Source organism: Streptomyces sp. NRRL S-646 (assembly GCF_000720765.1).
GTDB lineage: Bacteria > Actinomycetota > Actinomycetes > Streptomycetales > Streptomycetaceae > Streptomyces.
Genome location: NZ_JODC01000005.1, coordinates 679,620 through 735,166, shown reverse-complemented (window position 1 = coordinate 735,166; position 55,547 = coordinate 679,620). Strand labels below are relative to the sequence as shown.

At 70.3% G+C, this 55,547-nt stretch carries 54 protein-coding genes and 1 pseudogene (1 of these 55 only partly in view); 24 read left to right on the top strand and 31 right to left on the bottom strand.

From position 1 onward, the window contains the following. Positions 1–589, top strand: a pseudogene (locus IH68_RS0113275) (MFS transporter); its annotated part reaches 644 nt to the left of the window's first position; the annotation flags it as partial. Positions 590–728: 139 nt separating this feature from the next. On the opposite strand, the gene IH68_RS57965 reads toward IH68_RS0113275, so the two are convergent. After that, the gene (locus IH68_RS57965) at positions 729–1,892 is read right to left on the bottom strand and encodes a hypothetical protein (RefSeq protein ID WP_030933498.1); all 1,164 of its coding nucleotides are present in this window, start codon (positions 1,890–1,892) and stop codon (positions 729–731) included. Between the two features lie 13 nt (positions 1,893–1,905). After that, the gene (locus IH68_RS0113265; protein ID WP_030933495.1) at positions 1,906–2,847 is read right to left on the bottom strand and encodes a 5-dehydro-4-deoxyglucarate dehydratase; all 942 of its coding nucleotides are present in this window, start codon (positions 2,845–2,847) and stop codon (positions 1,906–1,908) included. A gap of 219 nt (positions 2,848–3,066) precedes the next feature. On the opposite strand from IH68_RS0113265, the gene IH68_RS0113260 reads away from it, so the two are divergent. The 7 genes from IH68_RS0113260 to IH68_RS0113230 all read left to right on the top strand — a co-directional run bounded on the left by IH68_RS0113260 (position 3,067) and on the right by IH68_RS0113230 (position 10,627). Continuing rightward, complete coding sequence (locus IH68_RS0113260; protein ID WP_030933492.1) at positions 3,067–3,891, top strand: NAD-dependent epimerase/dehydratase family protein; 825 nt, start codon at positions 3,067–3,069, stop codon at positions 3,889–3,891. A gap of 386 nt (positions 3,892–4,277) precedes the next feature. Continuing rightward, on the top strand, positions 4,278–5,057 hold the full coding sequence (locus IH68_RS0113255; protein ID WP_030933489.1) for a DeoR/GlpR family DNA-binding transcription regulator: 780 nt from the start codon (positions 4,278–4,280) through the stop codon (positions 5,055–5,057). 110 nt (positions 5,058–5,167) lie between these two features. Next, a complete protein-coding gene (locus tag IH68_RS0113250; protein WP_030933485.1) occupies positions 5,168–6,541 on the top strand; it encodes an ABC transporter substrate-binding protein in 1,374 nt (457 codons plus the stop codon). Next, entirely contained in the window at positions 6,538–7,476 is a 939-nt protein-coding gene (locus IH68_RS0113245) for a carbohydrate ABC transporter permease (RefSeq protein WP_030933482.1), read from the top strand. The genes IH68_RS0113250 and IH68_RS0113245 overlap by 4 nt, the downstream gene beginning before the upstream one ends. After that, a complete protein-coding gene (locus tag IH68_RS0113240; RefSeq protein ID WP_030933480.1) occupies positions 7,473–8,321 on the top strand; it encodes a carbohydrate ABC transporter permease in 849 nt (282 codons plus the stop codon). Before IH68_RS0113245 ends, IH68_RS0113240 begins: the two co-directional genes overlap by 4 nt. Further along, positions 8,318–9,376, top strand: coding sequence for a zinc-dependent alcohol dehydrogenase family protein (locus tag IH68_RS0113235; RefSeq protein ID WP_420718984.1), 1,059 nt, complete (start codon positions 8,318–8,320; stop codon positions 9,374–9,376). The genes IH68_RS0113240 and IH68_RS0113235 overlap by 4 nt, the downstream gene beginning before the upstream one ends. A gap of 33 nt (positions 9,377–9,409) precedes the next feature. Beyond that, on the top strand, positions 9,410–10,627 hold the full coding sequence (locus tag IH68_RS0113230) for a TerD family protein (RefSeq protein ID WP_030933476.1): 1,218 nt from the start codon (positions 9,410–9,412) through the stop codon (positions 10,625–10,627). A gap of 49 nt (positions 10,628–10,676) precedes the next feature. Here IH68_RS0113230 and IH68_RS0113225 read toward each other — a convergent pair whose 3' ends face one another. After that, a complete protein-coding gene (locus tag IH68_RS0113225; protein ID WP_030933474.1) occupies positions 10,677–11,255 on the bottom strand; it encodes a TetR/AcrR family transcriptional regulator in 579 nt (192 codons plus the stop codon). 162 nt (positions 11,256–11,417) lie between these two features. Between IH68_RS0113225 and IH68_RS0113220 the strand changes: the two genes are divergently transcribed. Beyond that, positions 11,418–12,866, top strand: coding sequence for an MFS transporter (locus IH68_RS0113220; protein ID WP_030933472.1), 1,449 nt, complete (start codon positions 11,418–11,420; stop codon positions 12,864–12,866). Here IH68_RS0113220 and IH68_RS0113215 read toward each other — a convergent pair. Continuing rightward, on the bottom strand, positions 12,863–13,879 hold the full coding sequence (locus tag IH68_RS0113215; protein ID WP_030933470.1) for a 1-aminocyclopropane-1-carboxylate deaminase: 1,017 nt from the start codon (positions 13,877–13,879) through the stop codon (positions 12,863–12,865). The genes IH68_RS0113220 and IH68_RS0113215 overlap by 4 nt on opposite strands. Before the next feature lie 20 nt (positions 13,880–13,899). Then, a complete protein-coding gene (locus IH68_RS0113210; RefSeq protein ID WP_030933468.1) occupies positions 13,900–14,547 on the bottom strand; it encodes a GntR family transcriptional regulator in 648 nt (215 codons plus the stop codon). A 100-nt stretch (positions 14,548–14,647) separates the two neighbouring features. Between IH68_RS0113210 and IH68_RS0113205 the strand changes: the two genes are divergently transcribed. After that, positions 14,648–16,144, top strand: a complete 1,497-nt coding sequence (locus tag IH68_RS0113205; RefSeq protein ID WP_030933466.1) for a hypothetical protein — start codon at positions 14,648–14,650, stop codon at positions 16,142–16,144. 91 nt (positions 16,145–16,235) lie between these two features. Here the strand turns inward: IH68_RS0113205 and IH68_RS0113200 are convergent, their stop codons facing one another. Continuing rightward, complete coding sequence (locus IH68_RS0113200) at positions 16,236–17,678, bottom strand: alkaline phosphatase PhoX (RefSeq protein WP_030933464.1); 1,443 nt, start codon at positions 17,676–17,678, stop codon at positions 16,236–16,238. A gap of 385 nt (positions 17,679–18,063) precedes the next feature. Continuing rightward, a complete protein-coding gene (locus tag IH68_RS0113195; RefSeq protein ID WP_030933462.1) occupies positions 18,064–19,509 on the bottom strand; it encodes a hypothetical protein in 1,446 nt (481 codons plus the stop codon). Positions 19,510–19,787: 278 nt separating this feature from the next. Here IH68_RS0113195 and IH68_RS0113190 point away from each other — a divergent pair, with 278 nt between their 5' ends. Beyond that, the gene (locus IH68_RS0113190; protein ID WP_030933459.1) at positions 19,788–21,614 is read left to right on the top strand and encodes an endonuclease/exonuclease/phosphatase family protein; all 1,827 of its coding nucleotides are present in this window, start codon (positions 19,788–19,790) and stop codon (positions 21,612–21,614) included. Positions 21,615–21,628: 14 nt separating this feature from the next. Here IH68_RS0113190 and IH68_RS0113185 read toward each other — a convergent pair whose 3' ends face one another. The 6 genes from IH68_RS0113185 to IH68_RS59120 form a co-directional block, all read right to left on the bottom strand. After that, the gene (locus IH68_RS0113185) at positions 21,629–22,363 is read right to left on the bottom strand and encodes an SRPBCC family protein (protein ID WP_030933457.1); all 735 of its coding nucleotides are present in this window, start codon (positions 22,361–22,363) and stop codon (positions 21,629–21,631) included. Positions 22,364–22,377: 14 nt separating this feature from the next. Beyond that, positions 22,378–22,974 (bottom strand): ArsR/SmtB family transcription factor, encoded by a 597-nt coding sequence (locus tag IH68_RS0113180; protein WP_030933455.1) that lies wholly within the window; start codon positions 22,972–22,974, stop codon positions 22,378–22,380. 83 nt (positions 22,975–23,057) lie between these two features. Beyond that, positions 23,058–23,582 carry a DUF3618 domain-containing protein gene (locus IH68_RS0113175; protein ID WP_030933451.1) on the bottom strand — a complete coding sequence of 175 codons (525 nt, stop codon included), beginning with the start codon at positions 23,580–23,582 and terminating at the stop codon, positions 23,058–23,060. Further along, entirely contained in the window at positions 23,579–23,998 is a 420-nt protein-coding gene (locus IH68_RS0113170) for a phage holin family protein (protein WP_030933448.1), read from the bottom strand. The genes IH68_RS0113175 and IH68_RS0113170 overlap by 4 nt, the downstream gene beginning before the upstream one ends. Positions 23,999–24,070: 72 nt before the next feature. Beyond that, positions 24,071–24,763: a hypothetical protein gene (locus IH68_RS0113165; RefSeq protein ID WP_030933445.1), complete on the bottom strand. Its 693-nt coding sequence runs from the start codon at positions 24,761–24,763 to the stop codon at positions 24,071–24,073. Further along, positions 24,760–24,894 carry a hypothetical protein gene (locus IH68_RS59120; RefSeq protein ID WP_260326522.1) on the bottom strand — a complete coding sequence of 45 codons (135 nt, stop codon included), beginning with the start codon at positions 24,892–24,894 and terminating at the stop codon, positions 24,760–24,762. Before IH68_RS59120 ends, IH68_RS0113165 begins: the two co-directional genes overlap by 4 nt. A gap of 177 nt (positions 24,895–25,071) precedes the next feature. On the opposite strand from IH68_RS59120, the gene dapA reads away from it, so the two are divergent. After that, on the top strand, positions 25,072–25,962 hold the full coding sequence (dapA, locus tag IH68_RS0113155) for a 4-hydroxy-tetrahydrodipicolinate synthase (protein ID WP_030933442.1): 891 nt from the start codon (positions 25,072–25,074) through the stop codon (positions 25,960–25,962). Here dapA and IH68_RS0113150 read toward each other — a convergent pair whose 3' ends face one another. Then, a complete protein-coding gene (locus tag IH68_RS0113150; protein ID WP_030933439.1) occupies positions 25,963–27,201 on the bottom strand; it encodes a hypothetical protein in 1,239 nt (412 codons plus the stop codon). Beyond that, positions 27,198–27,758, bottom strand: coding sequence for a SigE family RNA polymerase sigma factor (locus tag IH68_RS0113145; RefSeq protein WP_030933435.1), 561 nt, complete (start codon positions 27,756–27,758; stop codon positions 27,198–27,200). Before IH68_RS0113145 ends, IH68_RS0113150 begins: the two co-directional genes overlap by 4 nt. A gap of 142 nt (positions 27,759–27,900) precedes the next feature. On the opposite strand from IH68_RS0113145, the gene IH68_RS0113140 reads away from it, so the two are divergent. After that, positions 27,901–28,404 (top strand): hypothetical protein, encoded by a 504-nt coding sequence (locus tag IH68_RS0113140; RefSeq protein WP_030933432.1) that lies wholly within the window; start codon positions 27,901–27,903, stop codon positions 28,402–28,404. A gap of 34 nt (positions 28,405–28,438) precedes the next feature. Here the strand turns inward: IH68_RS0113140 and IH68_RS0113135 are convergent, their stop codons facing one another. From IH68_RS0113135 to IH68_RS0113125, 3 genes are all read right to left on the bottom strand, one after another. After that, entirely contained in the window at positions 28,439–28,867 is a 429-nt protein-coding gene (locus IH68_RS0113135) for a hypothetical protein (RefSeq protein ID WP_030933430.1), read from the bottom strand. A 359-nt stretch (positions 28,868–29,226) separates the two neighbouring features. Continuing rightward, positions 29,227–30,216 carry a 2,3,4,5-tetrahydropyridine-2,6-dicarboxylate N-succinyltransferase gene (gene dapD, locus IH68_RS0113130; protein WP_030933428.1) on the bottom strand — a complete coding sequence of 330 codons (990 nt, stop codon included), beginning with the start codon at positions 30,214–30,216 and terminating at the stop codon, positions 29,227–29,229. A gap of 424 nt (positions 30,217–30,640) precedes the next feature. Then, the gene (locus IH68_RS0113125; RefSeq protein ID WP_420718986.1) at positions 30,641–31,861 is read right to left on the bottom strand and encodes an MFS transporter; all 1,221 of its coding nucleotides are present in this window, start codon (positions 31,859–31,861) and stop codon (positions 30,641–30,643) included. A gap of 155 nt (positions 31,862–32,016) precedes the next feature. On the opposite strand from IH68_RS0113125, the gene IH68_RS0113120 reads away from it, so the two are divergent. Continuing rightward, complete coding sequence (locus IH68_RS0113120) at positions 32,017–32,904, top strand: winged helix-turn-helix transcriptional regulator (protein WP_030933425.1); 888 nt, start codon at positions 32,017–32,019, stop codon at positions 32,902–32,904. Positions 32,905–33,184: 280 nt separating this feature from the next. Here IH68_RS0113120 and IH68_RS0113115 read toward each other — a convergent pair whose 3' ends face one another. Continuing rightward, the gene (locus tag IH68_RS0113115; protein ID WP_030933421.1) at positions 33,185–33,733 is read right to left on the bottom strand and encodes a TetR/AcrR family transcriptional regulator; all 549 of its coding nucleotides are present in this window, start codon (positions 33,731–33,733) and stop codon (positions 33,185–33,187) included. Next, entirely contained in the window at positions 33,733–34,053 is a 321-nt protein-coding gene (locus IH68_RS0113110) for a DMT family transporter (RefSeq protein ID WP_030933418.1), read from the bottom strand. The genes IH68_RS0113115 and IH68_RS0113110 overlap by 1 nt, the downstream gene beginning before the upstream one ends. Positions 34,054–34,277: 224 nt before the next feature. Here IH68_RS0113110 and IH68_RS0113105 point away from each other — a divergent pair, with 224 nt between their 5' ends. Beyond that, entirely contained in the window at positions 34,278–35,105 is an 828-nt protein-coding gene (locus IH68_RS0113105) for an AbfB domain-containing protein (RefSeq protein ID WP_030933414.1), read from the top strand. Positions 35,106–35,182: 77 nt separating this feature from the next. On the opposite strand, the gene IH68_RS0113100 is transcribed toward IH68_RS0113105, so the two are convergent. Genes IH68_RS0113100 through IH68_RS0113065 form a run of 8 tightly spaced genes read right to left on the bottom strand, consistent with a single transcriptional unit; the run spans position 35,183 to position 41,751 of the window. Beyond that, entirely contained in the window at positions 35,183–35,515 is a 333-nt protein-coding gene (locus IH68_RS0113100) for a metal-sulfur cluster assembly factor (protein ID WP_028809645.1), read from the bottom strand. Next, a complete protein-coding gene (gene sufU / locus IH68_RS0113095) occupies positions 35,512–35,979 on the bottom strand; it encodes a Fe-S cluster assembly sulfur transfer protein SufU (RefSeq protein ID WP_030933411.1) in 468 nt (155 codons plus the stop codon). Before sufU ends, IH68_RS0113100 begins: the two co-directional genes overlap by 4 nt. 18 nt (positions 35,980–35,997) lie before the next feature. Continuing rightward, on the bottom strand, positions 35,998–37,254 hold the full coding sequence (locus tag IH68_RS0113090; RefSeq protein WP_030933408.1) for a cysteine desulfurase: 1,257 nt from the start codon (positions 37,252–37,254) through the stop codon (positions 35,998–36,000). Then, positions 37,251–38,015, bottom strand: coding sequence for a Fe-S cluster assembly ATPase SufC (sufC, locus tag IH68_RS0113085; protein ID WP_030933405.1), 765 nt, complete (start codon positions 38,013–38,015; stop codon positions 37,251–37,253). Before sufC ends, IH68_RS0113090 begins: the two co-directional genes overlap by 4 nt. A gap of 7 nt (positions 38,016–38,022) precedes the next feature. After that, on the bottom strand, positions 38,023–38,340 hold the full coding sequence (locus IH68_RS0113080) for a bifunctional 3-phenylpropionate/cinnamic acid dioxygenase ferredoxin subunit (RefSeq protein WP_030933402.1): 318 nt from the start codon (positions 38,338–38,340) through the stop codon (positions 38,023–38,025). Further along, on the bottom strand, positions 38,340–39,521 hold the full coding sequence (gene sufD, locus IH68_RS0113075) for a Fe-S cluster assembly protein SufD (RefSeq protein ID WP_030933399.1): 1,182 nt from the start codon (positions 39,519–39,521) through the stop codon (positions 38,340–38,342). Before sufD ends, IH68_RS0113080 begins: the two co-directional genes overlap by 1 nt. Before the next feature lie 59 nt (positions 39,522–39,580). Then, on the bottom strand, positions 39,581–41,002 hold the full coding sequence (sufB, locus tag IH68_RS0113070; RefSeq protein ID WP_030933396.1) for a Fe-S cluster assembly protein SufB: 1,422 nt from the start codon (positions 41,000–41,002) through the stop codon (positions 39,581–39,583). Continuing rightward, entirely contained in the window at positions 40,999–41,751 is a 753-nt protein-coding gene (locus IH68_RS0113065) for a helix-turn-helix transcriptional regulator (RefSeq protein WP_030933394.1), read from the bottom strand. Before IH68_RS0113065 ends, sufB begins: the two co-directional genes overlap by 4 nt. Before the next feature lie 172 nt (positions 41,752–41,923). Here IH68_RS0113065 and IH68_RS0113060 point away from each other — a divergent pair, with 172 nt between their 5' ends. The 4 genes from IH68_RS0113060 to IH68_RS0113045 all read left to right on the top strand — a co-directional run bounded on the left by IH68_RS0113060 (position 41,924) and on the right by IH68_RS0113045 (position 45,670). After that, on the top strand, positions 41,924–42,784 hold the full coding sequence (locus IH68_RS0113060; protein ID WP_030933392.1) for an aminoglycoside N(3)-acetyltransferase: 861 nt from the start codon (positions 41,924–41,926) through the stop codon (positions 42,782–42,784). A 10-nt stretch (positions 42,785–42,794) separates the two neighbouring features. After that, positions 42,795–43,718, top strand: a complete 924-nt coding sequence (locus IH68_RS0113055) for an ABC transporter ATP-binding protein (protein ID WP_078912429.1) — start codon at positions 42,795–42,797, stop codon at positions 43,716–43,718. A gap of 107 nt (positions 43,719–43,825) precedes the next feature. Beyond that, positions 43,826–44,581, top strand: coding sequence for an ABC transporter permease (locus IH68_RS0113050; protein ID WP_030933386.1), 756 nt, complete (start codon positions 43,826–43,828; stop codon positions 44,579–44,581). 78 nt (positions 44,582–44,659) lie between these two features. Continuing rightward, positions 44,660–45,670, top strand: a complete 1,011-nt coding sequence (locus tag IH68_RS0113045) for a COX15/CtaA family protein (RefSeq protein ID WP_030933383.1) — start codon at positions 44,660–44,662, stop codon at positions 45,668–45,670. Between the two features lie 140 nt (positions 45,671–45,810). Here IH68_RS0113045 and IH68_RS0113040 read toward each other — a convergent pair whose 3' ends face one another. From IH68_RS0113040 to IH68_RS0113030, 3 genes are all read right to left on the bottom strand, one after another. Further along, on the bottom strand, positions 45,811–46,917 hold the full coding sequence (locus IH68_RS0113040) for an amidohydrolase family protein (RefSeq protein WP_030933380.1): 1,107 nt from the start codon (positions 46,915–46,917) through the stop codon (positions 45,811–45,813). A gap of 56 nt (positions 46,918–46,973) precedes the next feature. Continuing rightward, positions 46,974–47,306, bottom strand: a complete 333-nt coding sequence (locus IH68_RS0113035) for a hypothetical protein (RefSeq protein WP_030933377.1) — start codon at positions 47,304–47,306, stop codon at positions 46,974–46,976. A gap of 117 nt (positions 47,307–47,423) precedes the next feature. Then, positions 47,424–48,377, bottom strand: a complete 954-nt coding sequence (locus tag IH68_RS0113030; RefSeq protein WP_030933374.1) for a heme o synthase — start codon at positions 48,375–48,377, stop codon at positions 47,424–47,426. Positions 48,378–48,733: 356 nt separating this feature from the next. Between IH68_RS0113030 and tkt the strand changes: the two genes are divergently transcribed. Genes tkt through pgl form a run of 5 tightly spaced genes read left to right on the top strand, consistent with a single transcriptional unit; the run spans position 48,734 to position 55,362 of the window. Then, positions 48,734–50,821, top strand: coding sequence for a transketolase (tkt, locus tag IH68_RS0113025; RefSeq protein ID WP_030933371.1), 2,088 nt, complete (start codon positions 48,734–48,736; stop codon positions 50,819–50,821). 33 nt (positions 50,822–50,854) lie between these two features. Beyond that, positions 50,855–51,973, top strand: coding sequence for a transaldolase (gene tal, locus IH68_RS0113020; protein WP_030933365.1), 1,119 nt, complete (start codon positions 50,855–50,857; stop codon positions 51,971–51,973). Between the two features lie 4 nt (positions 51,974–51,977). Continuing rightward, entirely contained in the window at positions 51,978–53,501 is a 1,524-nt protein-coding gene (gene zwf / locus IH68_RS0113015; protein WP_030933361.1) for a glucose-6-phosphate dehydrogenase, read from the top strand. Beyond that, positions 53,498–54,583 carry a glucose-6-phosphate dehydrogenase assembly protein OpcA gene (gene opcA, locus IH68_RS0113010; RefSeq protein WP_030933358.1) on the top strand — a complete coding sequence of 362 codons (1,086 nt, stop codon included), beginning with the start codon at positions 53,498–53,500 and terminating at the stop codon, positions 54,581–54,583. The genes zwf and opcA overlap by 4 nt, the downstream gene beginning before the upstream one ends. Continuing rightward, positions 54,580–55,362 carry a 6-phosphogluconolactonase gene (pgl, locus tag IH68_RS0113005; protein ID WP_030933357.1) on the top strand — a complete coding sequence of 261 codons (783 nt, stop codon included), beginning with the start codon at positions 54,580–54,582 and terminating at the stop codon, positions 55,360–55,362. Before opcA ends, pgl begins: the two co-directional genes overlap by 4 nt. Positions 55,363–55,547: the final 185 nt, after the last annotated feature.

The following is a 55,547-nucleotide window of genomic DNA, read 5'->3' as shown; positions in this document are numbered from 1 at the left end:
CCTGTGGAACCACGCCCGGCTGCGCCCCCTCGTCCTGGCGGGCGGCACCACGATGTTCTGCGCGGGGCTGTCCGGGGCCCTGCTCTACGCCGTCATCGACGGCCTCGGGCACTCCCCCGCCTACGCCGGTGTCCTGTACGCCGTCCAGGGCCTCGGCTCGGTCACGATCGGTCTGGCCTCCGGACCGGCCCTGCGCCGCCTGGGCGGACACCGCTTCGCGGCCTGCGGAATCGCCCTCACGGGCGTCGCGATCGCCGCGCGAGCCGTCCCCTGGGACCCGGTGGCCCTGGTGTGCAGCGCGGCGATCGGGGCCGGGCTGCCCTGCGTCCTGATCACCGCACTGACCGCCGTGCAACGCGGGACACCGAACGACCTGCTGGGCCGTACGGCCGCCACGGCCAACACACTGCTCTTCACACCGAACGTGCTCGGGCTGGCCGCGGGGGCGGCCCTGGTCGAACTCACCGACCACCGCCCCCTGCTGCTCACCCTCGGCGCTGTCCTAGTGACCACGACAGCCCGGCTCCTTCAAAGCCCGGCGAGCGCCGACCGCACCGCCTCCAAGTCCCCGTCCGACGCCAACCCGGCCTCACACAACCGCAGTTCACCCGCCCTCGCCACCGCGCCCGCCCCCGCGGCCAGCGCATCCGGGCTACCGGCCATCCCCGGCGAATACCGCCAGCAGGCCCCCGGCACAGCCCTGCCGACCACCGCCACCCCGGGGCCCCTCAAAGCCCGGCGAGCGCCGACCGCACCGCCTCCAAGTCCCCGTCCGACGCCAACCCGGCGTGATACAAGCGCAGTTCGGTCGCTCCCCGTCGGCCTGCCTGTACGGCGTTCGCGGACAGTGCCTCCGGGCTGCCGCCCATTCCCGCGACCACGGGGAAGTTGGCGGCGATGACCGCGCCTTCCCGGCCCTGCTCGGTGAAGGGTGTCAGCAGGGCCGTACCGCCGACGCACGGTACGACCACGCCGTCCGCGACGGACAGGATGTGGGCGGGGTCCACGCCCGGGTTGGCGCCGACGTGGTACGTCACGGGGTCGGCGTGCAGAAGGATCTGGAAGCCGTCGGGGGCCGCCGCGCGCACCGCGCGGACCGCGGTCTCCTGGAGCGTGCGGGCGGTGTCGTCGCGCCACGCGCGCGTGGCGGCCGCCCTCGCCTCCCCGAGCAGCTTCTCGACCCCGGCCCAGCCTCCGTCGTCGGGCGCACCCTGCCACAGCGGCTCCAGCGCTTCGCGTACGGCAGCCGCCAACTCGTCGGCGTCCAAGCCCTGTTCGCCGTAGCCGGCCCGGCAGGCGGGGCAGAAGCAGAGGGCCATCAGGTACATTCCGGCGTCGCCGAGACCTACCCCGCCGGTCTTGTCGTGGGCGTGCAGATGCTGCAGCCCGTACCAGCCCAGCGACTCCAGCTCGGTGCCGCGCGCTCCCGGCCGTACGGCCGCCTCGACGGCCAGGTCGACGAGGTACGCGCGCGTGGCGGGCTGCGCGATGCACGGGGCCCAGGGGTAGCGGTCGCCGTAGGCGTTGATGACGGAGGTGCCCGGGTGATCGGCGCCCAGGCGGGAGTTGTGGGCGAGGACGACCCAGGTGTGCACCTCCAGGCCGGCGTCCGTGAGGGCCGCGGCCGCCTCACCGTAGGCGTCTCCGGGCGCCCAGTCCCCGGCCGGGTACGGCCGCAGCACACGTCCTTCCCAGCGGCCGTCGGTGGGATACAGCACGGCCGCGTGCTCGGCGGTGACGATGCGGTGGCGCGGGTGGCGGGGCGAGAGCGCACGCGTGGAGTGGTACGCGGAGGCAAGCGTCACCTGCTGCACACCGAGCGCGGCGATGCGGCCCGCGGCCTCCGGGTCCCCGTTGACGTCCCAGGGGTAGACGAAAGTCGATGCCTTCACTTGCTCTCCGCCTTCACTTGTTCTCTTCCAGCAGCGCATACCCACGCTCGATCAGTTCGGCGAGCTGCTTGACATGTTCCTGGGTGGGCTCGTGCAGCGGCGGCCGGACCTCCCCGACGTCGAGCCCGCGCAGCCGTACGCCCGCCTTGACCAGGGCGACGGCGTAACCGCGCCCCTGTGCGCGCAGCTCGACGAACGGCCCGTAGAAGCCGTCGAGGAGGCGGTGCGCGGTGGCGATGTCGCCCGACTCCAGCGCCCGGTGGAAGGCGAGCGCGATCTCCGGGGCGAAGCAGAAGACGGCGGAGGAGTAGAGCGGGACGCCGATCGCGCGGTAGGCGAGCTGGGTCTGTTCGGCGGTCGGCAGACCGTTGAAGTAGAGGAAGTCGCCGGGGACCTCGGTGCGGACGGCGCTGACGATGCGCTGCATGAGGTCGAGGTCGCCGAGGCCGTCCTTGAAGCCGATGACGCCGTCCGTGCGGGCCAGTTCGACGACGGACTCCGGGGTGAACACGGCGTTGTCGCGCTGGTAGACGATCACGGGCAGCGCGGTCGCTGCGGCCACCTCCCGGTAGTGCCGCACCAGCCCCTCCTGACCGGCGAGAACGAGGTACGGCGGCATGGCGAGCAGCCCGTCCGCCCCTGCGGCCTCGGCCACGCGCGCGTACCGGACGGCGAGCGCGGTGCCGTACCCGGCGCCGGCCACCACCGGCACCCGGCCGTCCGCCACCTCCACCGCCACCCGCACGCACGCCTCGAACTCCTCGGGCGTGAGCGCATGGAACTCGCCGGTGCCGCAGCAGGCGAAGACCGCCGCGGCCCCGGCCTCGACCCCGCGGCGCACATGGGCGCGGTACACGTCGAGGTCGACCGAGCCGTCGGGGCCGTAGGCGGTGACCGGGAAGAACAGCGGCCCGCTGGGGATGCTGAGTCGAGCGGCGAGAGGGACTGGCGTCACGGGCACTCCCGATTCCATGTTCATGATCTGCGTCTACATTTCTGAACGCCACCACGCTAAGGTGCCCCTTTATGGCCGGTCAAGCGCGCCCACCGGCATCACATCAGCGGATTTCCGCATTTCGCAGAGCACTTGACGGGGTACGGCGCGGCTCCCTAGCGTGTCCATGGATGTGAATAACGTGCACGCATGCGCCTGCCAATCGAAGGAGAAGCGAGGATGCCAGCCCCCCGCACCGTTCTGCTCACCGGCGCCGCCGGCGGGCTCGGCACCCTGATGCGGAACCTGCTGCCGGCCTTCGGCTACGAGCTGCGCCTCCTCGACGTACGCCCGATCGAGGGCGACCCGGACGCCGTCACCGCGGATCTCGCCGACAAGAAGGCCCTGCGCGAGGCCGTGCGTGGCGTCGACGCGATCATCCACCTGGCCGGCATCTCCCTGGAAGCCCCCTTCGAGAAGATCCTCTCGGCGAACATCGAGGGCACGTACAACCTGTACGAGGCCGCGCGGGAGGAGGGCGTGGGCCGTATCGTCTTCGCCTCCTCCAACCACGCCGTCGGCTTCACCCCCCGCCCCCAGGGGGACATACCTCTTGATTCAAGCGTGCTGATTCCCATCGACACCCCGCGCCGCCCGGACACCTTCTACGGCCTGTCCAAGTCCTTCGGCGAGGACCTCGCACAGCTCTACTGGGACAAGCACGGTCTGGAGACGGTGTCGGTACGCATCGGCTCCTGCTTCCCCGAGCCCACCAGCGTGCGCATGCTGTCCATCTGGATGAGCCCGGCCGACGGCGCCCGCCTCTTCCACGCGGCCCTGACCGCCGAGAACGTCGGCCACACCGTCGTCTACGGCTCCTCCGCCAACACGCGCCTGTGGTGGGACCTGTCCACGGCACGGGCGCTCGGCTACGAGCCGCAGGACGACTCCGAGCCGTACGCGGAAAAGCTGATCGCCGCCCAGGGCGACCTGGACCCCGACAACATCGCCCACGCCTACCTGGGCGGCCACTTCGTGAGCGACCCGCCGATCTGGCCGTACTGAGGTGCCTGGCGCCGGTTTCGGGCGGCGCCCCTGAAGGGCGCCCCAAAGGGGCGCGGGGCTGTGTCGATATGCGGCTCCGCCGCGTGGGCGCGACGAGCCACGACGGCGCCGCAGACGATCGACGACCCAACGCGCCCTCCCAGCGGAGCGCCCGGGCACGGAACGGGCCCGCCCGCTCCCGCATTCGGGCACCGCACCTGCCCGATCTCACGCCCCCGCTCACAGCCACGCAGGTCCGAGGCGGGCACTCCGCTCTGCAAACGGGCACACACGGGCAGCATCGGCCCTGCAACAGGCCTGGTCAGTGCCGCACACCGAGGGTAGAACTTGCTGCGTGGGCCCCACCGGGCCCGAACGGGCAGCAGGCACGAGAGCAGGTGACGGCGATGACGGCGAACACTGCGAAGACCGCAGAAGAGCGCCAGCGGGAGATCGTGCGGGCCGCGCGCGCCACCGGCTCGGTCGACGTCACCGCGCTCGCCGCCGCACTGGGCGTGGCCAAGGAGACCGTACGACGGGATCTGCGCGCCCTGGAGGACCACGGCCTGATCCGCCGCACCCACGGCGGCGCCTACCCCGTGGAGAGCGCCGGCTTCGAGACGACGCTCGAGTTCCGCGCCACCAGCCACGTACCCGAGAAGCGCCGGATCGCGGCCGCCGCGGCCGAGCTGCTCGGGGACGCCGAGACGGTCTTCGTCGACGAGGGCTTCACCCCGCAGCTCATCGCCGAGGCACTGCCCAGGGACCGGCCGCTGACTGTGGTCACCGCGTCCCTGCCGGTCGCGGGCGCACTTGCCGAGGCCGACGGCATCTCCGTCCTGCTGCTCGGCGGCCGGGTCCGCTCCGGCACGCTGGCCACCGTCGACCACTGGACGACGAAGATGCTGGCCGGTTTCGTCCTCGACCTCGCCTTCATCGGCGCCAACGGCATCTCCCGCGAGCACGGCCTGACCACCCCCGACCCCGCGGTCAGCGAGGTCAAGGCGCAGGCCATCCGGGCCGCCCGCCGCACGGTGTTCGCGGGCGTGCACACCAAGTTCGGGGCGGTCAGCTTCTGCCGGTTCGCGGACATCGGCGCACTGGAGACGATCGTCACGAGCACCCTGCTCCCCTCGGCCGAGGCCCACCGCTACTCACTGCTGGGCCCACAGGTCATCCGCGTCTAGAGGATCCGTACGCGCCCGCACCCGCACGCCTGAAAACCCAACTCGCCCTCCCCGGGGCACTCCCACGCCCGTAACCGCCCTTTATCTCCCCATATGTTCAGGAGCGATCCATGCGCACCCAGAGCCGACGACGGCCACCGCGAGCCACGCTCGCCATGGCCGCCGCAGGGACGCTGCTCGCCCCGCTGCTCTCCGGCTGTTGGGTCGGGGCGGGCGGGTCCGGTTCCGGCGGCAACTCGATCAACGTCCTGATGGTCAACAACCCGCAGATGGTGGAGCTGCAGAAACTCACCGCCGCGCACTTCACCAAGGAGACCGGCATCAAGGTGAACTTCACCGTCCTGCCGGAGAACGACGTCCGCGACAAGATCAGCCAGGACTTCGCCAACCAGGCGGGCCAGTACGACGTGGCGACGCTCAGCAACTACGAGATCCCGATCTATGCCAAGAACAGCTGGCTGCACGAGATGAACTCGTACGTCGCCAAGGACCAGGCGTACGACGAGCAGGACGTCCTCAAACCGATGCGCCAATCGCTCACGGCCGACGACGGAAAGCTCTACGGCCAGCCCTTCTACGGCGAGTCGTCCTTCCTGATGTACCGCAAGGACATCTTCGCCGAGAAGGGCCTGACGATGCCGGCCCACCCCACCTGGGACCAGGTGGCGAAGCTCGCCGCCGAGGTCGACGGGGCGAAGTCCGGGATGCGCGGCATCTGTCTGCGCGGCCTGCCCGGCTGGGGCGAGCTGATGGCACCGCTCACCACCGTCGTGAACACCTTCGGCGGCACCTGGTTCGACAAGAACTGGAAGGCCGAACTCGACTCCCCCGCCTTCGAGAAGGCGACGAAGTTCTACGTCGACCTCGTGCGCAGCCACGGCGAGTCCGGCGCCGCCCAGTCCGGCTTCGCCGAGTGCCTCAACAACATGACCCAGGGCAAGGTCGCCATGTGGTACGACGCCACGTCCGCCGCCGGCTCCCTGGAGGCCAAGGGCTCCCCCGTCAAGGGCAAGCTCGGCTACGCCCCCGCCCCCGTCGAGAAGACCGACTCCTCCGGCTGGCTCTACACCTGGGCCTGGGGCATCCAGAAGGCCTCCCGCAACCCCGACAAGGCCTGGAAGTTCGTGTCCTGGGCGTCCAGCAAGCAGTACGAGCAGCTGGTCGGCGACACCAGCGGCTGGTCCAACGTCCCCGCCGGCAAGCGCGCGTCGACGTACACCAACGCCGACTACCGCAAGGAGGCCGGCGCCTTCCAGGAGATGACCAGGGAGGCCATCGAGGGCGCCAAGCCCAACAACCCGGGAGTGCAGCCGCGCCCCGCGCCCGGCATCCAGTTCGTCGGCATCCCCGAGTTCACCGATCTCGGCACCAAGGTCTCCCAGGAGATCAGCGCGGCGATCGCCGGACGTCAGTCCGTCGACTCGGCGCTGAAGAAGTCCCAGCAGCTCGCCGAGAAGATCTCGAAGGAGTACGAGGGACGATGAGCGCCACGACAACCGCCCCCATCACCGCAACTCCCGTACGCATGACACGCCGGCCCTCCGCCCGGCTGCGCGCCTGGTCCACGCGGGCCCCGCTGCTGCCCGCCCTGGTCTTCATGATCGTGGTGACCCAGCTGCCGTTCGTGGCCACCCTGGTGATCTCGTTCTTCGACTGGAACGCCCTCTACCCCAAGGCCCGCCACTTCACCGGCTTCGACAACTACCAGGAGGTGCTGACCGACGCCGACCTGCGCCACTCGGTGTGGACGACGATCCTGCTGACGGTGACGGTGGTCCTGGTCAGCCTGGTCCTGGGCCTGGTGCTCGCGCTGCTCCTCGACCGGAGGTTCCGGGGCCGAGGAGTGGTCCGCACTCTGCTGATCGCGCCCTTCCTGGTGGTCCCGGTAGCAGCGGCCCTGCTGTGGAAGCACGTCCTCTACAACCCCGAATACGGCCTGCTCAACGGCCTGTTGCACTACGTGGGCGGCCCGCAGCCGGACTGGATCTCGAACACCCCGCTGCTCGCGGTCGAGGCCTCCCTGATCTGGCAGTGGACGCCGTTCATGATGCTGATCCTGCTGGCGGGCCTGCAGAGCCGCGACAGCCAACAGCTCGAAGCCGCACGCGTGGACGGCGCGAACGACTGGCAGATCTTCCGCCACCTGACGCTCCCGCACCTGCGCAGGTATCTGGAGCTGGGCGCCCTGCTCGGCTCGATCTACATCGTCCAGAACTTCGACGCCGTCTTCACCATCACCTCCGGCGGCCTGGGCACCGCCAACCTCCCGTACACCGTCTACCAGAGCTTCTACCAGGCCCACGAGAACGGCCTCGCCTCGGCCGCGGGCGTCCTGGTGGTCATCGGCTCGATCATCATCGCGACCTTCGCCCTGCGCGTGGTGTCGTCCCTGTTCCGCGAGGAGGTGTCCCGCGCATGAGCACGGTCGCCGTACGAACGAGCCCCCGCCGCAAGGGAGTCGGACTCGGCCTGGTGGCCTGGCTGCTCGGCGTCGTCTTCTTCCTGCCCATCGCCTGGATGGCGCTGACGTCCTTCCACTCGGAGTCGGACGCGGCGACCAACCCGCCCTCCTTCGGCGCCGCCCTCACCCTCGACGGCTACCGCGAGTTCTTCGGCACGGGCGGCGGCGCGAGCCCCTGGCCCGCGCTGGTCAACTCCGCGGTGGCGTCGCTGGGTTCGACGGTCCTGGTCCTGCTGCTGGCCCTCCCGGCGGCATACGCCCTCTCCATCCGCCCGGTGAAGAAGTGGACGGACGTCCTGTTCTTCTTCCTGTCCACGAAGATGCTGCCGATCGTGGCGGGCCTGCTCCCGATCTACCTGTTCGCCAAGAACACCGGCATGCTCGACAACATCTGGCTGCTGGTCGTCCTCTACACCTCCATGAACCTGCCGATCGCGGTGTGGATGATGCAGTCCTTCCTCGCCGAGGTGCCGGTGGCGGTGATCGAGGCGGCGCAGATCGACGGCGCCAAGCTGCCGACGATCCTCGCGCGCGTGGTGGCCCCCATCGCCCTGCCCGGCATCGCCGCAACAGCCCTGATCTGCTTCATCTTCAGCTGGAACGAACTTCTCTTCGCCCGAGTCCTGACCGGCGTGGTGGCCGAGACGGCACCCGTCTTCCTGACCGGCTTCATCACCAGCCAGGGCCTGTTCCTGGCGAAGGTGTGCGCCGCGTCGCTCGTCATCTCCCTGCCGGTGCTCGCCGCGGGGTTCGCCGCCCAGGACAAGCTGGTCCAGGGCCTGTCACTGGGAGCCGTCAAATGAAGGCCGCCGTCATCGAGTCCGTGGGCCGCGCCGTCGTCACCGAGGTCCCCGACCCGACGCCAGGGCCGCGCGAGGTCGTCGTCGAGGTCGCCGCCTGCGGCCTGTGCGGCACGGACCTGCACATCCTCCAGGGCGAATTCGCACCCAAGCTGCCGATCGTGCCCGGCCACGAGTTCGCGGGCCGGGTCGTCGGGGTGGGCACCCAGGTCACGGAGGTCGCGGTCGGCGACCGGGTGGCGGTCGACCCGTCCCTCTACTGCTACGAGTGCCGCTACTGCCGTACCGGCCACAACAACCTCTGCGAACGCTGGGCGGCGATCGGCGTCACGACGGCCGGAGGCGCGGCGCAGTTCGCGGTGGCGCCGGTGGCGAACTGCGTGAAACTGCCCGAGCACGTGCGCACCGAGGACGCGGCCCTGGTGGAGCCTCTTTCCTGTGCCGTCCGCGGCTACGACGTACTGCAGTCACGCCTGGGCGCACACGTCCTGATCTACGGCTCGGGGACGATGGGCCTGATGATGCTGGAGCTCGCCAAGCGCACCGGGGCGGCGAGCGTGGACGTGGTGGACCTGAACCCGGCGCGGCTGGAGACGGCGGTGCGGCTGGGGGTTTCGGGGTCGGCTTCGAACGCGGACGAGCTGGAGCGGCCGCAGGGGTGGGACGTCGTGGTCGACGCCACCGGCAACGCGGCCGCGATCCAGGACGGGCTGGGGCGGGTGGCGAAGGCGGGGACGTTCCTGCAGTTCGGGGTGGCGGACTATGCGACGCGGGTGACGATCGATCCGTATCGGATCTACAACCACGAGCTGACAATCACCGGCTCCATGGCCGTCCTCCACAGCTTCGAACGAGCGGCGGAGCTGTTCGCGAACGGGGTCCTGGATCCCGAGATCTTCATCAGCGACCGGATTCCAGCCCGTCCGGCGTTTGAGGACGAGGCCGTTCAGGCCGAAAAGCGGGGTCTGGGGGCGCAGCCCCCAGGGACGGGAATGGGAAGGGGCGGCGGGGGCGAGACAAAAGGTCGGCCAATTGGGCGGAGGGTAAGGGAACGGTAAAGCGCCCCCGCTCGTTCACCCGGCATGACAGCTATGACCCCCGGCTCGAACATCCCTCTCTCCACCGCCCGCGTGACGGTGGACGTCGCCGCCCCGGTGCGGCTCGACGTATCGGGCCTGCTGCTCACCGGCGACGGCAAGGTGCGCTCCGACGACGACTTCATCTTCTACAACCAGCCGGTCGGCCCGGGCGTGACATACCGGTCGGGCGGGGGCACGGCGCCCGACGCGATCGTCGTCGACACCGCCGCCGTCCCGCCGGGCATCGAGAAGATCGTGGTCACCGCCAGCCCGGACGCCCAGGGCCAGACCTTCCAGGGCATCGAACCGACGGCCACGATCCGAGGCGCGGACGACAACTCCGTCCTGGCCACGTTCACACCTCCGCAGCTCGGCACCGAGACGGCACTGGTGGTCGTCGAGATCTATCTGCGCAACGGCCAGTGGAAGGCCCGCGCGGTCGGCCAGGGCTACGCCAACGGCCTGGCGGGCATCGCCACCGACTTCGGCGTCACGGTGGAGGAGCCGGCCGCCGCCCCTTCCCAGCCGGTCGCTCCGCCGACGCCCACGATGCAGCCCCCGGTGGCCCCGCCGGCCCCGTCCCTGTCCACCACCCCGCCGCCTCCCCCGGCCACGCCCGCCCCCGCGGCGGGCCCGCCCGCGCCGGGCACCGGAAAGATCAACCTCGACAAGGGCCGGGTCAGCCTCCAGAAGAACCAGACCGTCTCCCTCGTCAAGGGCGGCCGCCCGCTGCTCTCCCAGGTCAAGATGGGTCTCGGCTGGGAGCCCGCCTACGGCGGCAAGGACATCGACCTGGACGCGTCGGTCATCGCGTACGGCCCGCAGCGCAACCACATCGACAGCTGCTACTTCGGCAAGCTGTCCATCCTGGGCGGCGCGATCAAGCACTCCGGTGACAACCTCACGGGCGAGGGCGGAGGCGACGACGAGGTCATCGTGGTCGACCTCGGCCGCATCCCGCAGGACGCCACCGGCCTGGTCTTCACGGTCAACTCCTTCTCCGGCCAGAAGTTCACCGAGGTCGCCAAGGCCTACTGCCGCCTTCTGGACGCGGCCACCGGCGAGGAACTCGTCCGCTTCGACCTGACCAACGCCGAACCCCAGACGGGCGTGATGATGGCGAAGCTGATCCGCCAGTTCTCCGGCGAGTGGGAGATGACAGCAATGGGCGAGTTCGTGAAGGCCCGCACGGTACGGAACATGGTGAAGCCGGCAGCGCAAGCGCTGTAGTTCGCCGTACGACGACCATGGGCGCCCCCGGCCAGGGGGCGCCCGGCGTTCACGCCCCGGGTGCGGGACGCAGACCGTCCGTCAGCAGCGACAGGTAGCGGCGGATGTGTGTGCCCTCGCCGTTCGCCAGCTCGGACGCCGTGGCCACACCGTGCGCCAGCCGCAGGATCTCGATCGGCTCGACGTCCTCACGCAGGGCCCCCTCCCGCTTCGCCGCCCCGACCAGCCGTTCCGCCGCCCCCTTCACCGAGTTGCCGCAGGCCGTGACCACGGCATTGCTGCCGTCCGTGACGGCCGAGCCGAGCAGGGACTTGAGCCCCCTGACCTGGATCATCCCGGCGCTGAGTTCGTTCAGCCACTCCACCAGCGCCTCGCCCGGCGGCAGTTCCCGCGCGAAGTCGTCGGCGCGTGCCGCGATCGCCTCGATGGCATCGACGTACACCGCCTCGAGCAGCGCCTGACGCGTCGGGAAATGCCGGTACAGCGTGCCCGACCCAACCCCCGCCCGCTTGGCGATGTCGTCGAGCGACGCGTTCTCCCCATGCTCGGCGAAGGCTTCCGCCGCGACCTTCAGCAGCTGTTCGTAGTTGCGACGAGCGTCCGCTCGCATGGGCTTGACCTGCGCCATTCAGATACTCCTTGCGAACCGGGGACTCTCTCCGTATTTTAGCGAGAGTTAAACGGAGACAGTCCCCGGTTATCTCTGCGGGCCACCCTTGCCTGCCCACATTCCGTTGCTCAGTGCTGCCCGCGCACATCCCACCCGGGGGACATCGAACGGGAGAACTCCATGGCCGGCCCGTCCAGCACCACCGAAACCCCGCTCGCCTCACCACAGCACCCCGCCAGGCTCCGCACCGTCCTCTTCGTCATCGTCACCGCCTACCTGATGGTCGGCGTCGATTCCACCGTCGTCAACGTCGCCCTGCCCGACATCCAGCAGGACCTCGACTACAGCCGCACCGGCCTGTCCTGGGTCCTCAATGCCTACACGCTCGCCTTCGGCGGCCTGCTGCTGCTCGGCGGCCGCGTCGGGGACATCGTCGGCCGCCGCCGCACGCTCGCCACCGGCGTCCTGTTCTTCGCCGGCTCCTCCCTGCTCGGCGGGCTCGCCACCGACAGCGCCTGGCTGCTCGCGGCCCGCGCGCTGCAGGGCGCGGGCGCCGCGCTCACCGCCCCCAGCACCCTCGCCCTGATCACCACCAACTTCCCGGAGGGCCCGCGCCGGCACCACGCCCTCGGCATCTACTCCTCCATGGCGGGCATCGGCGCCTCCATCGGCCTGGTCCTGGGCGGCATGCTCACCTCCTGGGCGTCCTGGCGCTGGGCCCTGCTGATCAACGTCCCGATAGGGCTCGGAGTGGCCCTCGCCCTGCCCCGCTTCGTCAGCGAAACCCCGCGCCACGCAGGCCGGTTCGACGCGGCCGGCGCACTGACCGGCACCGCGGGCATGACCTCACTCGTGTACGCCTTCATTCGGGTCTCCGAGGCGGGCTGGAGCGACACCCAGGCGCTGCTCGGCTTCAGTACGGCCGCCGCCCTGCTCGCCGCCTTCACGATCGTCGAGTCCCGCGCCGTCCAGCCGATCATGCCGCTGCGGCTCTTCTCGGACCGCAACCGTGCGGGCGGCTACGCAGGCGTGCTGTTGCTGCCGGCCGGGATGTTCGGCGCGTTCTACTTCCTCACCCTGATCAGCCAACAGGTCCTGGAATACAGCCCGTTGCGCGCAGGATTCGCCTTCCTGCCGATGACCCTGGCGATGTTCACCACCGTCCGCTTCGTGCCGCGGCTGCTGGCCCGGTTCGGCGTCAAGCCGGTCCTGCTCACCGGCATGGGCCTGCTCGTGGCCGCGGCCGCCTGGCTGTGGCGGCTCGAACCCGGCGAAGGCTACCCGACCGGTCTGCTCGGCCCACTACTGCTGATGGGCATCGGCGTCGGCCTGAGCTTCATGCCGCTCAACGCGACGATCCTCGCCCGTATCGAACCTCGCGAGGCGGGCGCCGCCTCCGGGCTCCTGCAGACCCTGCAGTGGCTGGGCGGCACCCTCGGACTGTCCGTCCTGGTCACAGTGTTCGGCACGGCGACCCGGCACGCCTCCGGCACCCCGGCCGAGATCCTCACCGAGGGGGCGGCGCGCGCGTTCGGCGTCGGCGCGCTGATCGCGCTCACCGCCCTGCTGGTGTCGGCGTTCGTGATCAACGGACAGAAGCGGGGAGCCACCCGGCCTGAAGCTGCCTAGAACAGCGCGCTGTACGCATTGAGAGCAGGCTGCCCGCCCAGATGGGCATACAGCACCGTCGACTCCCGGCCGATCTCCCCGCGCTCGACCAGGTCCACCATCCCGGCCATCGACTTCCCCTCGTACACGGGGTCGGTGACCATCCCCTCGGTACGGGCCGCGAGGCGCATCGCGGCCAGGGTGGTCTCGTCGGGGATGCCGTAGATCCCCGCGTGGTACCGCTCGTCCAGCTCGACGTCCGCTTCGGTCAACTCGCGCTTGAGCCCGATGAGTTGAGCGGTGTTGCGGGCAATCCTGGCGATCTGCTCCCGGGTGGCGGCGGGCTTGGCCGAGGCGTCGATGCCGAGCACGCGGCGCGGCCGTCCGCCCGCCTCCTCCAGGGCGGCGAACCCGGCGATCATGCCGGCCTGCGTCGAGCCGGTGACGGAACACACGACCACCGTGTCGAAGAAGACCCCCAACTCCCGCTCCTGCTCTGCGACTTCGTACGCCCATCCGGCGAAGCCGAGGCCGCCGAGCGGGTGGTCGGACGCCCCGGCCGGAATGGCGTACGGCTTTCCGCCCGACTCCTCGACCTCCCTGAGCGCCTGCTCCCAGCTCTCCTTGAACCCGATGCCGAAGTCGGCCCGCACCAGCCGTACGTCCGCTCCCGCGAGCCGGCTGATCAGGATGTTGCCGACCTTGTCGTACACGGAGTCCGGCCACTCCACCCAGCTCTCCTGGATCAGCACGCACTTGAGCCCGGCGCGGGCGGCGCAGGCGGCGACCTGGCGGGTGTGGTTGGACTGGACTCCGCCGATGGACACGAGGGTGTCGCAGCCCTGGGCGAGCGCGTCGGCGACCAGGTACTCCAGCTTGCGGGTCTTGTTGCCGCCGTAGGCGACACCGGAGTTGCAGTCCTCGCGCTTGGCCCACAGGGAGGCACCGCCCAGATGGGCGGTCAGGCGCTCCAGCGGGTGTACCGGCGAAGGGCCGAAGAGGAGCGGGTAACGCTCGTACGAGGAAAGGGACATGGGTCCTCCCGGGGTCGGGATCAGTCGCCGTCGGCGAGGTCGTCGGCGAGGGTGCGCCAGATCTCCGCGGTGACGCGGACCGCCTCCGCCACGTGGCCGTGCGCGCAGGCGTCGATCAGCTGCTCGTGCAGGCCGGCCGATCGGCAGGTGCTCTCCCCGAAGCGGCGGCGCTCCAGTCGGCGGATGAGGGGGGTGTAGCGGGCGATGGTGGCGGCGGCCGCCTGGTTCCCGGCGACCCGGACCAGCACGTCGTGGAGTTCGTCGTCGGCGCGCAGGGCACCGTCGACGTCGCCCGAACCGACGGCCGCGGCGAACCGCTCGTTGGCCGCGCGCATCGCCTGGACGTCCGCGGCGAACAGCCGGGGCACGGCGACCCGCGTGGCCAGCTCGTGCATGGCGCCGACCACGGCGGCGGCGTCCCGCACCTCTGCCGTGACGAGCGGGGTGACCCGCGTGTAGCTCTGCGGCTTACTCTCCAGCAGCCCCTCGTCGACCAGCCGGGAGAAGGCCTGCCGCACCGGTGCCCGGGACAACCCGAGCCGCTCGGCGAGCTCGGCGTCCCGCACCACGGCGCCGGGTTCGAGCTCCCCGGCCACGATGGCGTCCCGGATGGATGCGTAGGCGCGGTCCCTGAGGAGGGTGCGCTGGACGGGTCGTATGGCCTCCACGACCTGAAATGTTAGATGTCAGTCTCCCTGTCCGCAATGCTTCCGTACGCTCAGCGCTTGCTCGCTATCCTGATCGGCTGTCTGTCGACGAGGGGGACGCATGGACGAACGGACGCGGGAGACCGAACGGGGCGACTACGGGGAGCCGATCGAACTGACGGACGTGGAGGAGGTCGTCGATGCCGTCTTCCGCGTGCTGGGCGACCTCGTCACCGATCACGACCCCAGAAACGAGGACGGCCAGCGTGTCGTCCTCACCGTCAGCGCGGACATCGAACGCGGCGCTACGGGCATCCCCGAGATCGATCAGCCGCTGAGGGAGAAGTACCTCGGGTTCGACGACCGGCCCCGCGCCAGATGGGAGGTGGAGGCGGTCTTCGACGCGGTCACGGATCTGGCCGAGACGCTGGTCGGCTCCCGGCGGCGTCCCGACACACAGATCGTCGGGCCCTCAAGCCTCGAGATGCTGGTCCGTGACGAGACCGAGGACTCCGTCCCGCTCACCGCGGGCGTTACGGCCACGCACCACAGCATGCCCACGGAGCGAGGACCGCTCACGGCCACCGTCGGGTCGCCCTCACCAGCCCTGCTGCTGCGCCTGGCGCTGCGACGCTCCGGCATCGAGCGGCTGAGAGTACTCGACCGGCAGGCCCTCTTCGGCCACCTCGTCGAGCAGGAGAAGCGCAGGGGGATCGCCGAGGGCAGTGCCGCGCGGATCTCGGCGCAGCGCGTGCTGCAGGTGGCCGCCGAGCCGCGGCTGCTGGCCCTGCGGCTCGACGGGCCCCAGGGGATGGACCTGGACGAGCTGGAGCGGGCGGCGACGGCCTTCCGGGTGCGGCTGGCCTACGAAAGCGACATCGCCCTGGCTCCGGTCCTGGACGTCGACCGCCTCGAAGGGTCCACCCAGCCTAGGCTGGTCCGTCAATTGTCGCTGCGTGCGGCGGAGTTCACCGACGCCATCGGCCGGGGAACACCCACGGGACACATCGGCGACCGGCTTCTCGGCGACACGCACGAGATGGACGAGGAGCTGTCCCAGCGGTATCTGCGGGCGATCTCCGCGAGCGACCCCTTCGCCGCCTTCATGGGCTACTACCACGTGCTGGAGTACAGCATGGAGGAGGAATGGTTCCAGGCGCTGCGCGACCGAGTTGCAGGCGTGGGCGGTGTCCTGGAACGGCCCGCGGGCCACATCAGGAAAGCCGCCAAGCCCGCGGCGACGCTCCTCGGGGTCGGGACGAACACCGTCGACTGGAGCGAGGCGAAGGCCCTGCACGCGGTGCTGCACAGGTATCTCGACGTCCGCGCCCTCGCCGCCGATCTCGATCGGTACCTCAGCGGCGCGGCCGACTACTTCGCCAATGGGACCGTCCCCTTCACCCAAGTGTCCCGGCTCGACTTCGGGCAGGCCGACGAGGCCGCGCTCAGGGTCCACGCGGCCGATCGCATCTACCGGGTGCGGTGCGCCATCACCCACAGCAAGGAGTCCGGCGACCGGTACAGCCCGTACACGGACGAGCTCTTCCTCGGGCGCGAGATACCCCTGGTGAGGATCGCGGCCGAGCACCGGCTCTTCCCGCCCGCCAGCAGGCTGTGAGGGTTCGCCCGTCGCCCCTGTCCGGGTGGGAGCCGGTGGCCCGGCCGGAGACTCAATCGGGAGGGGCGACGGGCTCGGTCAGAGCCGGCGGTTACCGCTTCTGCCGCTTCCAGGGCCCCGTGATCGCCAGCATGATCCCCGGCTCCTGAATGTTGGCGAACAGGGTGCTGCCGTCGGGCGAGAAGGTGACGCCGGTGAACTCGCTGTATTCCGGCTCCTCTTCGGTGCCGATGTTCAGTTCGTTGCGGGCGATCGGGTAGGTGCGGCCGCTGTCCGTTGCGCCGAACAGGTGCTGCAGGCCCTCGCCGTCCTCGGCGATGACGAGGCCGCCGTACGGGGAGACGGTGATGTTGTCCGGTCCGTCGAAGTTGCCGTCTGCGGAGGGGTCGGGGTTGACGCCGAGCAGGACCTTCAGGGTGAGGGTGCGGCGCTTGGGGTCGTAGAACCAGACGGCGCCGTCGTGCTGGACGGGGCTCTCGTCACGGGCGTAGGAGGAGACGATGTAGGTGCCGCCGTCGCCCCACCACATGCCCTCCAGCTTGCGGGCGCGGGTGACCTGGCCGGTGGTGAACTGCTTGCGGACGGAGGTCGTCCTCGCGTCGCGGTCGGGGACGTCCACCCAGTCGACGCCGTACACGGTGCCGATCTTCGTGGCGCGGGAGAGGTCGTCGACGAACTTGCCGCCGGAGTCGAAGCACTTGAAGGCCTGGAGGACGCCGGCGTCGTCGGCGAGGGTGCGGAGCTTGCCGCGGCCGTGGCAGAAGCCCTCCGGCGGGGTCCAGCGGTAGAGGAGGCCGTTGGGGGTCGCCGCGTCCTCGGTGAGGTAGAGGTGGCCGCGCTTCGGGTCGACCACGACCGCCTCATGGGCGTAACGGCCCAGCGCCTTGATGGGCTTGGGGTCGCGGTTGGCGCGGCGGTCGGACGGGTCGACCTCGAAGACGTAGCCGTGGTCCTTGGTCATGCCGTTCTGGCCGGCCTTGTCCTCGGTCTCCTCGCAGGTGAGCCAGGTGCCCCAAGGGGTGTTGCCGCCCGCGCAGTTGGTGGAGGTGCCGGCGATGCCGACCCACTCGGCGACGTGGTCGCGGCGCACCTCGACGACCGTGCAGCCGCCGGATGCGGCGGGGTCGTAGACGAGGCCCTCGGTGAGCGGGACGGGGTGCGGCCAGTTGGCGCGCGGGCCCTTCAGCTCGTGGTTGTTGACGAGGAGCGTGGCGCCGCGGGGGCCGTCGAAGGTGGAGGTGCCGTCGTGGTTGGAGGGGGTGAACTCGCCCGACTCCAGCTTGGTCCTGCCGCTGTAGGTGATGATCCGGTACTTGAAGCCGGCGGGGAGGGCGAGGATGCCGTCAGGGTCGGGGATCAGCGGTCCGTAGCCGACGCCGCCGTGGGCGCCGGCCGACTCCTCGCCCGCTTCCTCGGTGTCCGTGGACGCAAGGGCGTTCGGGGCGGTGGCGAGGGCCCCGACGCTGCCCGCCAGCGCGACACCGGCACCGGTGATCGCGGATTTTCTGGCGAAGTCCCTGCGGGTGAGCGACATGGTGTCTCCTGTGACGGTGGGTGTGCCGTGGAGGGTGGCGGACCTCGGGTCGGCGTCACCGTCCCGCCCGCGCCTGAACGTGAGTTGAACACCGGACGACAGCCACGGGCTCACTTCCATGAATCCGTCTAGTGCGGACCACGGGACTCAAAAAACCCTTGTGCCCGGGTAATCGGTCGGATGAATCCCCACAAGGAGGGCAGAACGACCCTTTTCCTCTCACGACCCCTTTCCTCTCCAGCCCCATGATTCAAGGCAGGGCGCCTTGACCGTGCCGTCGGCTCCAGCGACGGGTCCGCAGACGGTCGACGGCCCTTCGCGCCCCGCGGCGGAGCCGCACATCGACACGACCCGGGGAGGGCACACGACCCGTGGAGGGCGTGGCTCAACTCCCGTGCTGCGAACGCGCCTTGAAGGCAGCCTTCCGTGCTTCCTTCGCGATGCGCTTGTCGGGGTGCAGCCGCCCCATGGCCTCCAGCACGTCCGCCGTGGCGGGGTGCTCGACCCGCCAGGCCGCCGCGAAGAAGCCGCCGTGCTGGGCGGCCAAGCCCTGTACCAGCGCCCGCAGTTCCTCGGAGTTGCCCTCGGCGGCCAGCTGGGCGGCGATCGTGTCGATGGTCAGCCAGAAGATCATCGCCTCGGACGGGGCCGGCACGTCCGAGGCGCCGTGCTCGGTCAGCCAGACGCGGGCGAGTCCGCCCAGCTCCGGGTCGTCGAGGACTTCACGCAGGGCGGGTTCGGCCTCGGCGCCGACCAGGGACAGCGCCTGCTGGCAGCGCAGCCGGCGCAGGGGCGCGCCGGCGTCCGCGCCGCGGGCCGCGGCCAGCAACTCCCGTGCGGCGGCGAGGGGTTCGCGGCGGGCCAGCCACTGTTCGGTCTCGGCCTGCGCGGCGGCCTGGGGAAAGGTGGCCGTGCCGTCGAGCAGCGCGTCGGCGCCCTTGTCCACGAGGTCGCCGACCGCGGGCGCCGTGAGCCCGGCCTCCAGCAGCCGTGCCCGCAGCCCGTACAGCCCGAGGGGGGTCAGCCGCACCATGCCGTAGCGCGAGACGTCGGTGTCGTCGGGCCGGGCGGCGGGTTCCTCGGCAGCGTCTTCGGGCTCCGCCATCAGTGCCTCGTCGACCGGCTGGTACTCGACGAGTCCCACCGGCTCCAGCAGCCGGAACTGGTCGTCGAGCCGCATCATCGCGTCGGAGACCTGCTCCAGGACGTCGTTGGTGGGTTCCCCCATGTCGCTGGGGACGATCATCGACGCGGCGAGCGCGGGAAGCGGGACGGGCCCGTCGCCGGGGCCGTCCTCGCTGACGGTGAGCAGGTACAGGTTGCCGAGGACGCCGTCGAGGAACTCGGCCTCCGCCTCCGGGTCCCACTCCAGCCGGGAGAAGTCGATCTCGCCGGCCTCGTCGAGGGCGCCTTCCAGGTCGTCGAGGTCGGGCACGCTCGCGTCGGCGAGCACCGTCTCCAGTGCCTCCTGCCACACCGCCAGCACCTCGTGCGGTGAGCCCTGGGTGAGCAGTGCCAGGTCCTGCCCGGGTGCGACGGTGCCCTCGTCCCCGTCTTCGGAGTCCGCGATCTCGACGAGCCCGGTGTCCACGGCGACCCGCCAGGCCTCGCTCGCGAAGGCCGCGGCGTCGTCCCCGGTCAGCCCGAGCAGCTCGGCGGCGGCCGGCAGCTGTTCCTCTACGAGCCCGCCCCCGGCGTCGATCCGGGTGTCCGGCCCGGCCCAGCGGGCGAGGCGCGCGGCCCGGGAGAGCAGCGGGGTGGCCAACGCGTCCCGCGCCAGCTCCGCTTCGGGATGCAGCCGCACCGGCGGCAGGGGGGAGCTGTCTGACATCGGCTGGTTCTCCTAGGGCGTGTCGTACCACTCAACCGCTCAGCCTAGACGGATTTCCACCCATGCCGCCCGGTTCATCTCCCGGACCCGGTCCGTACATGGCCGAAACCTTGACAACTGGCGTGAGCACACAGGAGATTGACGCGCGTAGAAACGAAGCGGACACATGTTCACTGTATTTTCTACGCGCGTCGCCACCGCCCCACAGGTCGCGGCCTCCGACCGTCCCACGCACCACTCTCGTCCCGGCGCCCACGCACGTCCCCGGAGGGATCCCGTTGCCGAGCAAGTCTTCCGCGCGTCTCGCCGCGCTCACTGTCGCCGCCGTCTGTTCCGCGGCGTCCGCCGTCGCCCTGACCTCGCCGGCGCACGCCGACTCCGTGCGCATCCATGACATCCAGGGCAGTACGCGCATTTCTCCGTACGCCGGCCAGAAGGTCACGGACGTGGCCGGAATTGTCACCGCCGTGCGCACCTACGGCTCCTCCAGAGGTTTCTGGATCCAGGACCCGACCCCGGACGACAACCCGGCCACCAGTGAGGGCATATTCGTCTTCACCAGCTCCACCCCGAAGGCCGCCGTCGGTGACTCCGTCACGGTCACCGGCACGGTCTCCGAGTACGTCCCGGGCGGCGCCTCGTCCGGCAACCAGTCGGTCACCGAGATCACCAAGCCGACGATCACCACCGTCTCGACCGGCAACGCGGTGCCGGCCCCGACGGTGATCGACGCGAAGTCGGTGCCCGCGCGCTACACGCCGGCGGGCGACACCGCCGCGAGCGGCTCGATCAACGGCCTGACGCTGCAGCCGTCGACGTACGCCCTGGACTACTACGAGTCCCTGGAGGGCATGAACGTCCAGGTCGCCGACGCCCGTGTGGTGACGGCCACCGACCCGTACTCCGAGCTGTGGGTCACGGTGAAGCCGCACGAGCACCGGACCCCCAGCGGCGGCACGCTGTACGGCTCCTACGAGTCGCAGAACACCGGCCGACTGCAGATCCAGTCGCTGGGTGCGACGGCCGACTTCCCGAAGGCGAACGTCGGCGACACGCTGACCGGCACCACGGCCGGACCGCTGGACTTCAACCAGTTCGGCGGCTACACCCTGGTCGCGAGCCGGCTGGGCACGCTGAAGAGCGGCGGTCTGCAGCGCGAGACGACGCAGAAGCAGTCGCACGGCGAGCTGGCGGTCGCGACGTACAACGTCGAGAACCTCGACCCGTCCGACAAGACCTTCGACGCGCACGCCGCCGCGATCGTGAACAACCTGCAGTCGCCCGACATCGTGTCCCTGGAGGAGATCCAGGACAACAACGGTGCGACGGACGACGGCACGGTCGCCGCCGACGCGACGGTGAACAAGCTGATCGACGCGATCGTCGCGGCGGGCGGCCCGAAGTACGACTGGCGCTCGATCAACCCGGTCAACGACCAGGACGGCGGCGAGCCCGGCGGCAACATCCGCCAGGTGTTCCTGTTCAACCCGGACCGCGTCTCCTTCGTGGACCGTGCGGGCGGCGACTCCACCACCGCGGTGGGCGTCACCAAGGTGCACGGCAAGGCGCAGCTGACGGCCTCCCCCGGCCGTATCGACCCGGCGAACGAGGCCTGGAAGTCCAGCCGCAAGCCGCTGGCCGGCGAGTTCGTCTTCCGTGGCCGCACGGTCTTCGTGATCGCCAACCACCTGAACTCCAAGGGCGGCGACCAGGGGCTGACCTCGCAGTACCAGCCCCCGACGCGCAGCTCGGAGACCCAGCGCCACGCCCAGGCGACGCTGGTCAACGCGTTCGTCAAGAGCATCCTGGACGTCCAGAAGAACGCGGACGTCATCGCGCTCGGCGACATGAACGACTTCGAGTTCTCCGACACCGCCAAGATCCTGGAGGGTGACGGCGAGCTCTGGTCGGCGATCAAGTCGCTGCCGAAGAGCGAGCGTTACACCTACGACTACCAGGGCAACCAGCAGGTCCTGGACCAGATCCTGATCAGCCCGTCGATCCGGCGGTCCTGCAAATTCGAGTACGACAGCGTGCACGTCAACTCGGAGTTCAACGACCAGATCAGCGACCACGACCCGCAGGTGCTCCGCTTCCGCCCGTAACGGGCCATCCCTGCTCAGGACTGGCTGAACACGCCGTTCAGCCAGTCCTGCCAGGCGGCTTCGCACTCCTTGATGTCGGCGCCCGGGGTGAAGTCGTGCAGGGAGATGCCGACCGGGTGGCCCCAGTGGTTGCGCCCGAAGATGCGGGTGAGGCCGCGGTCCGTGCGCAGCCCGATGAAGCACGGGTTGCGGAAGTCGACCACGGCGTCGAACTCGTCGGGCCCCCGGACCGTCACCCGGGTGCCGGCGGCCACGTCCTCGCCGACACCGAGCGCCTGCCCGACGACAGTGAGGGCGTCGGCGGCCTTCGAGGCCTCGGGCCCGTCGAAGGTGGCGAAGGCGGCCGGCCGGGGCGCGAAGTGGACCAGGTACTCGCGCAGGGTGTGCAGATAGAAGTCGGTGTGCTTGGCGGCGCCGTCGTACTGGTTGTCCCAGTCGTCGACGAAGATGCCACTGTGCACGTACCGCACCCAGGCCCGGCGGCCCTCGTCACGCGGTTCCACGGTGTAGTCGAGCTGGTTGAGGGTCTGCTCGGAGATGCCCTCGACGTCCTGGACGCGGTTGGTGTAGCGGTGCGGCGGGTCCCAGGCGGTGACCTTGGACCCGAAGGGTCCCTTGCCGCCGACCCTGGGCTCCGGCGGCTCCATCGGCCACAGGTACCCACCGGTCCCGGTGGTGATCGCCTCCCACACCTCCTCCGGAGTGGCGTCGACCTCGAACTCGCGGGCGATCTCGAATTCCTTGGACATGGTGGGGCTCCTGCCTAGTCCTGCTCGGTTGCCTTCAGGGTGGGATGGACGGCCACGACGATCCGGTGATCGCGCCCGCCTTCGGCGTCGGGAGCGTCGTACTTGCGGATCAGTGCGGTGACGCCGGCCGTCAACTCCTGGACGAACGCGGCCCGTTCGGCGGCGGAGGCGAAGCGCACCTCGCCGTCCAGCGCATACGTGGCCAGCCGTTTGCGGGCCTTCGCGGCACCGGTGATCAGCGAGCCGACGTCCCGCACGAGGCGGGCGCCGAGCGCGAGCAGCCAGCGCGCGGACAGCTGATCCCGGAAACGGTCCGGGTCCGGCTGTACGGCGGCGAGCGCGAGCGGTGAGATGACGTACGACGCCGCGGTCGCCTGCATCAGCCGCTCGGTGACATTGCCCTTGCGGCGCTCACCGGCCAGCTCGACCAGGCCGTGCCGCTCCAGCGCCTTGAGGTGGTAGTTCACCTTCTGCCGCGGCAGGCCGACCTGGCCGGCCAGCATCGCCGCCGACGCGGGTCCGGCCGCCAGTTCGGCGAGCAGTCTGGCCCTGATGGGGTCCAGTGAGACGGCGGCGGCCTCGGGGTCCTCGATCACGGTGACGTCCAGCATGCGTCCACCGTCCCACCGAAAACTTTTTTTGTCCAGAAGACTCAAATTTTCGGTGGGACGGGGCCAGTGGCAGGACGGTCCTGTTACCGCTTGGGGTACCTCCAGCCCACCACCACGACAAAGGCCAGCGCCGCTCCGATGACCAGCGCGGGCCGCGGATGCCGTACTGCCGCCCTGACGACGGGGCCGGCGGGCCAGGGGACGTCGTGTTCCGCCCTGTGCTGCAGCGTGTGTCCCGTCCGGGTGGCCCTGTCCTGGGCGGCATGGCCCGCCGTCAGAGCCCGGTCGTGCACCTGGTGACTGGCCCTCGTTGCCCTGTCCTGCACCTGGTGGCCCGCCTGCGCGGCCCTGTCGTGCACCTTGTGCCCCGTCTGCGTGGCCCGGTCCTGGACCGCATGGCCGGCGTGCGCGGCCGTGCTGCGCAGTTGCACGGTCATGGCGCCCGCCTTGTCCCTCAGGTCGGCCGCCCGGGCCCGCGCGCGTCCCTTCACATCCATTTTCTCCGCCAACTCCTCCACTGTCGCGCCGAGTTGACTGCGCGTCTGCTCGATCTGCCGCCTCAGCTCATCGGGCCCCTTGGCGCCGGTCGGCCCTGCCCTGTCCGTCATCGGTGCACCCTTTCCCTGATCTCCTCGACATCGGCCCGGACGCTGACGAGCGTCTCCTCGGGCGTCGGCGGCGCCGCGCGGCGCAGCTGGGCGCGGCCGGTCACGGCCAGCACGCCCGCGATCACGAACAGCACAGCGGTCACGATCAGCGCCGCCGCCCAGACCGGCAGCGTCAGCGAGAGAGCGGCGACAGCCGTGCCGGCGAGGGCGAGCAGCCCGGCGTAGCCGAACGCGCCCGCGGCGCCGAGCAGTCCGCCGCCGCGCCCGGCGCGCCGGCCCTTGGCGGACAGCTCCTCCTTGGCGAGGGCCACTTCCTGTCGTACGAGCAGGGAAAGCTGTTCGGTGGCCTGTCCGACGAGCTCGCCCACCGAGCGGTGTCCGTCGCGCACCGGCTGGGGGTGCATGGTCCCGGTCACGGGGTCGCCTCCTCTCGCGTTCCTCTCGGCTTCCTCCGTTCGGAACACTCCGGGTACCCCTGCCGACCTCCGCTACCCCTGCCGGCCACCGCCCGGCCCGCGCTCGCCGAGCCGGCCGAGCTGGGTCTGGAACCAGTCGAGGCGGGCCTGCAACAGGGCTGCCTCGGCGACGAGTTCGGGCACCCCGAGCCCTTCGGGCCCCGCGAGGTCCGCCGCCGGCAGCGCGGCGCCGCTGCCCGCCACGACCCGCAGTCCTTCCCCGGCCAGCCGCGCGAAGGAGGCGAGCGAGACGGACGTACGGCCGCGGACGCAGCCCGCGCAGGAGGGGGCCAGCGCGCGCCAGCCGGGCCGGCCCCAGCCCGCGTCGGCCAGGGCGGCGGCGACCGTGCCGCACACGCAGGGGCCGACCGTGGCGGTCCGCACCCGCTGGCGGGCGTAGCGGAAGCCGCGCTCGAAGCGGATGTAGCGGCCGAGGACCAGGACCTCCAACAGGACGGCGGCCCGGTGCTCGGCGGTGCACAGCAGCGCCTCGGCCGCCGTGCGGTCGTGCACGCAGTGGAAGCCGCAGTCGCAGCGGCGGTGCGGTGCCCGGTGGCTCAGACCGTAGACACAGGACGCGTCGGCCAGGACTCCGTACGGCAGCGCGCCGCCCAGCGACACACCGGTGAACCCGGCCCGGGTGCCGTCCTGGGACAGCACCGGGTGGGCGATCTTGTATCCGGTCGGCGGCTCCGTCGGGCGTTCCTCCGGAAGCCGCAGTCTCATCGGGCCGCCGGAACCTCTTCGCGCGCGGACGCCTCGACGTCCTTGGTCTCCTCGGGCAGTTCGAGCTCTTCCTCATGGGTCTGCGGCTGTTCCTCCGCGACGCCGGTGGCCAGTGCCTTGCCGAGCTTCATGACGCCTCCATGGGCCGATGCCGATGACCGTCACGACCATGCTGACCCATGGCGGGCGAAATGGACATAGGGCCTGGACGGACGGGTCGCCCGGCCGCCCGCACCACAGCAAGGCTTATCAATATCTCGTAGAAGAATTAAGTGGAGCTTCACTGTCGGTCTGCCGAGACTGAGAGCATGACGACTACCGCCCCCTTCGGCCGTGCCCTCTGCGCGATGATCACCCCCTTCACCGAGGAGGGCGCACTTGATCTCGACGGGGCGCAGCACCTCGCCGACCACCTGGTCTCCCGGGGCTGCGACGGTCTGGTGCTCTCCGGTACGACGGGCGAGTCGCCGACCACCACGGACGCCGAGAAGACGGCGCTGGTCGAGGCGGTGCGGGAGGCGGTGGGCGGCCGGGCGTCGGTCGTGGCGGGCGTCGGCACCTTCGACACCCGGCACAGCGTGAAGCTCGCCCGGGAGGCCGAAAAGGCGGGCGCGGACGGTGTGCTGGTGGTCAGCCCGTACTACAGCAGGCCTCCGCAGGACGCGCTGGAGGAGCACTTCCGGACGGTCGCGGACGCGTCCGGGCTGCCGGTCGTGCTGTACGACATCCCGGGCCGCACCGGCACCCGTATCGAGTCCGACACGATGATGCGGCTCGCCGAGCACCCCCGGATCGTCGCGGTCAAGGACTGCTCCTACGACTTCCTCGCCGCCCAAAAGGTCCTGGATCGCACGGAGTTGGCGTACTACGCAGGCTGCGACGAGCACAATCTCGCGCTGTACGCGGTGGGCGGGGCGGGCTACATCAGCACCGTCGCGAACGTCGTACCGTCCGAACTCCGTGCCGTGCTGGACGCGTTCGAGGCGGGCGACACCCCCGTGTCCGCCCGCCTCCAGCAACGCGCCACACCACTCATCGAGTTGATGATGTCGGCCGGTCTGCCCGGCACCGTCACCACGAAGGCGCTCCTCAACGAGCTCGGCCTGCCCGCGGGAACGGTCCGCGCCCCGCTGCGGCCCGCCGGCCGCGAGACGGTCGACGGGCTGCTGGCGGTGTACGAGGAGTGCGTGTCCGGCTGATCAACGGCGCACGAACAGGGGCTGCCACTCCTGCCCGTCGAAGCTCTCGTTCGGATCCTGGGCACCACTCAGCGGTACGACCTTGTCGCTGCCGATGGTGACCAGCACGAGCTGCGGCCGGTAGTCCTCGCTCAGGCTCGTGACCCGCTCCCAGGCGATGAGCCGCTTGTCGTCCACCCAGGCGAGCAGATGGCCGCCGCGGACCTTGGTGATCTCCTTGCCCGTACGGGGATCACGGATCGAGGAGTACGACCTTCCGGGGTTGCCGGAGACCTCCTTCGTCAGGCCGAGGGCGGCCAGCCTGCCGTTCGGGGACAGTCGCGCGGGGACGTCCGCGCGCAGGTACTTCTCGTCGGCAGGCGCGGCGACCTTGCTGCCCTTGAGGTCGAAGAACTGCTCCAGACCGTCCTTGCCGCCGACGTACTGCGAGTACACCAGGTTGCCGGCCCGGCTGAAGGAGAAGTCCTGGCGGGAGTTGAGATCGCGGTCGGGCGCGATCGCGCTCCAGGAGCCCTGCCCGGAGGCCACGTCGAGGGCGTAGAACCCGGACCGGCTCGAATCGCCGAACTGGGCCATCCACTCCCATTTCTCCGTCTTGTCGAGCTGGGTCACCTTCTCCTTGACCCGCAGATCGGGGTTCTCTTCGTACGTCGTCGCGACGAGCCTGGTGCCGTCGCCGGAGAACGCGAGCCCGCCGACCCTGTGCGGGACCTTGATCCACCGCTCGACCTTCCCCGTCGCGAGGTCGAGGAGGCCGATTCGGTGGGCGGGCAGGCTCCGCTCCAGCACGGCGGCCGTCTTCATTCCCGGGGCGATGGCGACGAAGGACCAGCGCGCGTCCTTCCGGTACGTCCCGGTCTTCTGGTCGAGCAGCCAGTAGGTGCGCTCCGAGACGGCCCGCTTCGCGCTCAGCCGGTGGGGCTTCGAGGTGTAGTAGGCGGCCAGCACCGTGTCCCCGGCGCCGATCAGGTCGCTCGGCGGCGACTGGTCCGGGTGGGCGTGGACGCCGTCCTGGTTCAGGACGTTCGCGGGACGTACCTCGTCCTTGCCGTGATCCAGCAGTGGCACCCCCACCGAGACGGCGACCACGGCCGCGGTGGCCGCGGCGACGGAGGCCAGCCTGCGGGTACGGCGGCGCCGGCGCACGGCCAGCACCCGGTCGGCGAACCCGGGCCCCGCCGCGGGCTCCTCGGCGGCCAGCTCCCGCAAAGAGTCGCGCACCAGTTCCTCGACGTTCACGGGCGTACCTCCACGGGCGAGTAGTCAGGGGACGGCTGCGGCCGCCCGGTGTCGGCGGGGCCGACGGCGGTCAGTTCGGGCGCGAGGGCGCGCAGCCGGGCGAGCGAGCGGTGGGTGGTGGACCGTACGGTGCCCACGGAGCAGCCGAGGATCCGGGCCACGTCGGCCTCGGGCAGGTCCTCGAAGTAGCGCAGCACCAGCACTGTGCGCTGGCGGGCGGTGAGCCGGGCCAGTGCGCCGCGCATCAGGAGCCGCAGTTCGGCGTCGGACGAGGCGTCCCCTCCTGCGCCGGCCTCCGGCGGCTCGGCGACGCTCAGTTCGCGTCCGGGCCACTTCAGCCGCCAGCGGCTGACCTGCTGGCGGTAGAGGATCTGCCGTACGTACGCCTCGGGTTCGTCGATGCGTTGCCAGCGGCCGGCGGCCTTGATCAGCGCGTTCTGCAGCAGGTCCTCGGCGGTGTGCCGGTCGCCGCCGCTCAGCAGCACCGCCGTCTTGAGCAGCGCGGACGACCGGTGCTCCACGAACTCCCGGAAGCTGTCCTGCGCTTCGGCATCCATCGTCACCTTCGCTTTCCCCCGGGCCGGACCCGGTGTCCGCCCCTCTGACCCTTGTGACGCGTGCGGCCGCCCGCCGCTATGCGTGCCCCGCGAGAGAATTTTCCGGCAGCAGGGTCCGCCCCCGCTGCCGTACGTTGTCCTCGTGAGCCGCCCCCTGCTCTTCCTCGACGTCGACGGCCCGCTCAACCCATGGGCCGCACAGCCGGAACGCCGCCCCGAGGGCTATACGACGATCAGGGTGGCCCTGCACCCCGGCCGGCCCCTGCGGGTCTGGCTGAGCCCGTCCCACGGCCCGGCACTCCTCTCCCTCGACTACGACCTGTGCTGGGCGACGACCTGGATGGACGCCGCCAACCGCTGGATCGCCCCGGTCATCGGCCTGCCCGAGCTGCCGTACGTCGACTTCGGCGCGGGTCTTTTCGCGCTCCGGCCCGACGGGGTGCACTGGAAGACGGAGGCGATCGTGGCGTACGCCGACGGCCGCCCCTTCGCCTGGGTCGACGACGAGCAGAGCCCGGCGGACGAGGAGTACGTGACCGGGCACCACGCGGGCCCCGCGCTTCTGCACCATGTCAGCCCGCGGCTGGGCCTGCGCGAGGAGGACTTCGCCGCGCTGGCGGAGTTCGCGGCGGCCATGAGGGCATGAAGCCGGGACGGGCGGCCTCATTCCGGCGGCACCGTCAGAAGGTGCCGGGGATGTTGAGAGTGATGCCGTTGGTGGTGTCGGTGACCGAGACGTTGGTGAACTCGACGGTCATCGGCGGGCTGCACGACGGCGAGAAGGTGGCCGTCACCGACAGGCTGAAGTCGGCCTTGCCGTTCTGCACCGGGAAGGTTCCCTCGGAGCTGACAGACTCCTTGTTGACGGCGTGCGGGTGGTGACCACCGCCGTTGATGCACAGGGCGGTGGCGCTCAGGACGTCGTGGACCTGTGCCTCATCACCAAGCCCGGCCTCCTTGCCGCTGACGGTCAGGGTGTCACCGGACCGGCTCGCGGAGGTGGCCGAGCTGATGAAGTGCGGGCTGCCCGCATAAGCGGGACCCGCAAGCAGCGACACGGCGGTCATCGCCGTCGCCGCGGGAAGCAGGAACAGTGCGCTTCGTCGCATGCTTCGTCGCATGGGGAATCGCCTCATTCGCAGCGCGAGTCGAAGTATGGATGTACCCGAAGGCGTCGCCGGATGTCCGGCCAGATGAACCCCGCCCTTGGCTGCTTCACGCGCTGCGGCGGACCGCGCTGTCGGGGCACCAAGAGACGGCGAGACGTGAGAAGCCTCGCCGTCCCCCTGCGGGTGCCCGTGCCCGGCCCCGCGACGCCGTTCCCGATCAAGTCCGCCACCTCCCCTGGCAGCGCCTCGGGGTGACGGAGGCGTCCCGGGAATGGCCCAGGAAGTGCCGTAAGGGGGGCATAGCTGACGCTACGCCCCCCTATGGGGTCTGCAAGCCGAGCGGCGATGGCCGCCGGTGATCAGTTGTGGCTGTGCAGGATCTCGTTCAGACCGCCCCAGACCGCGTTGTTCGGGCGGGCCTCGACCGTGCCGGTGACCGAGTTGCGGCGGAAGAGGATGTTGGAGGCGCCGGAGAGTTCACGGGCCTTGACGATCTGCCCGTCGGGCATCGTCACGCGGGTGCCCGCGGTGACGTACAGCCCGGCCTCGACGACGCACTCGTCGCCGAGCGCGATGCCGACGCCCGCCTCGGCGCCGATCAGGCAGCGCTCGCCGATGGTGATGCGGACGTTGCCGCCGCCGGACAGCGTGCCCATGGTGGAGGCGCCGCCGCCGATGTCGGAGCCGTCGCCGATCACGACACCCGCGGAGATACGGCCCTCGACCATCGACGTGCCGAGCGTGCCGGCGTTGAAGTTGACGAAGCCCTCGTGCATGACGGTGGTGCCCGCGGCGAGGTGCGCACCGAGCCGCACCCGGTCGGCGTCGGCGATACGGACGCCCTTGGGGGCGACGTAGTCCGTCATGCGCGGGAACTTGTCGACGGAGGTCACCTGGAGGTGCAGGCCCTCGGCGCGGGCGTTGAGCCGCACCTTCTCGATCTCGTCGACGGCGACCGGGCCGAGCGAGGTCCAGGCGACGTTGGGCAGCAGGCCGAAGATGCCGTCCAGGCTCTGGCCGTGCGGCTGGACCAGGCGGTGCGAGAGCAGGTGCAGTCGCAGGTAGGCGTCGTGCGTGTCGATCGGCTTCTCATCGAGCGAGGAGATGACCGTGCGCACCGCGACGACCTCGACACCCCGGCGGGCGTCCGTCCCGATCGCCTTCGCCGCACCGTCCCCGAGCAGCTCCACGGCCTTCTCCGCGGACAGCCGCTCGGTCCCGGCCGGACCGGCCTCCTCGCTCAGCGCGGGCGCGGGGAACCAGGTGTCGAGAACAGTGCCGTCGGCGGCAATCGTGGCGAGCCCGGCGGCCACGGCGCCGGTGGTACGAGGAGCAGTCGTGTCGGTCATGAGGGCAACCTAACCGCCCAGACCCCACCCAGGCCAACCGATGGGGCCCCCGTCTCAGGTAACGAGCGGGCGCCCCTTCCAGTCGCTCTCGGACAGCGGGCAGGTGCCCCATCCAACCGGTCCCTTAGGGCGAGAAGGCGCGCCCAACCCAGCCGGTCCCCCACAGCGAGAACGCACACCCAACCCAGCCGGTCCCCCACAGCGAGAAGGCGCGTCCTGCCCAGCCGGTCTCCTACAGCGAGAAGGCGCGTCCTGCCCAGCCGGTCTCGGACATCCGGCGAGCGCCCCCCTTCCAGCCGGTCGCGGGTAACGGGCGGAGCCCCTCCCCACCCATCTCTGTTATCGGACGGGCGCACTCCCAGCCTGTCCCAGCCAACGGACGAACGCCCCACCCAGCCCGTCCGGCGTTTGAGGACGAGGCCGTTCAGGCCGAAGGGGGGTCTGGGGGCGCAGCCCCCAGCGGGGCCGAAGGGGCAGCGCCCCTGGGACGGGACGGGTAGGGGCGGCGGGGGCGAGAAACCTCTGCGGCGGCGGAGACAGGGCCACCGGCCCGGCCCCCGGCCAGCAGCACCGCGCCCCCCGCCACCGCCCCCACCCCCGCACACACCGGCCACAACACCCCCGGCGCCGCCTCATACAGCACCCCACCCAACGGCGCAGCCAACACCACCCCACTGATCGACACCCCGGCATACAGCGACTGAAACCGCCCCAGCACATGCCCCGGTGCCTGATCAGCGACATAAGCCGTAGCGGTCGTCTTGTACAGCACCTCCCCCAACGTCAGCAGCCCCATCATCACCACCGCCGCCCCCACCCCGGCCCCCACCAGCAACACCCCATACCCCGCACCGACCAACAGCAGCCCACTCCCCACGATCCGCAACGGCGACCGCCGCCGCAGTGCCACCGCCACCGGCAGTTCCAGACACAGCAACACCCCACCGTTGACCGCGAGCAGCGCCCCGTACACCCGCGCATCCATCCCGTGGTCGGCGAGAAAGACGGGAAACGTGGAGTACTGCTGCCGGTACACGACGTCGACGACCAGGATCGCCGGCAGCAGCACCAGCACAGCGGGCCGAGCCCGAAGCGCCGCCCACACCCCGCCCGGCTCCGAATGCCCCGCCCGCCCCCGCCCGGCGGCCCCCCGCGCCGGCACCACCCGCGCCGTCCAGCACGCCAGTCCCAGGCTCCCGAGCCCCTCCGCGACGTACAGCCAGTCGTACGAGAAGCGCGTGGCGACCAGCGCCCCGAGCACCGGCCCCAGCGTGAACCCCCCGTTCGCCGCGGCCCGCACCACGGCGAACGCCTGCCGCCGCGCCCCCTCCGGCACGATGACCGCGACGAGCGCGGAGTTGGCCGCGCGCTGCACACCGGACGCGTACTGGGACACCGGCAGCGCGGCGAACAGCAGCGACGTCGGCAGCAGCGGTACGGCGGCCAGGACCAGCCCGGACACCGCGGCGCCCGCGAGCAGCACCCGCCGGTGCCCGAATCGGTCTCCGTACCAGCCGCCGGTGAAGTTCCCCGCGACCAGGCCGGCCCCCGCGACGCCGCTGAGCAGGCCCGCCTGGCCCGTGCTGAGCCCCCGCGGCCCGGTCAGATAGAGGAACGTATAGGCGAAGCTCACGCTCACGACCATGTTCACGAACGTCCCGCAGGCCAGCAGCCAGACCGTCCGCGGCACCTCTCGCAGACCTCGCACTCGTCCCCCCAGTGAGTTCCTTTTAGGAACTTACTATGAGGGCATGACAATCTCAGGTCAACCACGACCTGTGCACGAAGGGACGGGAAGCCATGGCCCGCAGGACGAGCCTGGAGGACGCCACCTGCGCCATCGCACAGGCTCTGGACGTGGTCGGCGACTGGTGGACGCTGCTGATCGTCCGGGACGCGGCACGCGGGGTGCACCGCTTCGACGCGCTGCAGGCCGAACTCGGCGTGTCCAGAAAGGTGTTGACCGAGCGGCTGCGCCTTCTCGTCGAGGCGGACGTGCTCACCCGGGTGCCGTACCAGGAGCGCCCGGTCCGCCACGAGTACCGCCTCACCCCGCGCGGCCGTGCCCTGCTTCCCGTCCTGATCGCCCTCCAGGACTGGGGCGATGCCTGGGTCCTGGGCGACGGGAGTACGACGGCCACGACGGCGGAGGCGTCCGCGGAAGCCCAGCGGGTGCACGAACTGGTCGGCGACCGGATCCCCGAGCTCCTGCTTCCGGGCCACACGGGCGGATTGCTGGACCCGGTCGCCGTCGACAGCCCGTACACCGTCCTGTACTGCTTCCCCGGCGCCTATGCCCGCGCCGACTCCTATCCGCCGGGCTGGACGGACATCCCCGGCACGCCCGGCTGCACCCTGGAGTCCTGCACCTACCGCGACCGGCTGGCCGAGTTCACCGCCGCGGGCGCCGCCGTGCACGGCGTCTCCACCCAGCGCCCGGACGAGCAGCGGGCGTTCGCGGAGAAGGAGGGGCTGCACTTCCCGCTGCTGTCGGACGCCGGCCTGTCGCTCATCGCCGCGCTGCGGCTGCCGACGTTCCGCGCGGCGGGGGCCAGCCGGCTGAAGCGGCTCACGCTGGTCGTGGACCGGGAGCGGGTCGTGCGGGAGGTGCAGTATCCGGTGACGGACATCGCCGGGAGCGTGGCGGCCGCCCTGGCCACGGTCCGGCGTCTCACCTCGGAGGAATGACTCGGGCGGCCCGCGCCCCCCTCGTGACGCGGAGCGAGTCGCCGCCGAGGACCTTGTCGCCCTCGACCGGACGCATGGGGGATCGCCTTGAACCGCGACCGGCCCGGCGAGGGCACGACGGGCGGGAGCGCCCGGCAGCGGTCTCGACCGGATGGTCGGTGCGTTTCCCGCCCGGTGGGAGCTCGAAGGCACGGTGGAGCGAGGCCGGTTCCTGGGGTGCCGGAGAGTTCACGGTGCCAGGAAGGCATGCGCACGGCAGACGAGCACGGGCGGCGCCGGCTCATGAACGGGGCGGGGGAATCATCCGCGCCAGCACCTCGCGCGCGTACTTCTCGTCGTAGGGCGCCCCCGTCAGCAGCACCTGCAGACAGATGCCGTCCATCAGCGCGACCAGCGCCCGGGCCGTCACCGGATCGGTGTGCCGGGCGATCTGTTCGGCCACGCCCTCGGCCCATTCGGCGGCCACCGGGCGAAGGGCGGGGCGGCGCAGGGCCGCGAGATAGAGCTCGTACTCCAGCTCGACGCCGGTGCGGTCGCCCGCGAGCCACTCGCCCAGACAACCCGCGAGTTCGGCGGCCAGGTCGGGCTGCGGATCCTCCAGACCGCCCCGCGAGGCGACCACTTCGGCGAAGCCCTCGCTCGCCTGCCGTAGCGCGGCGACCATCAGTTCGTCGAGGGTCTTGAAGTGATACGTCGTCGAGCCGAGCGGCACGTCGGCCTCGGCGGCGGCGGAGCGGTGGCTCAGCCCGGTCAGACCCTTCTCGCCCACCACCCGGATCGCCGCGTCGATGATCCGCTGCCGCCGGTCGGGGTCGTAGCGGCGGGGCATCAGTGCGCGCCTCCCAGGTTGAGCACCACGACCCCGACGATGATCAGCCCGATTCCCACGGCCTTCGGGACGGTCATCCCCTCGCCGAGGAAGAGGATGCCGATGGCCACGATGGCCGCGGTGCCCAGGCCCGCCCAGATCGCGTAGGCCGTGCCGACGGAGATGGTCTTCAGCGTCTGGGCGAGCAGCCAGAACGAGACGCCGTATCCGGCGAGCGTCAGCACGGACGGCCACAGCCTGGTGAAGCCGTGGCTGAACTTCATGGCGGTGGTACCGCCCACCTCGGCGGCGATGGCCGCGAGGAGCATCAGGAATGCCATGTGTACGAGCGTACACAGTGATGCGTACGGTCGTACACAACGGCGCACCGGCGCCGGAGGATCCGTAGCCCCTCATTCCGCATGGGGAGGTTCAACTTTCATAGAAATCGCTCGCTGAAACGACTCCCCGCGATCTCTCCGCTCCACTAAAGTTTCACCGCTCACTCACCCCACCCTCACCTCATCCCCGGCCGCCGCCTCGGGCGCCGCTGGAGGAACAGCGCATGCCAGAAACCACCCCCGAGCCGCCCCGGAACAAGCCCTGGGAGAACGGCTGGGTCCCCGACACCTCCCGAGCGCCGGGAACCCGAAGACTCTGGCTGGCCGGCGCGCTGGCCCTGTCGACGATCGTCGCGTGCGCGACGGCGATAGCCGTGATGGACAGGGATTCTGACCGCCCGTCACAGGCCTCCGGGCTGTCGTCGTCCGTCGCCGAAACGCCCCCCGGCCTGATCTCCTTCGCCACCCCCTCCACGGACGGCGTCACGACGCCCGCCGGGAAGAGCGGCCTGTCGTCCGCGCAGACCAGTACGTCCCCCTCGCCCAGCCCGCACGACTCGGGGGCCGGCGGCAGCAAGCCGTCGAAGTCGCCCAGGCCTCATGCGAGTTCGCCGAGCCACTCGAAACCGTCGGCCACCTACAGGTCCGTGCAGTCGGTGAACTACCCCGACCGCTACTGGCACGTGAGCGGCGACTACGTGAAGCTCGACCCGCCGGCCGGCTCGGAGTCCCGCCAGGACTCCACCTTCAAGGTGACCAAGGGCTTGGCGGACAGCGCTTGTTATTCGTTCGTCACGCACGACGGCAAGTACCTGCGCCACCGCAACTTCCTGCTCCGCGACGAACCGAACGACGGCTCCTACCCCTTCAAGCAGGACGCCACGTTCTGCCCCCGCGCCTCCGCCTACCCGGGAGCGGTCATGCTGGAGTCGGTGAACTTCCCGGGCCGTTTCCTGCGGCATCAGAACTTCCAGCTGAAGCTGGATTCCTACCAGTACAACGACCTCTACCGGGCGGATTCGGCGTTCCGGTTCGTGGCCGGACTGGCCTGAAGACCGGACTGGCCTGAAAACACGACAACGGCGACGCCCTCAGGACGTCGCCGTTGCCTTCAACCGGTGGGTGGACCTCAGACGTTGAACCCGAGCGCCCGCAGCTGCTCCCGCCCGTCGTCCGTGATCTTGTCGGGGCCCCACGGCGGCATCCACACCCAGTTGATGCGCAGCTCGCTGACGAGGCCGTCCGTGGCGGACTTGGCCTGGTCCTCGATGACGTCCGTCAGCGGGCAGGCCGCCGACGTCAGGGTCATGTCGAGCGTCGCGATGTTCGCGTCGTCGATGTGGATGCCATAGATCAGGCCGAGGTTGACGACGTCGATGCCCAGCTCGGGGTCGACGACGTCGTACAGCGCCTCACGGACCTCTTCCTCCGAGGCCGGCTTCATCTCAACGGTCTCGCTCATGCCGTCTTCCTTTCGGCGTCGGCTCCGCCCAGGGCCTGGGCCGTCGCGTCCTTCCACGCCATCCAGCTGAGGAGGGCGCACTTGACCCGGGCCGGGTACTTGGAGACACCGGCGAACGCGACCGCGTCCTCCAGCACCTCCTCCATCGCGTCGTCCGGTTCGATCCGGCCCTTGGACTGCATCAGCTCCAGGAAGGTCTCCTGGATCTTCTGTGCGTCCGCCAGGTCCTTGCCGACCAGCAGTTCGTTCAGGACGGAGGCCGAGGCCTGGCTGATCGAGCAGCCCTGGCCCTCGTACGAGACGTCCTCGATCTTCGTGCCGTCGTACTTCACGCGCAGGGTGATCTCGTCGCCGCACGTCGGGTTCACGTGGTGCACCTCGGCGTCGCCATCCCGAAGACCACGCCCGTGCGGGTTCTTGTAGTGGTCCAGGATGACTTCCTGGTACATCGAGTCCAGCTTCACGGTCTCAGCTCACGCCCTTCAGCCGAAGAAGTTCCGTACGTGCTCCAGCCCCTCGACCAGAGCATCGATCTCGGCCGGCGTGGAGTACAGATAGAACGACGCTCGCGTGGTCGCAGGAATTCCGTAGCGGAGGCAGACGGGCCGCGCGCAGTGGTGGCCGACGCGGACCGCGATGCCCTGCTCGTCGAGGACCTGGCCCACGTCGTGCGGGTGGATGTCGCCGAGCGTGAAGGAGATCGCCGCGCCGCGGTCCTCGGCCGTGGTCGGGCCGATGATCCGCAGGTCCGGGACCTCGCCCAGCTTCTTCACCGCGTACTCGGTCAGCGCGTGCTCATGGGCCAGGATCTTGTCCATGCCGATCGACTGGAGGTAGTCGATCGCCGCACCGAGGCCGACCGCCTGGGCGATCGGAGGCGTACCCGCCTCGAACTTGTGGGGCGCCGGGGCGTACGTCGAGGAGTGCATCGACACCGTCTCGATCATCTCGCCGCCGCCCAGGAACGGAGGCAGGTCCTCCAGGAGCTCCTGGCGGCCCCAGAGCACACCGATGCCGGTCGGACCGCACATCTTGTGGCCGGTGAAGGCCACGAAGTCGGCCTGCAGCGACTGCACGTCCAGCGGCATGTGCGGGGCGGCCTGCGAGGCGTCGATGCAGACCAGCGCACCGACCTCCTGGGCACGGCGGACTATCGCCTCGACCGGGTTGACCGTGCCGAGGATGTTCGACACCAGCACGAAGGAGACGATCTTCGTCTTCTCCGTGATGATCTCGTCGATGTTCGACAGGTCGAGACGGCCGTCGTCGGTCAGGCCGAACCACTTCAGCTTCGCGCCCGTGCGCTGCGAGAGCAGCTGCCACGGGACGATGTTGGAGTGGTGCTCCATCTCCGTGATGACGATCTCGGTCTCGTGGTCCACGCGGTAGGGCTCGTCGGCCCAGCCCAGCATGTTCGCCACGAGGTTGAGCGACTCGGAGGCGTTCTTGGTGAAGATCACCTCGTCGCGGCTGGGCGCGTTGATGAACGACGCGACCTTGTCCCGCGCACCCTCGTACAGCGCCGTGGCCTCCTCGGCGAGCACATGCACACCGCGGTGGACGTTGGCGTTGTAGCGCTCGTAGTACTCGTTCAGGGCGTCCAGCACCTGGCGCGGCTTCTGCGAGGTCGCCGCGTTGTCCAGGTACACGAGCTTCTGCCCGTCGTGGACCTGGCGGTCCAGGATGGGGAAGTCCTTGCGGATCGCCTCAGTGTCGAGGAGGCCCGGCAGCAGTGTCACGCGGATGCGCCACCCTTCGTGTATGCCTCGTAGCCCTCGTCCTCCAGCTTGTCGGCGAGCTCGGCGCCGCCGGACTCGACGATGCGACCGCCGGAGAAGACGTGGACGTGGTCGGGCTTGATGTAGCGCAGGATGCGCGTGTAGTGCGTGATCAGCAGGGTGCCGACCTCGCCGGTCTCGCGGACGCGGTTGACGCCCTCGGAGACGACCCGGAGCGCGTCGACGTCGAGGCCCGAGTCGGTCTCGTCGAGGATCGCGATCTTCGGCTTGAGCAGTTCCAGCTGGAGGATCTCGTGGCGCTTCTTCTCACCGCCGGAGAAGCCCTCGTTGACGTTGCGCTCGGCGAAGGACGGGTCCATGGAGAGGCGCTCCATGGTCTCCTTGACCTCCTTCACCCAGGTACGCAGCTTGGGGGCCTCGCCGCGGATGGCCGTGGCGGACGTACGGAGGAAGTTCGACACGGAGACGCCGGGAACCTCGACCGGGTACTGCATCGCGAGGAACAGGCCCGCACGCGCGCGCTCGTCGACGGACATCTCCAGGACGTCCTCGCCGTCGAGGGTGACGGTGCCGCCGGTGATCGTGTACTTGGGGTGGCCCGCGAGGGAGTAGGCGAGGGTCGACTTGCCGGAGCCGTTGGGGCCCATGATGGCGTGCGTCTCGCCCTGCTTCACGGTCAGGTCGACGCCCTTGAGGATCTCCTTCGTGGCGTTGTCGGCCTCGACGGTGACGTGCAGGTCGCGGATTTCAAGCGTTGCCATGGGTGCCTCAGGACTCCTGGTTGAGGGAGACGAGAACGTCGTCCCCTTCGATCTTTACGGGGTATACGGGGACGGGGCGCGTCGCGGGGAGGCCGGACGGCTTGCCGGTGCGCAGGTCGAAGCTGGAGCCGTGCAGCCAGCACTCGATCTGGCAGTCCTCCACCTCGCCCTCGGAGAGCGAGACGTTCGCGTGCGAGCAGATGTCGTGGATCGCGAACACTTCGCCCTCGGTCTGCACGACCGAGATGGGCGTGCCGTCGAGTTCCACCCGCTTCGGGGTGTCCTCCTCCAGCTCGCTCAGCCCGCAGGCGCGTACGAAGGTCATCAGACCGTGGCCTCCAGCTCCTCGTCGATCTTCTCGAGCAGCCGCGCCTGGATGTCGTCGACGCCGATCTGCTGGACCAGCTCGGCGAAGAAGCCGCGGACCACCAGGCGGCGGGCCTCGTCGGCCGGGATGCCGCGGGCCATGAGGTAGAAGAGCTGCTCGTCGTCGAAGCGGCCGGTCGCGGAGGCGTGGCCGGCGCCGACGATCTCGCCGGTCTCGATCTCGAGGTTCGGCACGGAGTCGACCCGGGCGCCGTCCGTCAGGACGAGGTTCCGGTTCATCTCGTACGTGTCCGTGCCCTCGGCCTTGGCCTCGATGAGGACGTCGCCGATCCACACCGCGTGGGCGGCCTCGCCCTGCAGCGCGCCCTTGTAGACGACGTTGGACTTGCAGTGCGGGACGTTGTGGTCGACCAGGAGGCGGTGCTCCTGGTGCTGGCCGGCGTCCGTGAAGTACAGCCCGAACAGCTCGGCCTCGCCGCCGGTGCCGGCGTAGGAGACGCGCGGGTGCAGCCGTACGACGTCGCCGCCGAAGGTCACCACGACCGACTTGAAGCTGGCGTCGCGCCCGATGAGGGCGTTGTGCTGGGCCACGTGCACGGCCTTGTCGTCCCAGTCCTGGACGGAGACGACGGTGAGCTTGGCGCCGTCGCCCAGGATGTAGTCGACGTTGGCGGCGAGCACGGCGTCACCGGTGTGGTCGATGACGACGACGGCCTCGGCGAAGGCTCCGAGCTCCACGACCTGGTGGCCGTAGGCGACCCCGCCCTCGCCGTGCACGGCGATGCGGATCGGCTCGGTGAGCACCGTCTCCTTGGGGACGGTGACCACGCCGGCCTTCTCGAACGCCGAGTACGCCTGGGCGGCGATGCGGTCCACGGGGGTGCCCGCCTTGCCGAGGCGTGCGTCGTCACGGTCGACGAGCTCGACGGTGACGCCCTCAGGGGCCTCGACGGCGACCTTCACGCCCTCGCCGGTCGCGACGGCGGTGCCGTCGTGCAGCCCGCGCAGGCGCTCCAGCGGGGTGAACCGCCACTCCTCCTCGCGGCCGTGCGGGACCGGGAAGTCCGCGACGTCGAAGGACGGGGGCGCGCTCATGCGCGTGGCGACGGTCGACTCGGCGGCCACCGCGATCTGGCCCGCGGTGGTGGACCCCACGGGGATGTTCTGAGCCTCAGCCATGGCTGTCGGTCTGCTCTCTTCCTACGTCAGAAATTGCTGGCTGCTGTCGGGCGCGGGTCTTAACCGACCGCGCCTTCCATCTGCAGCTCGATCAGCCGGTTGAGCTCGAGGGCGTACTCCATGGGCAGCTCCTTCGCGATGGGCTCGACGAAGCCGCGCACGATCATGGCCATCGCCTCGAACTCGCTGAGGCCGCGGCTCATCAGGTAGAAGAGCTGGTCCTCGGAGACCTTGGAGACGGTCGCCTCGTGGCCCATGGACACGTCGTCCTCGCGGACGTCCACGTAGGGGTACGTGTCGGAGCGGGAGATGGTGTCGACGAGCAGCGCGTCGCACAGCACGTTCGACTTGGAACCGGCGGCGCCCTCACCGATCTCGACGAGACCGCGGTAGGACGTACGGCCGCCACCACGCGCCACCGACTTGGAGACGATGTTGGAGGAGGTGTTCGGCGCCATGTGGACCATCTTGGAGCCGGCGTCCTGGTGCTGGCCCTCGCCCGCGAAGGCGATGGACAGGGTCTCGCCCTTGGCGTGCTCGCCCATCAGGTAGACGGCCGGGTACTTCATCGTGACCTTGGAGCCGATGTTGCCGTCGATCCACTCCATGGTCGCGCCCTCGTACGCCACGGCGCGCTTGGTGACCAGGTTGTAGACGTTGTTCGACCAGTTCTGGATGGTCGTGTAACGGCAGCGGGCGCCCTTCTTGACGATGATCTCGACGACCGCGGAGTGCAGGGAGTCCGACTTGTAGATCGGGGCCGTACAACCCTCGACGTAGTGGACGTAGGCGTCCTCGTCGACGATGATCAGCGTCCGCTCGAACTGGCCCATGTTCTCCGTGTTGATGCGGAAGTAGGCCTGGAGCGGGATCTCCACGTGCACGCCCTTCGGCACGTAGATGAAGGAGCCGCCGGACCACACGGCGGTGTTCAGCGACGCGAACTTGTTGTCGCCGACCGGGATGACCGTGCCGAAGTACTCCTTGAAGAGCTCGGGGTGCTCCTTCAGGGCGGTGTCGGTGTCCAGGAAGATGACGCCCTGCTCCTCCAGGTCCTCGCGGATCTGGTGGTAGACGACCTCGGACTCGTACTGGGCCGCGACACCGGCGACGAGGCGCTGCTTCTCCGCCTCGGGGATGCCGAGCTTGTCGTACGTGTTCTTGATGTCCTCGGGCAGGTCCTCCCAGGACTCCGCCTGCTTCTCCGTGGAGCGCACGAAGTACTTGATGTTGTCGAAGTCGATGCCGGAGAGGTCGGAGCCCCAGTTCGGCATGGGCTTCTTCTCGAACAGGCGCAGGCCCTTGAGACGGAGCTTGGTCATCCACTCCGGCTCGTTCTTCTTGGCGGAGATGTCCCGGACGACGTCCTCGCTGAGACCGCGCTTGGCAGAGGCACCGGCCTCGTCGGAGTCGGCCCAGCCGTATTCGTAGTTGCCCAGACCCTCGAGCTCAGGGTGGGCAGTCTCCGTGGGGAGAGTCATGCGGGGTTCCTCCCGGCCGTGCTTGCGGTTGCGTTGTCAGTGGTCTTGGAAATCTTTGGGATGAACGTCGTGCAGACGCCGTCGCCGTGCGCGATGGTCGCCAGCCGCTGGACGTGAGTGCCGAGCAGCTGGGAGAAGATCTCGGTCTCCGCCTCGCACAGCTGCGGGAACTTCTCCGCGACATGGGCCACCGGGCAGTGGTGCTGGCAGAGCTGCTCACCTTTTTGCGGGAGGGGGGCGCTGCGCGCCGTAGCAGCGTACCCGTCCGCGCTCAGGGCCTTGGCCAGGGCTTCGGTGCGCTGCTCGGGGGCGGCGGCCTCTATCGCCGCGCGGTAGGCGGCGGCCTGCTCCGCGATCCTTGCGCGCGCGAAGGCCACCACTGCCTCGTCCCCGCCGAAGCGCTCCTGGATCCAGCGCAGGGCGTCCGCGGCGAGCTTGTCGTAGGACTGGTCGAAGGCATCGCGGCCGCAGTCGGTGAGCGCGAAGACCTTGGCGGGACGGCCGCGCGTGCGCGCGCCGTACACCCGCTGCTCCCGCGCCTCAACGACGTCGTCCGCGACCAGCGCGTCCAGATGCCGTCGCACGGCCGCGGGGGTGAGCCCCAGTCGCCCGGCCAGCTCGGTGACGGTCGACGGGCCGTGGTCCAGGATCGACCGCGCGACCCGGTTGCGCGTGGAGCGCTCACCGGTCGCGTGCTCGTCCTGCTGGGTCCCCATGGGGGTCTCCAGAGCCTCGCCGACGTTTTTCACAACGCCATTGTTGCGTAATTCCTCAGGGCCGGGCAACCCGCGTCCCGACTGCTGGACGGTGCCCTGCGTCACTTAGGCACACCTAACCTGACCTGCGGAAACGATCTTTGATCGATCAGAACCGGGCCAATTCAGTGGCGCGCGGAGCCCCCTTCCGGGACACTCCCCAACCATGCCGACACCCCCTCCGACCGGCCCTCTTGTCACCCGCGACACACTCGCCGCACAGCTGGGAGCACTGGGCGTCGAGCCCGGCGAGATCCTCCTCGTGCACTCCTCGCTCCGCTCGCTGGGCTGGGTCTGCGGAGGGGCCGTCGCAGTCGTCCAAGGGCTGCTCGACGCGCTCGGTCCGGAGGGCACATTGGTCGTCCCGACCCAGAGCGGCGACCTCTCGGACCCGGCGCTGTGGGCGAACCCGCCGGTCCCCGAGGAGTGGTGGAAGCGGATACGGGCCACCATGCCCGCCTACGACCCACTGATCACACCCTCGCGCGGGGTCGGCGTGATCCCGGAGACCGTGCGCACCTGGCCGGGCGCCCGGCGCAGCGGGCACCCGCAGACGTCCTTCGCCGCACTCGGCCCGCGTGCGGCGGAGATCGTCGACGGCCATGCTCCCGACTGCCGGCTCGGCGAGCACAGCCCGCTGGCGCGACTGGAGGGGCTGGGCGCCCGGGTGCTGCTGCTCGGCGCCGGGTACGGCTCGTGCACCAGCTTCCACCTCGCCGAGTACCGGATACCGTCGCCGCTCGTCGCGGTGGGGCGCCCCGCGCCCGGTGGCGGCTGGGAGACGGTGACGGAGGTGTCGATCACCTCCGACCGGTTCGACGAGCTGGGACACGACTTCGAGCGGGACCGTGCCGTCGTACGCGGGAAGGTGGGCGCCGCGGACGTCCGGCTGTTCCCCGTGGCGGATGCGGTGGCCTACGCGGAGCGGTGGCTGGCGCTGCACCGGTCCCGTGAGGACGAGATCCCCGCACTCCCCGGGAGTGGAGATCCTGCACCCGCCCGTCCGGGCCGTGGAACCCGTACCTAGACTCTGGCCCATGCGAAGTGAGCCCGTGGTCCAGGTTCAGGCCCTGGTGAAGCGGTACGGCACCAAAACCGCTGTGGACGGCCTCGACCTGGTGGCCCAGGCGGGCGTGACCGCCGTACTCGGCCCGAACGGCGCGGGCAAGACCACGACCGTCGAGACCTGCGAGGGATACCGCAGACCGGACTCCGGCACCGTGCGCGTCCTGGGGCTCGACCCGGTACGGCAGGCGCGTCAACTGCATCCGCGCATCGGCGTGATGCTGCAGTCCGGCGGCGTCTACTCGGGCGCGCGGGCGGACGAGATGCTGCGGCACGTGGCGAAGCTGCACGCCGACCCGCTGGACGTGGACGCCCTGATGGAGCGGCTCGGTCTCGGCTCCTGCGGCCGTACGACGTACCGCCGTCTCTCCGGCGGCCAGCAGCAGCGGCTCGCGCTCGCGATGGCCGTCGTCGGCCGCCCGGAACTGGTGTTCCTGGACGAACCGACCGCCGGCCTCGACCCGCAGGCCCGGCACGCCACCTGGGACCTGGTCCGCGACCTGCGCGCCGACGGCGTCTCGGTCATCCTCACCACGCACTACATGGACGAGGCCGAGCAGCTCGCCGACGACGTCGCGATCATCGACGCCGGCCGGGTCATCGCCCAGGGCTCCCCGGAGGAGCTGTGCCGCGGTGGCGCCGAGAACACGCTCCGCTTCACCGGCCGCCCCGGCCTCGACGTGGGTTCCCTGCTGAAGGCGCTCCCCGCGGACTGCTCGGCGGCGGAGCTGACCCCGGGCTCGTACCGCGTCGTCGGCAAGGTCGACCCGCAGCTGCTGGCGACGGTGGCGTCCTGGTGCGCGCAGCACGGGGTGATGCCGGACAAGATCTCGGTCGAACGGCACACCCTCGAAGACGTGTTTCTGGAGCTCACCGGCAAGGAGCTGCGCTCATGAATCCGGCCCACACAGAGATCGGCCGGGGGTCCGGGGGTTGGTCCCCCGGAAAGACACAGTCTGGAGCTCACCGGCAAGGAGCTGCGCTCGTGACCACGGCCACCGGTATGTACACGCCGAAGCCCGGCGCGGCCCCACTCCCGCGCATGATCGCGGCCCAGGCCGCGCTCGAGACGAAGATGCTGCTGCGCAACGGCGAACAGCTCCTCCTGACGGTCGTGATCCCGACCCTCCTGCTGGTCCTGTTCAGCTCCGTGGACATCGTCGACACGGGTGCGGGCAAGGCCGTCGACTTCCTTACCCCCGGCATCCTGGCGCTCGCCGTGATGTCGACGGCGTTCACAGGCCAGGCGATCGCCACGGGCTTCGAGCGCCGCTACGGCGTCCTGAAGCGCCTGGCCTCCTCGCCGCTCCCCCGCTGGGGCCTGATGACGGCGAAAACGGCGTCGGTGCTGGTCACGGAGATCCTTCAGGTGATCCTCCTGACGGTGATCGCCTTCGCGCTGGGCTGGTCCCCGCACGGCAACCCGGCAGCCGTCCTGCTCCTGCTCATCCTGGGCACGGCGGCCTTCTCGGGCCTCGGGCTCCTCATGGCGGGCACGCTGAAGGCGGAGGCCACCCTGGCCGCCGCCAACCTGGTCTTCCTGCTGCTGCTCGTGGGCGGCGGCGTGATCGTGCCGATGGACAAGTTCCCGCAGGGGGCGCAGGACGTGCTGGGGCTGCTGCCCATCTCGGCCCTGTCGGACGGGCTGCGGGACGTACTGCAGCACGGAGCCGGGATGCCCTGGGGGAACCTGGGGATTCTGGGGGTGTGGGCGGTCGTCGGGCTGGCGGTGGCCGGGAAGTTCTTCCGCTGGGAGTAGCCGGGCGCAGCAGGGAGCGGTCCGGAGGACGGGCGCGTCAGGGACCCTCGTGAAAGCGTGCACAAGCAGCCCCCTACGATGGAACGCGTGCCAAACGTGACCCGTGCCGACGCCGTGGCGGCCCTGCGCAACCCGCTCTCCTTCATCGCCGCACGCTGGACCCCCGAGCCCCGGACGGTCCAGCGGTCGGCTCTTTCCGCGCTCGTCATGTCGGTGGTCATCGTGGTCACCGGCGGTGCGGTGCGGCTGACCGGCTCCGGGCTCGGCTGCCCGACCTGGCCCAAGTGCACCGCGAACTCGCTCGCGCCGACGGGCGAGATGAACTTCCACAGCGCCATCGAGTTCGGCAACCGCATGCTGACGTATGTGCTGTGCGCCGCCATCGGCTGGGCGATCGTCGCGGCGCGCTCCGAGAAGCCGTACCGGCGCAGCCTGACCCATCTGGGCTGGGCGCAGTTCTGGCTGGTCATGGGCAATGCGGTGCTCGGCGGCATCGTGGTCCTGGTCGGCCTCAACCCGTACACGGTCGCGGCCCACTTCCTGCTCGCCTCCGCGCTGATCGCTGTCGCCGTCGTGATGTGGCAGCGCACCCGCGAGGGCGACGGGGCGCCCCGTCCGCTGGTCGGCAAGCCGGTGCAGCAGATGGTGTGGTTCCTGGTCCTCGCCACCGTGCTGCTGATCGCGGTGGGCACGGTGGTCACCGGGGCGGGACCGCACGCGGGTGACTCCAGTGAGGTCGAGCGGATCCCGATCGACTGGGAGACGGTCGCCAAGCTGCATGCGGTGCTCGCATGGATCGTGGTCACGCTGACCTTCGCCCTGTGGTTCGTCCTCAAGGCGGTCGACGCCCCCAAGGACCCGCTGGCCCGCACCCGCGAACTGTTCCTGGTCCTGCTCGCGCAGGGTGTCATCGGCTACGTCCAGTACTTCACGCACCTGCCCGAGATCCTCGTCGGGCTGCACATGCTGGGCTCCGGCCTGATCTGGATCTGGGTGCTGCGGGTACTGCTGGCCCTGCGGGAGCGGCCGGAAGCTGTTGCCGACCTGCCCGGCCCCTCGGCCGAGGTGACGGTGGGTACACGCGCGTAAGCGCTCCGCTGGGAGAAGTGCGGGGACGTGCCGTCGATCGTCTGAGGCACCGTCGTGGCTGGTCGCGCCCCATCGCGGAGCCGCTGACGTCACGGCCCCGGGCCCCTTCGGGGCGCCTCCGGGCCGCATCCCGCTACAGCTCACCCCAGCCCATACACCCTGCGCGCATTGCCCGCCGCCACCATCCCCGCCACCCGCTGCGCGTCCCCCAGGGACCACGCCCCGTCGGCGACCCAGCCGCCCAGCACCCGCCCCAGGGCCTCCCGGAACAGTCGCGCTCCCACGACATGCAGTTCGGGCAGGCCATGAGCCCCGCTGGAGAAGAGGATCTTGCCGAAGGGGGCCAGTTCCAGGATCTCGGCTAGGACGGTTGCGGCGCGGGCACCGGTGCGGACCAGGGCGGCGCCCGAGTCGGCGTAGACGTGCGGGAAGACGCCGGCCAGGTGGGCGGCGTGGCGGTGGTAGGGGTAGCCGTGCAGCAGGATCAGGTCGGTGCCGAGCCCTGCCGTCGCGCGGACGAAGTCGGTGAGCAGCACCGGGTCGGTGCGGTCGATGCGCCGGCCCGCTTCACCGAGGCCCGCGTGGAGCTGGAGCGGCAGGCCGGAGGCGACGGCGATCCACAGCAGATGCCGTAGGAGTACGGCATCGGTCAGCTCGCCGCCCACCCGGCGGCCGGCCAGCCACCGGCCGGCGGCGCCGCGCACCTCCCCCGGCCCGGGCGGCTCGGGCGCGAGTGCCAGACCGTGCCGTAGGCCCGCGACCGAGGTGAAGGCCACGGCGTTCGCGGCGGCGGCGTGCACCGACTCGGCGAGGTTGGCGAGGAAGGACTCCACGGTGCCTGAGGTGTCGGCGACCTGTTCGGCCAGTAACTCCAGGCGGACGATCTCACGGGCCTCGGCGGCCCCGGCGGACGCCAGCTCGGCGGGGCCGGTCAGATCACCGGGCAGCCCCGTGTCGACCAGATACGTCGTGATGCCGCTGCCGCGCAGCAGTCTGCGGCCCGTTTCCAGTACGCCCAGTTCACGACGGCGGGCGAGATAGCGGGCGGGTGCACAGTGCGGTTCCAGGCCGAGCAGCGGAGGGCACCAGCGCCGTACGGCGAAACCGGTCTGGGTGTCGAAGAGGGTCGTGCCGGCGGCGGGCGGGCCCTCGGTGCGGGACAGCTGGGCCTCGAAGGTGCCGAGGCCCAGCTCCGTCCTCAGTACGCCATGGCAGTACTGGTCCACGAGGGACGGCGTTTCGATCATCCGGACTCCCCGTGTGCTGGCCCTGTTGTCACAGGGCCTAACGGGTGAACCCGGCACTAGGTGTTGCTCGGACCGCCCACCTGAATCCCGGCCATGCGCGTCCACTCGTAGCGGCCCGTCTTCACCTTGGCCGCGAACTCGCCGTCGAAGTCCTCGTGGACGGTGATGCCAGCCTTCTCCACGGCCTTCTCGGCCAGCTCGTACGAGGGCGCCACCAGGTCGCCCCAGCCGCCGTCCTCGCCGACGAGGACGATGCGCGCACCGCGCTCGCCGATATAGGCCACCTGGCCCTCGGCCCCGCCGTGCGCCTTGGAGAAGGCGCCGATCTGCTTGGCGAGCCGCGCCACCTTGCGCTCGGCCTTCGGGTCAACCTGCTGAGTCTCTGCCATGGCCAGGATGCTACCGACGAGTAGATCAAACGGCGACGGGCGGGGTGCGTGGCCTTGACCACGCACCCCGCCCGGGACGACGTACAGAGAAAGAGGACGTACGGAGAAAGAGAGGGACTAGCGCAGGAACGGGTCCACGGCGACCGCCACGAACAGGAGCGACACGTAGGTGATGGACCAGTGGAACAGGCGCATCTCCTTCAGCTTCGCGCCCGTCACCTCCGCCTTGGCGCGGTTCTGCAGGCCGTGCGCCTCCCACAGCCAGAAGCCGCCGGCCAGCAGGGCCACGAGCGTGTAGAACCAGCCCGTGTAGCCGAGCGGGGTCAGCAGCAGCGAGACCGCGACCATCACCCAGCTGTAGATCACGATCTGCTTGGCGACCACCTTGTTGGAGGCGACGACCGGCAGCATCGGCACGCCCACGCGCGCGTAGTCCTCCTTGACCTTCATGGACAGCGGCCAGTAGTGCGGCGGCGTCCAGAAGAACATGACGAGGAAGAGGATGACCGGCGCCCACGACATGGAGTTGGTGACGGACGACCAGCCGATGAGGACCGGGAGGCAGCCGGCGATGCCGCCCCACACGATGTTCTGCGAGGTACGGCGCTTGAGGATCATCGTGTAGACGACGACGTAGAAGAGGAGTGCACCGAGGGAGAGCCAGGCGCTCAGCCAGTTGACGGCGAAGCCGAACAGGAGCGTAGAGACGACCGCGAGGGTGATGCCGAAGGCGAGGCACTCGCGCGGGCTGACCATGCCGGTGACCAGCGGGCGCTGCGAGGTGCGGTCCATGAGGGCGTCGATGTCACGGTCGATGTACATGTTCAGCGCGTTGGCGCCGCCCGCCGAGAGGTAGCCGCCGACGCAGGTGAGCAGCACCAGCGTCAGGTCCGGCACGCCCTGCTGGGCCAGGAACATCACCGGAACGGTGGTGATGAGCAGCAGCTCGATGATCCGCGGCTTGGTGAGCGCCACGAACGCCTTGACACGGGCCCCGAACGGCCGGTGACTCGAGCTCCTGCTCTCCCCCAGCACCCCGGCTGGACGGGATTCGACGGCCGTCACGCACACCCCTACAGAGACATCCCAGCAAGCCCCGTCCCTGTGAAGTCCCGGTAAAGGCTCGCGCGTACCACGCCACTGTAGACGTTGCCCATACCCCGACCTTCGCGGGGGTGGGGTCGTGTTGGGAGGGGTCGTACAGAAGCTCGATCGAGAGCTCGATTGAGCACTCGGATGAGCCGCTCCGTATTCAGTTGCCGAATGCGATCTGCCCAGTCGGGAGGCGGATCCCCCGTGGGCCCGGCAGTCTGGAATGACTCGAAAAAATGCGCGTTCTCACGGGGGTAGGCTCGACAGCGGCCGGTGGGCGTCCAGTGCGCCGGCATTCGACATGCGTGACATGTGGAGAGGAGCCCTGACCCAGGGTGAGCACCAAGCCGACCACCACAGACCTCGAGTGGACCGAGTTGGACCAGCGGGCCGTGGACACCGCCCGCGTCCTGGCCGCCGACGCCGTACAGAAGGTCGGCAACGGCCATCCGGGTACGGCGATGAGCCTGGCGCCCGCCGCCTACACCCTCTTCCAGAAGGTGATGCGGCATGACCCGGCCGACCCGGACTGGGTTGCCCGCGACCGCTTCGTGCTGTCCGCCGGTCACTCGTCCCTGACCCTCTACACACAGCTCTACCTGGCCGGCTTCGGTCTGGAGCTGGACGACCTGAAGGCCTTCAGGACGTGGGGTTCCAAGACCCCCGGTCACCCGGAGTACGGCCACACCAAGGGCGTCGAGACGACGACCGGCCCGCTGGGCCAGGGTGTCGCCAACGCCGTGGGCATGGCGATGGCCGCCCGCTACGAGCGCGGCCTGTTCGACCCGGAGACCCCGCAGGGCGAGTCCCCCTTCGACCACTTCGTCTACGCGATCGCCGGCGACGGCTGCCTCCAGGAGGGCATCTCCGCCGAGGCGTCCTCGATGGCCGGCCACCAGAAGCTGGGCAACCTGATCCTGCTGTGGGACGACAACCACATCTCGATCGAGGGCGACACCGAGACGGCCGTCTCCGAGGACACCGTCAAGCGGTACGAGGCCTACGGCTGGCATGTGCAGCGCATCGCCCCGAAGCCCGACGGCGACCTCGACCCGCACGCGATCTACAACGCGATCGAGGCCGCGAAGCAGGTGACGGACAAGCCGTCCTTCATCGCGATGCGCTCGATCATCGCCTGGCCCGCCCCGAACGCGCAGAACACCGAGGCCGCGCACGGCTCGGCGCTCGGCGACGACGAGGTCGCGGCCACCAAGCGCGTCCTGGGCTTCGACCCGGAGCAGTCCTTCGAGGTCTCCGACGACGTCATCAAGCACACCCGCCAGGCGCTGGAGCGGGGCCGCGAGGCGAAGGCCGAGTGGGAGAAGTCCTTCCAGCTGTGGCGCCAGAACAACCCCGAGCGCGCCGCCGAGTTCGACCGCATCAACGCGGGTGAGCTGCCCGCCGGCTGGGAGGAGAAGCTCCCCGTCTTCGAGCCCGGCAAGGGTGTCGCGACGCGTGCCGCGTCCGGCAAGGTGCTGCAGGCGCTGGGTGCGGTCATCCCCGAGCTGTGGGGCGGCTCCGCCGACCTGGCCGGCTCGAACAACACGACCATCGACAAGAACTCCTCGTTCCTGCCGGCGGACAACCCGCTGGCGGAGGCGAACCCGTACGGCCGCACGATCCACTTCGGCATCCGCGAGCACTCCATGGCCGCGGAGATGAACGGCATCGCGCTGCACGGCCACACCCGTATCTACGGCGGTACGTTCCTGGTCTTCTCCGACTACATGCGCAACGCCGTGCGGCTGTCGGCGCTGATGCACCTGCCGGTGACGTACGTGTGGACGCACGACTCCATCGGTCTCGGCGAGGACGGTCCGACGCACCAGCCGATCGAGCACCTCGCGTCCCTGCGCGCCATCCCCGGTCTCAATGTCGTGCGTCCCGCCGACGCCAACGAGACCGCGATCGCCTGGCGCGAGATCCTCAAGCGCTACACCAAGGTCTTCGGCAAGGGTGCCCCGCACGGCCTGGCGCTGACCCGTCAGGGCGTACCGGTGTACGAGCCCAACGAGGACGCGGCGAAGGGCGGTTACGTCCTGTTCGAGGCCGAGGGCGGCGAGGCGCAGGTCATCCTGATCGCCACCGGTTCCGAGGTGCACGTCGCCGTAGAGGCGCGCGAGCAGCTGCAGGCCGACGGGGTGCCGACGCGGGTCGTGTCCATGCCGTGTGTGGAGTGGTTCGAGGAGCAGGACCAGGGGTACCGGGACAGCGTTCTGCCGCCGCAGGTGAAGGCGCGGGTCGCGGTGGAGGCGGGCATCGGCCTCACTTGGCACAAGTACGTCGGGGACGCCGGTCGCATCGTTTCCCTGGAGCACTTCGGTGCTTCGGCCGACGGCAAGGTCCTTTTCCGGGAGTTCGGCTTCACTGCGGAGAACGTGGCCGCCAAGGCGCGGGAATCCCTCACCGCCGCCCAGCGCTGACGCTCACATACGACACGTAGGAGATGTAATTCCATGACAGACGCACTCCAGCGCCTCTCCGAAGAAGGCGTCGCGATCTGGCTGGACGACCTGTCGCGCAAGCGGATCACGTCCGGCAACCTCGCCGAGCTGATCGACCAGCAGCACGTCGTGGGCGTCACCACCAACCCGACGATCTTCCAGAAGGCGATCTCGTCCGGTGACGGTTACGAGCAGCAGCTCGAGGACCTCGCCGCCCGCAAGGTCACCGTCGAAGAGGCCGTCCGCATGATCACGACGGCGGACGTCCGCGACGCCGCCGACATCCTGCGCCCGGTCTTCGACGCCACCGAGGGCCAGGACGGCCGCGTGTCGATCGAGGTCGACCCGCGTCTGGCGCACAACACCAAGGCGACGGTCGCCGAGGCCAAGCAGCTGGCCTGGCTCGTCGACCGTCCGAACACGCTCATCAAGATCCCGGCCACCAAGGCGGGCCTGCCGGCGATCACCGAGGTCATCGGCCTCGGCATCAGCGTCAACGTCACGCTGATCTTCTCGCTGGAGCGCTACCGCGAGGTCATGGACGCCTACCTCTCCGGCCTGGAGAAGGCCAAGGAGCGCGGCCTGGACCTCTCGCTGATCCGCTCGGTCGCGTCCTTCTTCGTGTCCCGCGTGGACACCGAGATCGACCAGCGGCTCGACGCGCTCGGCACCGACGACGCCAAGGCGCTGCGCGGCAAGGCCGCCGTCGCCAACGCGCGTCTGGCCTACCAGGCGTACGAGGAGGTCTTCTCCTCCGACCGCTGGAGCAAGCTGGAGAACGCGGGCGCCCGCAAGCAGCGTCCGCTGTGGGCGTCCACCGGCGTGAAGGACCCGGCCTACAAGCCGACCCTCTACGTCGACGACCTGGTGGCGCCGAACACGGTGAACACCATGCCGGAGGCCACCCTGCAGGCCACCGAGGAGCACGGCTCGATCACCGGCAACGCCGTCGCCGGTACGTACGAGCAGGCCCGCGCCGACCTCGACGCCGTCGAGAAGCTCGGGATCTCGTACGACGACGTGGTCCAGGTCCTGGAGGACGAGGGCGTCGAGAAGTTCGAGGCGTCCTGGAACGACCTGCTCAAGTCGACCGAGGCGGAGCTGGAGCGCCTCGCCCCCTCGGAGGGCTGAAACCTTGTCGAGCAGCAACCCGCTGCGTGACCCTGCAGACCGACGGCTCCCGCGAATCGCGGGGCCGTCGGGCCTGGTCATCTTCGGCGTCACGGGCGATTTGTCACGGAAGAAGCTCATGCCCGCCGTGTACGACCTCGCCAACCGGGGTCTGCTGCCGCCGGGCTTCTCGCTGGTCGGGTTCGCCCGCCGCGAGTGGCAGCACGAGGACTTCGCGGCCGAGGTCCACGACGCCGTCAAGGCGCACGCCCGTACGCCGTTCCGCGAAGAGGTCTGGCAGCAGCTCATCCAGGGGATGCGCTTCGTGCAGGGCACCTTCGACGACGACGATGCGTTCGAGCGGCTGCGCGGCACCATCGAGGAGCTCGACAAGGCACAGGGCACGGGCGGCAACTTCGCCTTCTACCTCTCCGTTCCGCCGCGCTCCTTCCCGGTCGTCATCCAGCAGCTGAAGAAGCACGGTCTCGCCGACCAGACCGGCGGCTCCTGGCGCCGTGCGGTCATCGAGAAGCCGTTCGGTCACGACCTGAAGTCGGCCGAGGAGCTGAACAAGGTCGTCCACGAGGTCTTCGCCCCGGACCAGGTCTTCCGCATCGACCACTACCTGGGCAAGGAGACCGTCCAGAACATCCTGGCGCTGCGATTCGCCAACACGATGTTCGAGCCGATCTGGAACCGGTCCTTCGTGGACCATGTGCAGATCACGATGGCCGAGGACATCGGCATCGGCGGCCGGGCCGGTTACTACGACGGCATCGGTGCCGCCCGTGACGTCATCCAGAACCACCTCCTCCAGCTGATGGCTCTTACGGCCATGGAGGAGCCCGCCTCCTTCGACGCGGACGCGCTGGCCGCCGAGAAGACCAAGGTGCTCGGGGCCGTTCGGCTGCCGAAGGACCTGGGCCGGGCCACCGTGCGCGGGCAGTACGCGGAGGGCTGGCAGGGCGGCGAGAAGGCGGTCGGGTACCTCCAGGAGGAGGGCATCGACGCCAAGTCGAAGACGGACACGTACGCGGCGATCAAGCTGGAGGTGGACAACCGCCGTTGGGCGGGCGTGCCGTTCTACCTCCGCACCGGCAAGCGTCTGGGCCGGCGCGTCACCGAGATCGCCGTCGTCTTCCAGCGGGCCCCGCACTCCCCCTTCGACCACACGGCGACGGAGGAGCTGGGCAAGAACGCGATCGTCATCCGCGTCCAGCCGGACGAGGGCGTGACGGTGCGCTTCGGCTCGAAGGTGCCGGGCACCTCGATGGAGATCCGGGACGTGTCGATGGACTTCGCCTACGGCGAGTCCTTCACCGAGTCGTCCCCGGAGGCGTACGAGCGTCTGATCCTGGACGTCCTGCTCGGCGACTCGAACCTCTTCCCGCGCACCGAGGAGGTCGAGCTGTCCTGGCGGATCCTCGACCCGATCGAGCAGTTCTGGGACCAGAACGGCAGGCCGGCGCAGTACGCGTCCGGCACATGGGGGCCCGTCGAGGCGGACGAAATGCTCGAGCGAGACGGACGGAGCTGGCGCCGGCCATGAAGATAGACCTCACGGACACCACGGCCAGCAAGGTCAACAAGGCGCTGGTGCAGGGCCGCCGTGCCATCGGCACGCCGGCCGTCGGCATGGTGCTCACGCTGGTCATCGTGACGGACGAGGAGAACGCGTACGACGCCCTGAAGGCCGCGAACGACGCCTCGCACGAGCACCCGTCGCGCACCCTCGTGGTGATCAAGCGTGTCTCCCGCTCGCCCCGCGACCGTACGCAGTCCCGGCTGGACGCCGAGGTGCGGGTGGGCGCGGACGCGGGCACCGGCGAGACGGTCGTCCTGCGCCTGTACGGCGAGATCGTGGACCACGCGCAGTCGGTGGTCCTGCCCCTGCTGCTGCCGGACGCCCCGGTGGTGGTCTGGTGGCCGGTGAACGCGCCCCTCGACCCGGCGAACGACCCCCTGGGCGCACTCGCCCAGCGCCGGGTGACGGACACGTACGCCGCGGAGCAGCCGGTACGGGAGCTGACGTCCCGCGCCGACACCTACACCCCCGGCGACACCGACCTGTCCTGGACCCGCATCACGCCCTGGCGTTCGATGCTGGCCGCCGCTCTCGACCAGGTCACCTGCGAGGTGGAGGCCGTCGAGGTGGAGGGCGAGGAGTTCAACCCGAGCTGCGAGCTGCTGGCGATGTGGCTGGCGGACCGGCTGGACGTGCCGGTGAAGCGGTCGCTGTCGAACGGGCCGGGCCTGACGGCGGTCCGTATGGCCACGAACACCGGCCAGATCGTCCTGGACCGTGCGGACGGCTCGCTGGCCACTCTCTCCATCCAGGGCCAGCCGGACCGTGCGGTGGCGCTGAAGCGGCGTGAGACGGCCGAGCTGATCGCGGAGGAGCTGCGGCGGCTGGATCCGGACGACACGTATGCGTCGGCGCTGCGGTTCGGGGTGGACCGGCTGAACCCTTCACTGCCCGCGCCGGAGGCGGCCGCCGAACCGGAGGTGGCTCCCAAAGGAGAAGAGGCCGCCGTCGAAGCTGCTGCGGAAGCTTCCGCACCGCAGGAGGAGGCGGAGGCGCCGGTGAACGACGCGGCGAAGGACAAGGCGACGAAGGCGGCGGCGAAGTGAGCACTCCGCAGCTGGTCGTGCACCACGACAAGGAACTGATGGCGCAGGCCGCCGCGGCCCGTCTCATCACGAAGATCGTGGACGCGCAGGCCTCCCGGGGCTATGCGTCCGTGGTCCTGACGGGTGGCCGCAACGGAAACGGCCTGCTGGCCGCGCTGGCCGCCGCACCGGCCCGGGACGCGATCGACTGGGGCCGCCTGGACCTGTGGTGGGGGGACGAGCGCTTCCTGCCCGAGGGCGACCCGGACCGCAATGTCACGCAGGCCCGCGAGGCCCTGCTGGACTCCGTCCCGCTGGATCCGAAGCGGGTGCACGCCATGCCGGCGTCGGACGGTCCCTACGGTGCCGACGTCGAGGCGGCGGCGGAGGGGTACGCGCAGGAACTGGCCCGGGCGGCCGGTCCCGAGAACCACGGTGCCGTGCCCACCTTCGACGTCCTGATGCTCGGCGTGGGCCCGGACACGCATGTGGCGTCGCTGTTCCCGGAGCTGCCCGCGGTCCGGGAGACGGACCGCACGGTCGTGGGTGTCCACGGCGCGCCGAAGCCTCCGCCGACGCGGGTGACGCTTACGTTGCCGGCCATCCGTGCGGCTCGCGAGGTCTGGCTGCTGGCGGCCGGCGAGGACAAGGCGCAGGCGGCGGCGATCGCTCTGTCGGGGGCGGGTGAGGTGCAGGCCCCTGCGGCGGGGGCCCGCGGGCGCTCCCGCACGCTGTGGCTGCTGGACGGCGCGGCGGCGTCACAGCTGCCCCGCTCGCTGTATCCGCCGGCTTCGGCCTAAGCGGTCTTCGCCCCCGCCGCCCCTACCCGTCCCGACCCGGGGGCCGGCCCCCGGACCCCCGCTCCTCAAACGCCGGAGGGGCTGAATTTCGCCGGCCGGGGTTTGATCTTTTGAGCCCGTCCGGCGTTTGAGGACGAGGCCGTTCAGGCCGAAAGCGGGGGTCTGGGGGAGGCAGCCCCCAGGGG

Coding starts and splice junctions, on each gene's coding strand:
- IH68_RS0113260 (WP_030933492.1), top strand. CDS start 3,067: ATGCCAGCCCCCCGCACCGTTCTGCTCACCGGCGCCGCCGGCGGGCTC.
- IH68_RS0113255 (WP_030933489.1), top strand. CDS start 4,278: ATGACGGCGAACACTGCGAAGACCGCAGAAGAGCGCCAGCGGGAGATC.
- IH68_RS0113250 (WP_030933485.1), top strand. CDS start 5,168: ATGCGCACCCAGAGCCGACGACGGCCACCGCGAGCCACGCTCGCCATG.
- IH68_RS0113245 (WP_030933482.1), top strand. CDS start 6,538: ATGAGCGCCACGACAACCGCCCCCATCACCGCAACTCCCGTACGCATG.
- IH68_RS0113240 (WP_030933480.1), top strand. CDS start 7,473: ATGAGCACGGTCGCCGTACGAACGAGCCCCCGCCGCAAGGGAGTCGGA.
- IH68_RS0113235 (WP_420718984.1), top strand. CDS start 8,318: ATGAAGGCCGCCGTCATCGAGTCCGTGGGCCGCGCCGTCGTCACCGAG.
- IH68_RS0113230 (WP_030933476.1), top strand. CDS start 9,410: ATGACCCCCGGCTCGAACATCCCTCTCTCCACCGCCCGCGTGACGGTG.
- IH68_RS0113225 (WP_030933474.1), bottom strand. CDS start 11,255: ATGGCGCAGGTCAAGCCCATGCGAGCGGACGCTCGTCGCAACTACGAA.
- IH68_RS0113220 (WP_030933472.1), top strand. CDS start 11,418: ATGGCCGGCCCGTCCAGCACCACCGAAACCCCGCTCGCCTCACCACAG.
- IH68_RS0113215 (WP_030933470.1), bottom strand. CDS start 13,879: ATGTCCCTTTCCTCGTACGAGCGTTACCCGCTCCTCTTCGGCCCTTCG.
- IH68_RS0113205 (WP_030933466.1), top strand. CDS start 14,648: ATGGACGAACGGACGCGGGAGACCGAACGGGGCGACTACGGGGAGCCG.
- IH68_RS0113200 (WP_030933464.1), bottom strand. CDS start 17,678: ATGTCGCTCACCCGCAGGGACTTCGCCAGAAAATCCGCGATCACCGGT.
- IH68_RS0113195 (WP_030933462.1), bottom strand. CDS start 19,509: ATGTCAGACAGCTCCCCCCTGCCGCCGGTGCGGCTGCATCCCGAAGCG.
- IH68_RS0113185 (WP_030933457.1), bottom strand. CDS start 22,363: ATGTCCAAGGAATTCGAGATCGCCCGCGAGTTCGAGGTCGACGCCACT.
- IH68_RS0113180 (WP_030933455.1), bottom strand. CDS start 22,974: ATGCTGGACGTCACCGTGATCGAGGACCCCGAGGCCGCCGCCGTCTCA.
- IH68_RS0113175 (WP_030933451.1), bottom strand. CDS start 23,582: ATGACGGACAGGGCAGGGCCGACCGGCGCCAAGGGGCCCGATGAGCTG.
- IH68_RS0113165 (WP_030933445.1), bottom strand. CDS start 24,763: ATGAGACTGCGGCTTCCGGAGGAACGCCCGACGGAGCCGCCGACCGGA.
- IH68_RS59120 (WP_260326522.1), bottom strand. CDS start 24,894: ATGAAGCTCGGCAAGGCACTGGCCACCGGCGTCGCGGAGGAACAGCCG.
- dapA (WP_030933442.1), top strand. CDS start 25,072: ATGACGACTACCGCCCCCTTCGGCCGTGCCCTCTGCGCGATGATCACC.
- IH68_RS0113145 (WP_030933435.1), bottom strand. CDS start 27,758: ATGGATGCCGAAGCGCAGGACAGCTTCCGGGAGTTCGTGGAGCACCGG.
- IH68_RS0113135 (WP_030933430.1), bottom strand. CDS start 28,867: ATGCGACGAAGCGCACTGTTCCTGCTTCCCGCGGCGACGGCGATGACC.
- dapD (WP_030933428.1), bottom strand. CDS start 30,216: ATGACCGACACGACTGCTCCTCGTACCACCGGCGCCGTGGCCGCCGGG.
- IH68_RS0113125 (WP_420718986.1), bottom strand. CDS start 31,861: ATGGTCGTGAGCGTGAGCTTCGCCTATACGTTCCTCTATCTGACCGGG.
- IH68_RS0113120 (WP_030933425.1), top strand. CDS start 32,017: ATGGCCCGCAGGACGAGCCTGGAGGACGCCACCTGCGCCATCGCACAG.
- IH68_RS0113115 (WP_030933421.1), bottom strand. CDS start 33,733: ATGCCCCGCCGCTACGACCCCGACCGGCGGCAGCGGATCATCGACGCG.
- IH68_RS0113110 (WP_030933418.1), bottom strand. CDS start 34,053: ATGGCATTCCTGATGCTCCTCGCGGCCATCGCCGCCGAGGTGGGCGGT.
- IH68_RS0113105 (WP_030933414.1), top strand. CDS start 34,278: ATGCCAGAAACCACCCCCGAGCCGCCCCGGAACAAGCCCTGGGAGAAC.
- IH68_RS0113100 (WP_028809645.1), bottom strand. CDS start 35,515: ATGAGCGAGACCGTTGAGATGAAGCCGGCCTCGGAGGAAGAGGTCCGT.
- sufC (WP_030933405.1), bottom strand. CDS start 38,015: ATGGCAACGCTTGAAATCCGCGACCTGCACGTCACCGTCGAGGCCGAC.
- IH68_RS0113080 (WP_030933402.1), bottom strand. CDS start 38,340: ATGACCTTCGTACGCGCCTGCGGGCTGAGCGAGCTGGAGGAGGACACC.
- sufD (WP_030933399.1), bottom strand. CDS start 39,521: ATGGCTGAGGCTCAGAACATCCCCGTGGGGTCCACCACCGCGGGCCAG.
- sufB (WP_030933396.1), bottom strand. CDS start 41,002: ATGACTCTCCCCACGGAGACTGCCCACCCTGAGCTCGAGGGTCTGGGC.
- IH68_RS0113060 (WP_030933392.1), top strand. CDS start 41,924: ATGCCGACACCCCCTCCGACCGGCCCTCTTGTCACCCGCGACACACTC.
- IH68_RS0113055 (WP_078912429.1), top strand. CDS start 42,795: ATGCGAAGTGAGCCCGTGGTCCAGGTTCAGGCCCTGGTGAAGCGGTAC.
- IH68_RS0113050 (WP_030933386.1), top strand. CDS start 43,826: ATGTACACGCCGAAGCCCGGCGCGGCCCCACTCCCGCGCATGATCGCG.
- IH68_RS0113045 (WP_030933383.1), top strand. CDS start 44,660: ATGGAACGCGTGCCAAACGTGACCCGTGCCGACGCCGTGGCGGCCCTG.
- IH68_RS0113040 (WP_030933380.1), bottom strand. CDS start 46,917: ATGATCGAAACGCCGTCCCTCGTGGACCAGTACTGCCATGGCGTACTG.
- IH68_RS0113035 (WP_030933377.1), bottom strand. CDS start 47,306: ATGGCAGAGACTCAGCAGGTTGACCCGAAGGCCGAGCGCAAGGTGGCG.
- tal (WP_030933365.1), top strand. CDS start 50,855: ATGACAGACGCACTCCAGCGCCTCTCCGAAGAAGGCGTCGCGATCTGG.
- opcA (WP_030933358.1), top strand. CDS start 53,498: ATGAAGATAGACCTCACGGACACCACGGCCAGCAAGGTCAACAAGGCG.